The following is a 43,595-nucleotide window of genomic DNA, read 5'->3' on the forward strand; positions in this document are numbered from 1 at the left end:
CCCCCCCCCCCACTCCCCGGCGATTGTTTGGGGGGGGTGGGGGGCCGGGCGGGGCCCCCCCCCAACGCCCCCTGGTCTTGCACCTGAGGTGTGCTCAGGAGACCCTCTGGGTGCCGTTCCCGGTTACGACTCGACCTGTTCGGTCACCTCGTCCGAGAAGGTGGTCAGCCGGGTGTATACCCCCGGGTAACCGGCCTGGGCGCAGCCTTCGCCCCAGGAAGTTATCCCTGCCAGGACGCCCCCGATGAGCAGGGGACCGCCGCTGTCGCCCTGGCAGGTGTCAGTGCCGCCGGAGGTGTATCCGGCGCAGACCATGTCGGACGCGATGAACTGCGAACCGTAGGAGCTCGCGCAGCTGGAGTTGGAGACGATCGGCACGGTCGCCGTCCGCAGCTGGTTGGAGGAGCTGCCGTTCGAGGAGGTGGTGCCCCAGCCGAGGATGCGGGCGGTGGTGCCGGCCGCGTACACACCGGTGTCCGAGGAGTCGACGTACGAGGCCGTCGTGTACGGCATCGAGGTCGAAAGGGTCAGCACGGCCACGTCGTTGCCGTCGGTGGCGTCGGTGTAGTCCGGGTGGACCCAGATGTTGCTGACCCGGCTGACCGTGCCGTTCGTGCCGTTGAGGTAGGTGCGGCCGCCGACGACGCGGACGCTGCTCGTCGTCTCGCCGACCATACAGTGGGCGGCGGTGACCACCTTGGTCGCGGAGACGAGCGTGCCACCGCAGAACTGGTTCTGCGAGGCGTCCGTGATCTGCATGACGAAGGGGTACGCGGTCGTCGTGGTCGTCGTACCGCCCACGATGCGCGTCGACGCGGCCTCAGCGGTGGGGGCGCTGAGCAGTGCGGCCGCGGCGGCGGCGGCGGTCGCCACGACGGCGGCGGCCTTTCTGGCGCGGGTGAGCCCGAACATGAGTCTCCTCAGTGGGGGTTGCCGGTGGGGGGTCGCGCGGGTGTGGGGGGTGTGCACGGGGGTCGCGGGACCGACCCCCGTGTGCCCGGCGAGCGGCACATCCATAAGGTAGGTCCCGGAAGTTCCCCTTCCCAATGAGGGAACCCCCTAAGGGAGTTGGGCAGGGAAAACCCTCGGTCGTGTCCGGCTAAACCTGCGCGGACCGACAAAGACGGGTGAACTCACCGCGTAAGGCGCCCCGAACTCAGCCCGAACTCACCCTGTACGGCGCCTCGACCTCATGTCGTCCGGCGCCCCGCCGCCAATCTGACGATGTCGACCCGCGATCGGATCCCGAGTTTGCGATAGACGCGGGTAAGTGTCGCTTCGACCGTTTTGACGCTGATGAACAGGCGCGCTGCGATCTCCCGGTTGGTCGCGCCCTCCATGACGAGCGCGGCGACCTGACGTTCCATCGAGGCGAGCCCGTCCAGACCGTCGAGACCGTCCGGCGTGGAGGCGGGGGTGGGGGCCGCCTCCACGGGACGCGCGGCGGCCGCCGCCTCGACCTGCCGCAGCCAGGGCAGCGCCCGGCAGCGGCGGAACAGCCGGGCCGCCTCGTCGTACGAGGTCGGGCCCGGAGTGCCGGTGCGCAGCTGGGCCAGCGCGAAGGCGGCCCGGGCCTCCTCCAGGCCGTATCCCAGTTTGGCGAGCCGGTCCTGTGCCGATGTCAACTGGGCCACGGCGGCGTCCTGTTCGCCCCGTGCCGCGCGGATCAGCGCCTCGGCCCGGTCGAGGACCGCCAGCACGCTCTCGCGGTCCAGCCGCAGCGCCTGCTCGCGCGTGACGTCGATGACGTCCTGCGCCTCCGCGAACTCGCCGCTGCGCACCAGGGCCTCGGCCAGATCGCCGTGCCATCGGCCGCGCGCCGGGTCGGTGATGCCGAGGCCCTGCTCCACCTCGCGCACCCGGCGCAGCGAACGCACCGCCGCCTCCACGTCCCCGGCGACCAGCTGGGCGTGGCCGAGGGCGGCCAGGGCGCGGGAGACGTACATCTGGTCGCCGTCCTCCTCGGCGTGCTCCACCGCTTCCCGGGCCAGCGACAACGCCCGGTCCACATCCCCGCCCGCGGCCTCCGCGAGCGAGGTCAGCACGGCGGAGGCCACCTCGCCGATCCCGGTGTCGCGGGCCAGGCGCAGGCTCTCGCGGGCCAGGTCGAGGGCGCGTCCGCAGTGCCCGGAGTGCAGTTCGGTCTCCGCGACCCCGCGCAGGAAGTGCACCTCGCTCTCCACCCAGCCGTGCCGGCGCACCTCGCGCAGCAGCGCGGTGACCGTGGCGCGGGCCTCGGGCAGCTGGTCGCTCATGATCAGCCAGCGGAAGCGGGAGTAACCGGCCCCGTTGTGATGGCAGGCCACCCTCGGGTCCTGGGGTTCCTCCAGCGCCCGTCGAATGGTCGCGGGGGCGTCCGCGTGGCCCATCAGGGTCTCGATCTGGGCCTGGAAGGCGAGCGCCATCAGCTCGGTGTACCGGTCGCCGGCCCGCGCGGCCAACTCCGCCACGTACGCGGCCTCCCCCCGGGCCTCGTCGAAGTCGCCGTCCACGAGCAGGGCGCGCCACGTCAACTGGTAGTGGACCAGGGCGAGCAGCTTCGGGTCGTCACCCGCGTCGGCCAGGGCCTGCGGGAAGACCGCGTCGACCTCTGTCATGGCATGGCCCGCCGTCTCGATCACCGCGATCCAGGCCCGTACCCGGTCCGCGGGCACCGTCGCCCGGGTGAGCACCTCCCGGGCGATGTCCCGGGCGAGATCCAGCTCACCGGCGGTGATCGCGTCCTCGGCGGCCTCCAGCCGCAGCACCTCCGGGCTCTGCGAAGCTTCCGCCGGGGTGTGCCGGGCGGCGAGCAGGGAGAGCTGCGCGGCCACCGACGGCGCTCCCCGGTCGCGGGCCAGGGCGGCGGCCTCGGCGAGCCGGGCCGCGACCTCCGGGTCGGTGCCGGTGGTCGCGAGGGCCAGGTGCCGGGCGCGCTCGATCGGGTCGGAGGCCACCGTGGACAGCGCGGCGTGCGCGGCCCGGCGCTCCTGCGCGGGCGCCTCCGCGTAGAGCGCGGCGGAGATCATCGGGTGCGCGAACCGTACGGCGGGGCCCTCGGGCTCGGTCGCCAACAGCCCGAGTTCGGCGGCCTGGGCGGTCTCGGCCTCGGCGTTGTCGCGGCCGGCCGCGTGCAGCAGGGCCAGCGTGGGACGGGCGCCCGCGCTCGCGACGAGGAGGGTGCGGCGCGCCTCCTGCGACAGCATCTCCAGGCGGTTCAGCACCAGGGCGCGCAGCGAGGTGGGCACCGGCAGGGGCTCGCCGGGGCGGGGCGGGGTGGGGTTCTCGGCGAGGGCGCGGCCCAGTTCGAGGGCGAACAGGGCGTTGCCGCCGCTGGTGCGGTGGATGTCCCGGACCGTGGAGCGGGGCAGGCCGGTGTAGCCGCGGTGGTCGAGGAGGGCGGACATCTGGGCGCTGGAGAGGGGGCCCAGCCGTACCGCGAGGGTGTCCGGCGGGGACGCGCGTAGATGGCGGTCGTACTCCTGGCCGTCGGTCCGGACCGCGCACAGCATCCGCACCGGGGTGTCGCCGAGGCGGCGGGCGGCGAAGCCGAGGAGTTCGGCGCTGGCCGGGTCGAGCCACTGGAGGTCGTCGGCGACGACGAGGACGGGGCCGGTGTCGGCGAGGGCGCGCAGCGCGGACAGCACGGCCAGCCGCAGGGCGAGGCCGTCGCGCTGGAGGGTGGACTCACCGCGACCGGTGAGGGCCGACTCCAGGGCGATGCGCTGGGCGGTGGGGAGCCGCTCGGACACCTCGTCCAGGACCAGGCCGAGGAGGTCGGCCAGGGCGAGGAACGGGAGATGGGATTCGGACTCCGTGGGCGAGCAGCGCAGCACGGTGCGTGCCGCCCCGCCGTATTCCCCGGCCAATGCCCGCAGGACCGTCGACTTCCCAATTCCGGCAGGCCCGTGAAGCAGCACGCTGCCGCCCCGTCCGAGCTGCTCACGCGCCGCGCTGAACAGCTCCTCCCTGCCGATGACCTGGTCGGGGCGGCATCTCGCAGGCTCCTTGAAGTCCCGTCGCACGGTCACCGCTCCCCTCCGTGTGTCGTGTTCGGGCCAATATTAGGCAACGGATCTTTGAAATTCGGACCGAAGACATGGTGAGGCAAATAACAGCGGTGGAGCATAGGGAAATTCAAAGCAGGGATGAATGAATGAGGGGTCGTCGGGGGTGGGCCGGATCCGCCCGGACGCCTCGCACTCCTACGGCAGCAACCCCGCCCGGCGTGCCGCCACCACCGTCTCGCCCCGGGTGTGCGTGCCCAGCTTCCGCATCGCCGACCGCAGGTACCCCTTGACCGTCTCCGCCCGCAGCCCCAGCCGCTCGGCGGCGAGCGCGTTGGTCGAGCCGGCGGCCACGCAGGCCAGCACATCCAGTTCGCGGGGGGACAGCTGCACGCCGTTCAGGGCGGGCCTCTCCGTCAGGAGGCCGCAGGCATCCAGGAGCTCCGCGCGCAGGGCGGGGTCGCTGATGCGTGGGGCCAGGGCCCGCAGAGTCGCGTGGGCCTCGCGGACCTGCTCCCACGCCGAGCCCCGCCCGGACGGAGCCGTCTCGAGCCGCGCCGGCTCCGGCCGGGCCGCCTCCAGCAACCCCCGCACCTCCTCCCGCACCACCAGCGACTGCTCCACGTCCCGCGCCGCCTCCACGGCCGCCGTCAGGGTGCGGTCGCCCAGGGGCTGGGCCGTGCGCAGGGCGCCGTACAGGACACCGCGCACCCGGCGCCGTACGACGACCGGGACCGCCAGCACCGAACGCAGGCCCTCCGCGGCGACCGCGGCGTCGTACTCGTGGGTGATCTGCCGGGAGACGGAGTAGTCCGTGACCGCGCAGGGGCGGGCGAGGGCCACGGCCTTGCCGCCCAGGCCGTTGCCGGCGGTCACCGCGAGTCTGCTGAGGGAATCGGTGGCTGTGCCGTTCAGTTCGCTGATGCGCATGCGCGGGCGCCCCGACTCCACCAGGCCGCCGAAGGCGACCGGGAGCCCGGTCGAGCGGCGCAGGCGCGCCAGCGCGCCCCTTATGTCCGCCGATGCGGCCGCGTCCACTGCCACGTACTCGCCCTTTCACCGCTGCTTCCCGGAGCGCACACCCCCGTTCGGGGGTAGTGAGACCCACGTCACGGATTACACGATGACAGAGAGCCGCCCGGCAAGGTCCGGTAACCAGGAGGACAGATGACTACGGGGACGGAGTTGTTCCGCAGTGCGCGGGACTTCCTGCTCGACCACCGCGAGGACTACGCCACCGCCTACGAGGGCTTCGCCTGGCCCCGGCCCGAGCGGTTCAACTGGGCGCTCGACTGGTTCGACGTCATCGCGGACGGAAACGACCGCACCGCACTGCACATCGTCGAGGAGGACGGCAGCGAGGTCCAGCTGTCCTTCACCGAGATGGCCGAGCGGTCCGCTCGGGTCGCGAACTGGCTGCGGGCGCGCGGCGTTCGCGCCGAGGACCGCATCCTCGTCATGCTCGGCAACCAGGCCGAGCTGTGGGAGACCGCCCTGGCCGCCATGAAGCTGCGCGCCGTCGTCATCCCGGCCACCCCGCTGCTCGGCCCCGCCGACCTGCGCGACCGGGTGGAGCGCGGACGCGTCCGGCATGTGCTGGTCCGAGCCGAGGACACCGGCAAGTTCGACGAGGTGCCCGGCCGCTACACGCGCATCACCGTCGGCGGGGTGCGCGAGGGCTGGCAGTCGTACGAGGACGCGTACGCCGCCCCCGCCGAGTTCACCCCCGACGGGCCGACCGCCTCCGACGACCCGCTGATGCTCTACTTCACCTCCGGCACCACCGCCCGCCCCAAGCTGGTCGAGCACACCCACACCTCGTACCCGATCGGGCACCTGGCCACCATGTACTGGATCGGCCTCAAGCCCGGCGACGTGCACCTGAACATCTCCTCGCCCGGCTGGGCCAAGCACGCCTGGTCCAACCTCTTCGCCCCGTGGAACGCGGAGGCGACCGTCTTCATCCACAACTACACGCGCTTCGACGCGGCCCGGCTGATGGCGGAGATGGACCGTGCCGGCGTCACCACCTTCTGCGCTCCGCCGACGGTCTGGCGCATGCTCATCCAGGCCGACCTGAGCGCGCTGCGCACCCCGCCCCGCGAGGCCGTCGCCGCCGGTGAGCCGCTCAACCCCGAGGTCATCGAGCGGGTGCGGGAGGCCTGGGGCGTGACCATCCGGGACGGCTTCGGGCAGACCGAGACGGCCGTCCAGGTCTCCAACAGCCCCGGCCAGCCCCTGAAGACCGGCTCGATGGGCCGCCCCAGCCCCGGCTTCCGCGTCGAACTCCTCGACCCGGTCTCCGGCGCGCCGGGGGCCGAGGAGGGCGAGATCGCCCTCGACCTGTCCGCCCGCCCCGTCGGCGTGATGACCGGCTACCACGGCGACGCCGACCGTACGGCGGAGGCGATGGCCGGCGGCTACTACCGGACGGGTGACATCGGTTCGCGGGACGCCGACGGATACATCACGTACGTGGGGCGAGCGGACGACGTGTTCAAGGCGAGTGACTACAAGATCTCCCCGTTCGAGCTCGAGAGCGCCCTGCTGGAGCACGAGGCGGTCGCCGAGGCTGCCGTCGTGCCCGCGCCGGACGAGCTTCGGCTCGCGGTGCCGAAGGCGTACGTCGTCCTTGCGGAGGGCTGGGAGCCGGGCCCCGACACGGCCAAGGTGCTCTTCGAGCACTCACGGGAGGTCCTGGCGCCGTACAAGCGCGTCCGCCGCCTGGAGTTCGCGCCGCTGCCCAAGACCGTCTCCGGCAAGATCCGCCGCATCGAGCTGCGCGAGGCCACCGCCACCGGGTCGGACGCCGAGTACCGCGAGGAGGACTTCCGGTGACCGCGCAGCTGTCGTACACCCACGGCACGAGCGAGACGGTCCTGCTCGGCGAGACGATCGGGGCCAACCTGGACCGGTCGGTGGCCGCGTGGCCGGACCGGGAGGCGCTGGTAGACGTACCGTCCGGGCGGCGCTGGACCTACGCCCGGTTCGCGGCGGACGTCGACCGGCTGGCGTACGCGCTGCTGGCCAGTGGCGTGGCCAAGGGCGACCGGGTGGGCATCTGGGCGATCAACTGTCCCGAGTGGGTCCTGGTCCAGTACGCCACGGCCCGCATCGGCGCGATCATGGTGAACATCAACCCGGCCTATCGCACCCATGAGGTCGAGTACGTCCTCAAGCAGGCCGGGATCTCGCTGCTGTTCGCCTCCCTCAGCCACAAGACGAGCGACTACCGGGCGATGGTCGAGCAGGTGCGCGCCAAGTGCCCGCAGCTGCGGGAGACCGTATTCATCGGGGACCCGAGCTGGGAGGCGCTGATCGCGCGGGGAACGCCGGTGCCGTACGAGGAGCTGTCCTGCGACGACCCGATCAACATCCAGTACACGTCGGGCACGACGGGCTTCCCGAAGGGGGCCACCCTCTCCCACCACAACATCCTCAACAACGGTTATTTCGTCGGGGAGTTGATCGCCTACAGCGAGCAGGACCGGGTGTGCGTTCCCGTGCCCTTCTACCACTGCTTCGGCATGGTCATGGGCAATCTGGCCGCCACCTCCCACGGCGCCTGCATCGTCATCCCGGCCCCGTCCTTCGACCCGAAGGCCACGCTGGAGGCCGTCCAGCAGGAGCGCTGCACCTCGCTGTACGGCGTACCGACCATGTTCATCGCGGAGCTGAATCACCCCGACTTCGCGTCGTACGACCTCTCCTCCCTGCGCACCGGGATCATGGCGGGCTCGCCCTGCCCGGTGGAGGTGATGAAGCGGGTGGTCACCGAGATGCACATGGCCGAGGTGTCGATCTGCTACGGCATGACGGAGACCTCGCCCGTCTCGACGCAGACCCGGCGCGACGACGACCTGGAGCACCGCACCGGCACGGTCGGCCGCGTGCTGCCGCACATCGAGGTGAAGATCGTCGACCCGGCGACCGGCGTGACCCAGCCGCGGGGCAAGGCGGGAGAGCTGTGCACCCGCGGCTACAGCGTGATGCTCGGCTACTGGAACGAGCCCGAGAAGACCGTCGAGGCCGTCGACCCCGGGCGCTGGATGCACACCGGTGACCTCGCGACGATGCGGGAGGACGGCTACGTCGAGATCGTCGGCCGCATCAAGGACATGATCATCCGGGGCGGCGAGAACATCTACCCCCGAGAGATCGAGGAGTTCCTGTACGCCCACCCCAAGATCGCGGACGTCCAGGTCGTCGGGGTGCCGCACGAGCGCTACGGCGAGGAGGTGCTGGCCTGCGTCATCGCGCGCGACTCGGCCGATCCGCTGACGCTGGAGGAGCTACGGGCCTTCTGCGACGGGCAGCTGGCGCACTACAAGATCCCGAGCCGGTTGCAGATCCTCGACTCCTTCCCGATGACGGTGTCCGGGAAGGTGCGGAAGGTGGAGCTGCGGGAGAAGTACGGGGTCCTCTGAGGCCGGCCGCGGCACATGACCGGCCGTGGCGCATGCTCAGCCGCGGCGCATGCAGACCCGTGGCCATCGGTCGAGGCCGAGTTCCGCCTCGTGGGCGCGGATCTTCCGTAGCCCCGGGGTGAGCCCGGCCTCGTCCAGGACACGGACGCCGAGGCGTTCGTAGTACGGCGCGTTCCACGGGACGTCGGTGAAGGTGGTCAGGGTGAGAGCGGTCAGGCCCTCCTCGCGGGCGCGGTCGGCGGCGTACGCGAGAAGGGCCCGGCCGATACGGCGACGCGCGCGGTCCGGGTGCACCGAGACCTGCTCGATGTGCAGGGCGCCGTCGACGGGCTCGCAGATCAGATAGCCGACCGGGCAGTCACCGTCGTCGCAGGCGACCCAGGTGCGGCCGGCCCGGCGATAGTGCTCCAGAACGTCCAGGGCGGGCGGCTCGTCGTCGGCGATCGCCGCCATGCCGAGGTCGCGGAAGGCGGCTCCTGCCGCGCGCTCGATGTCCTGGAGGGCCGGGAGCTCGTCGGGCCGGGCGGGGCGGATGCGCATGTGCCGAGTGTCCGTCGGCGGCTGCGCCGGGCGCGAGCGGATTACTGGGCCCCCGTCGCGTCCAGTTCGTCGGCGAGGGTGTTGACCGGCTGGGGCGTGCCCGTGAGGTCGAGGACGAACAGGGGGACGCCGAGGGAATCGGCTTGGGCGCGGGCGTCGGGGGCGTATCCGGCGAGGGAGAAGTACACGCAGGCCGCCGACTCCGTCATGGCCGTCAGCCACAGGCACTCCACGTCCCGCAGGGAGGCCGGGCGTACGGTCGGGTCGACCTGGGCGAGCAGGCCGTGGGCGGCGATGCCGATGCCGGTCGGGGGCCGCTGGTCGGCGCGGCGGATGTCCCGGTAGCCGAGCCAGCGCAGATAGACGGCGGCTGCCGTGACCGCGTCGCGCGCGGTGCGGATCGTGACGGGCTGGAAGACGCGGCGCGCGGCCGGGGCCTTCCGCGGCGCCGAGCCTTTGCCCGCCTCTCGCGCCGAGCCCGTGTCGGCCTCTCGTACCGAGCCCGTGTCGGCCTCTTGTGCCGAGCCGGTGTCCGCCTCCCGCGCAGAGTCCATGTCCGACCGCGCCACCGGGACACGCAGCACCGTCCCGCAGGGGCAGCCCAGCTCCGGGCGGGGCCACTCGTTCTCCCGGCCGCATGCCGTACAGCGCACGCCGACCCATTCGTCGTCCCACGTGCGATGGGTGATGGCCGTCGCCGTCCCGTGCGGGTCCAGCGCCGGTGCGACGGGCGCCCCGCACTCACACGGATAGGCGGGTGCCTCGTAGAGATGCTCGCGCCGGCAGGCCGGGCAGCGCACCGACACGCTCTCGGACATGGCCCACTCCAGGACGACCTCGCATCGGACAGCGCACCCATCGTCCTCCAGGTAGGGCCTGGTTGTCCGCCCCTTGACGGTCTTCACCGGTCCACCTACATTGCTTCCAGATAGTAGAAAACAATTTCCGCGATACGGAATAAGTCGGATCGCGGGGATGCCATCGTCACGGAATTGCTCACCGCGGGGCGCGACGGGAGTGCGAATCCGACAGCCGAAGCAGGAGTACTCAATGGCTCGTATGACCGCTGCCCGAGCGGCAGTCGAGATCCTCAAGCGCGAGGGCGTCAGCAACGCGTTCGGCGTGCCGGGCGCGGCGATCAACCCCTTCTATGCGGCGCTCAAGGCCTCCGGCGGGATCCACCACACCCTCGCCCGCCATGTGGAGGGCGCCTCGCACATGGCCGAGGGCTACACCCGCACGCACCCGGGCAACATCGGCGTCTGCATCGGCACGTCCGGCCCCGCCGGCACCGACATGATCACCGGCCTGTACTCCGCGATCGGTGACTCCATCCCGATCCTGTGCATCACCGGCCAGGCGCCGACCGCCGTGATCCACAAAGAGGACTTCCAGGCCGTCGACATCGCGTCGATCGCCAAGCCGGTCACGAAGATGGCGGTGACCGTCCTGGAGGCCGCGCAGGTCCCCGGCGTCTTCCAGCAGGCGTTCCACCTGATGCGCTCCGGCCGCCCCGGCCCCGTCCTGATCGATCTGCCGATCGACGTCCAGCTGACGGAGATCGAGTTCGACCCGGAGACGTACGAGCCGCTCCCGGTCTACAAGCCCGCCGCGAGCCGCGCCCAGATCGAGAAGGCGATCGGGATGCTGAACGCGTCCGAGCGCCCGCTGATCGTCGCCGGCGGCGGTGTCATCAATGCCGATGCCGCCGAACTCCTCGTCGAGTTCGCCGAGTTGACCGGCACCCCGGTCGTCCCGACCCTGATGGGCTGGGGTCTGCTGCCCGACGACCACGAGCTGAACGCCGGCATGGTCGGCCTGCAGACCTCGCACCGCTACGGCAACGCGACCTTCCTGGAGTCCGACTTCGTCCTCGGCATCGGCAACCGCTGGGCCAACCGCCACACCGGCAAGCTGGACGTCTACACGGCTGGGCGGAAGTTCGTCCACGTCGACGTCGAGCCCACCCAGATCGGCAAGATCTTCGCCCCGGACTACGGCATCGCGTCGGACGCGAAGGCGGCCCTGGAGCTGTTCGTCGAGGTGGCACGGGAGCTGAAGGCGGAAGGCAAGCTGCCCGACCGCTCGGCGTGGGCGGCGTCCGCGCAGGAGAGGAAGGCGACTCTCCAGCGCCGTACGCACTTCGACGACATCCCGATCAAGCCGCAGCGCGTCTACGAGGAGATGAACAAGGCCTTCGGCCCGGAGACCCGGTACGTCTCCACCATCGGCCTCTCCCAGATCGCCGGCGCCCAGATGCTGCACGTCTTCAAGCCGCGGCACTGGATCAACTGCGGCCAGGCGGGCCCGCTCGGCTGGACGATCCCGGCCGCGCTGGGCGTCGCCAAGGCCGACCCGGAGGCGCAGGTCGTCGCCCTGTCCGGCGACTACGACTTCCAGTTCATGATCGAGGAGCTGGCGGTCGGGGCGCAGCACAAGATCCCGTACGTCCATGTCCTGGTCAACAACTCCTACCTGGGCCTGATCCGTCAGGCGCAGCGGGCGTTCGACATCGACTTCCAGGTCAAGCTGGAGTTCGAGAACATCAACTCGCCCGAGCTGGGCGTCTACGGCGTCGACCACGTCAAGGTCGCCGAGGGCCTCGGCTGCAAGGCGATCCGGGTGACCGACCCGAACGAGCTGGGCGCCGCCCTGGAGCAGGCCAAGAAGCTCGCCGCCGAGCACCAGGTCCCGGTCGTCGTCGAGGCGATCCTGGAGCGGGTCACCAACATCTCCATGTCGACGACGAACGACATCAGCAATGTGATGGAGTTCGAGGAGATCGCCACGGAGCCGGAGCATGCGCCTACGTCGATCAAGACGCTGAAGGTCTGACGCGTCTCGCTGCACCGAGGGGCGGTCCAACCGATGGGTTGGGCCGCCCCTTGCGTGTCCCCCGTCTTGCGTGTCCCCCGTCTTGCGTTTCCCCCGTTTTTCGTGTCCCCCGTCGCGGGGCCCGCCGCCCCCGTGTCGGCGGGCCTCGCGTGAAAAGAATGTGCCCACGGCAGGGGTGAGTTGAAGCCCCCCGACGTGTGTTCAGAGGTTGATTTGAGGGTTCCGTAGTCGGCGTACGCCGCCGGGCGTACGTCGGCCTGGCTCGGGACCTGGCGGGGCGGGCAGAAGTCAGCGCCTCAGAGCCGGCGCCGGGCCGCCTCGACACTGTCCCCGCCACTGGTGTTGAACGCGATGGCGGCCTGGGGCGCATGGCGTCGGATCAGGTTCACGATCTGCTCGAAGAGCGGCAGCAACTGCTCCGTCTTGCGGATCCCACCCCCGACGACCACCACGTCCCACGGACGCTCGACCAAGGACGCGATGAGGGTGGGCTCGGCCGACTCGTCGAACACGACCAGCGTCATGGCCGCGTCGATGCCGTGCTCGCCGAACCGGGTCAACTCCTTGTCCAGCACCGCCCGAAGGGCCTGCGCGTCGACGCCGGGTATCGCCTGCGGGTCGTAACCGACAACCAGTACGGAAGGCATACGGCCAAGCTACCGCGCTCTGTCTGGCCCTGAGTCCGACTCGGAAGACGCCGAAGAGCGCCGGGTACGGGACCGTCCGTACCCGGCGCTCTTCAGCCGGTGAGGTATGCGGTTGTAGCCGTCCGACGGTGCGAGGCTGGGCGCGACAGGACGTTCGCGCCGCCGGACGGGGTCTTGGGGGGCTTGGGACCGCGGCGGTTGCGACGGCACCGGGGGCTCCTTCCCTCAGGTCGAAGAAGGAGGCCGGGACCTTCACCACCGCACTGGCTCGCACGCCGCCGCGGTCCTCGCGTTGCCCGTGCCCCGGTCCGAGCGACCACCCCTCATCCGGGTCGCTCGGTCGTGCGGCGCGGGCGGTGCGTCCGTCTTATGACCTACCGTCAGGAGACGGACGCCGCCTTGGGGTTCAGTCCTCGCGCAGGGCGCGGACCGCCTCCTCCACGCGCCTGCCGTACTCCGGGTCGGCGGCGTGGAAGTGGGCCAGGTTCTTCTCGATCACGTCGTCGCGGGAGACCTGGGAGAGGCCACCGGCGATGTTCGCGATCAGCCGGGACTTCTCCTCGGCGGACATGAGGCGGTACAGCTCGCCCGCCTGGAAGAAGTGGTCGTCCTTGGTGTGGAGCGGTGCCTCGTGGGTGCCGGTGTGGCCGGTCACCGCCAGCGGCGCCGACAGCGGGCGGCCGGTCTCCACCGGGCCGTCGTAGGAGTTCGGCTCGTAGTTCTTCGCCGCGCGGCCCTGGGAGTTGGTCGCCATGAAGCCGTCTCGGCCGTAGTTGTCGGCCACGGTCGCCCTGGGGGCGTTGACGGCCAGCTGGGTGTGGTTGACGCCCAGGCGGTAGCGGTGGGCGTCCGCGTAGGCGAACAGGCGGCCCTGGAGCATCTTGTCGGGCGAGGGGCCGATGCCCGGCACGAAGTTGTTCGGGGAGAACGCGGCCTGCTCGACCTCGGCGAAGACGTTGTCCGGGTTGCGGTCGAGGACCAGCCGGCCAACGCGCTGCAGCGGGTAGTCCTTGTGCGGCCAGACCTTGGTGAGGTCGAACGGGTTGAAGCGGTAGTCGGCCGCCTCGGCCGCCGGCATCAGCTGGACGTAGAGCGTCCAGGACGGGTGCACGCCCCGCTCGATGGCCTGGAGCAGGTCCGTCTGGTGCGAGTTGGGGTCCTTGCCCGCGAGCTCGGCGCCCTGCTCGGCGCTCAGGCAGCGGATGCCCTGGTTCGTCTTGAAGTGGTACTTGACGAAGAAGGCCTCGCCCTCGGCGTTCGTCCACTGGTAGGTGTGCGAGCCGTAGCCGTTCATGTGGCGGTACGACGCCGGGATGCCGCGGTCGCCCATCAGCCAGGTCACCTGGTGCGTGGCCTCGGGGGCGTGCGCCCAGAAGTCCCAGACGTTGTCCGGCTCCTGACGGCCCGTGAACGGGTCGCGCTTCTGCGAGTGGATGAAGTCGGGGAACTTGATCGGGTCCTTGATGAAGAACACCGGGGTGTTGTTCCCGACGAGGTCGTAATTGCCCTCTTCCGTATAGAACTTGACCGCGAAGCCGCGCGGGTCGCGGACCGCGTCCGCGCCGCCCAGGCTGTCGGCCACGGTCGAGAAGCGCAGGAACACCTCGGTCCGCTTGCCCACCGCGCTCAGGAAGTCGGCGTGGGTGAAGCCGGTGACGTCGTCGGTCACCTCGAAGTGGCCGTACGCGCCGGAGCCCCGGGCGTGCACCACGCGCTCCGGGATGCGCTCGCGGTTGAAGCGCGCCAGCTTCTCCAGGAGGTGCTGGTCCTGGAGCAGGAGCGGGCCGCCGACGCCGGCGGAGGCTGAGTTCTGGTTGTCGGCGACCGGGGCGCCGGACTCGGTGGTGAGCACGCGCTTCGACATCGTGGACCTTCCGTGCGGGTGTCAGCGGAAAACTGTTTCCGCTTTGTGGAGCGTAGGAGTGGGACGATCGGGCGTCAACAGTTTGTTGAAGTTAAATCAACGATTTGTTGAAGGTGATTCCGGGCCGCGGCGCCGCCTGGGCGCGACAGGACAAGTGTCAGCGGCGCCGCGGCCCGGAAGTCTCGGGGTCGTCAGACCTCAGTGGCGGTCGTCAGACCTGGGCGCCGGAGAGGCGCTCCACAGCCCGCAGCAGGGCCGAGTGGTCCAGGCCGCCGTCGCCCTGCGCACGCAGGGACGCGACCAGCTGGGCGACCACGGCACCGACCGGAAGGGCGGCGCCGACGTTGCGGGCGGCGTCCGTGACGATGCCCATGTCCTTGTGGTGCAGGTCGATGCGGAAGCCGGGCTTGAAGTCCCGGTTCAGGAAGTTGTCCTTCTTCCGGGTCAGTACGGTCGAGCCGGCCAGGCCGCCGTTGAGGACGTCCAGCGCGGCCTTCAGGTCCACGCCCGACTTCTCCAGGAAGACCACGGCTTCGGCGCACGCCTGGATGTTCACGGCGACGATCAGCTGGTTGGCCGCCTTCACGGTCTGACCCGAGCCGTGCGGACCGCACAGCACGATCGTCTTGCCGAGGGCCTCGAGGATCGGCTTCGCGGTGTCGAAGTCGGCCTGCTCGCCGCCGACCATGATCGACAGTACGGCCTCGATGGCACCGGCCTCACCGCCGGACACGGGGGCGTCCAGGACGCGGATGCCCTTGCCCTTGGCGGCCTTCGCCAGGTCGACCGAGGTCTGCGGGGTGATCGAGGACATGTCGATCAGCAGCGCGCCGGACTTGGCGTTCTCCAGGATGCCGTCGGGGCCGTAGGAGATGGCCTCGACCTGCGGGGAGGCCGGCACCATCGTGATGACGACGTCGGCGTCCTTCACGGCCTCGGCGATCGAACCGGCGACCGTGCCACCGGCGGCGGCCAGGCGGTCCAGCTTGTCCTGCTCCAGGGTGAAGCCGGTGACGTCGTAACCCGCCTTGATCAGGTTCTCGGACATGGGGGAGCCCATGATGCCGAGGCCTATCCAGGCGATCTTGGGGAGGTTGCTCATGATGGGGGTACCTCTCTGAACTGCTGTGGTACGTCTGCGTGTGGGTGCCGGTCGGCGACAATCAGCCCGTCCGGCGTTTGAGGACGAGGCCCTTTCGGGGCCGAAGCGGGGGTCTGGGGGCGGCAGCCCTCAGGGGCGGTGCCGTCAGCGGGCGGCGCGCAGCTCCACCGGCAGCCAGTCGAACGCCTCCGCGCTCGGGCGGTCGCCCGGCTTGTACTCCAGGCCGACCCAGCCCTCGTAGCCCGCCTTCTGCAGCTGGCCCAACAGTTCCGCCAGCGGCAGCGTCCCCGTGCCAGGCGCGCCACGGCCCGGGTTGTCGGCGATCTGCACGTGGCCGGTCTTCGCGGCGTACTGCTCGATCACCTGCGGCAGGTCCTCGCCGTTCATGGACAGGTGGTAGAGGTCCATCAGGAACTTGGCGTTGCCCAGCCCGGTCGCCTCGTTGACCTTGTCGACGATGCCGACGCCGGCCGGGGCGGTCACCAGCGGGTACAGCGGTGACTCCGGCTTGTTGAGGGTCTCGATCAGCAGGATCGCGCCGATCCGGTCGGCGGCCCGGGCCGCGAGGGTCAGGTTCTCCAGCGCGAGCGCGTCCTGCTCGGCGGGGTCCACGCCCTCGACGCGGTTGCCGTACAGGGCGTTGAGCGCCCGGCAGCCCAGGGACTGGGCGAAGTCGGCGGCCACGTCGATGTTGGCGCGGAACTTCTCCGACTCCTCGCCCGGGATCGACAGGGCGCCCCGGTCGGGGCCCGGAAGCTGACCGGCGTAGAAGTTCAGGCCGGTGAGCTGGACGCCCGCGTCCTCGATCGCCTTCTTCAGGGCGTCGAGCTCGGACTGCTCGGGGGTGGGGGAGTCGACCCAGGGCCACCACAGCTCGACCGCGGTGAAGCCGGCCGCGGCGGCGGCCGCGGGGCGCTCCAGGAGCGGGAGTTCCGTGAAGAGGATCGACAGGTTGACGTTGAAGCGCTGCTCTGCGGCTGTGTCCAATCCAAAACCTGGCATGTCGCCGGCGCTCCCTTCCGTTTGTCGAGATTCCGTATTGCGGAAGTTAGTTTCTGCGTATTGGAAGATTGCCGTTGTGTGTCCGAGCTTGTCAAGAGGGCTCGGCGGAAGGTGGCACCGCGCGTTAGGTTGAGCGCGTGCGATTGAGAGTGGAGTTCACGACCGAGCCCTTCGACCTCGACGAGGCACCCGCGCACGCGCTGGTGGCCCGCGAGGTCGTCGAGGCGGCCGAGCTCGACGCGGTGGACGTCGGCCCGTTCGGAAACACGGCCGAGGGCGGCGCCGACGCCGTGCTCACCGCCGTGGACGCCCTGCTGCGCAAGTCCCTGGAGGCCGGTGCCACCCGGATCTCGCTCCAGCTCAATGTGGTCGGGGAGGGCGAGGAGTGACCGGTACCGGGGACGAGCCCTTCATCGCGGCCGTGAAGCCGCTGGTCGACGCCATGGGCGGCGAGATTCTCCCGCCGGACGAGGCCGGCCCCGAGGACGTCGTGCTCTCCTGGGAGGGTGCCGACGTCGTCGCCGTGCGTCTGCCTCAGCTGGCCGACTCCCTGGACCACATCCTGGCCGCCATGGAGCGCAGGAAGGGCAAGCCGCTGGCGGACCTGGACCGCAAGGCCAAGCAGGAGGTCGTGCGGATACTCGAGGCGCGCGGCGCCTTCTCCGTGCGGCACGGCGTGGAGACCGTGGCAAGTGCGCTCGGGGTGAGCCGCTTCACGGTCTACAACTACCTCAACCGTGAGAAGGGTGCCTGAGGCGCCCTGCCCGGTTTCGTTACCGCGAATTTTCAACAAAGTGTTGACGTCTCGTCGTCGTAGGGCGTTAGCTATCGGCACGCCCGTTCAGTACGAAGGCCGCCCTTCGCGGCCACGGAGGCTCCCGTGACGTCGAATTCCACGCCCCCGGGCCTGGCCCGGTTCAACGCCCTGGAGGAGCACGCGGCCTACGCCGCTCTCCACGAGGCGTGCGCCTCCACGGCGTGGGCGAAGCGGCTGCTCGCCGCCCGTCCCTGTGCCACCGCCGACGACCTCTACGCCGCCAGTGACGCCGCCATGGCCGAGCTGACCGCCGAGGACCTGGCCGAGGCGATGGCCGGGCACCCGCCGATCGGCCGCCCCAAGCCGGGCGATCCGACCTCGGCGAGGGAGCAGCGCGGCATGGCCGGCGCCTCCGAGGAGCTCAAGGCGGAGATGCTCGAACTCAACCTGGCCTACCAGGACAAGTTCGGCCACGTCTTCCTGATCTGCGCAACTGGCCGGACCGGCGAGCAGATGCGCGACGCGGTCAAGGAACGGATCGGCAACTCGCCGGAGCAGGAGCGGGAGATCGTCCGCACCGAGCTGGGCAAGATCAACCGTATCCGGCTCGCCCGACTCGTCGAAGAGGACTGACCAAGCCATGAGCACCAGCACCACCGCCTCGGTGTCCACGCACATCCTGGACACCAGCATCGGCCGCCCCGCCGAGGGCGTCGCCATCCAGCTCTCGGCCCGCAGCGGCCGGGATGCCGAGTGGCAGGCGCTCGGCGGCTCCGCGACCGATGCGGACGGGCGGTGCAAGGACCTCCCGGCGCTGCCGGAGGGGACCACACACGTACGGCTCGACTTCGCGGTGGAGTCGTACTTCGAGAAGAAGCAAGCCGATGCGCAGCAGGACGCCCCCGCGAATCGGGACAGCGGTGCCGTGTTCTTCCCCGAGGTGGCGATCACCTTCGCCGTCAAGCCCGGGGAGCACTACCACGTGCCGCTGCTGCTCAACCCGTTCGGCTACTCCGTTTACCGAGGGAGCTAGCAGACATGCCCACGATCCTGGGACAGAACCAGTACGGCAAGGCCGAGAACCGAGTCGTAAAGATCACGCGGGACGGCGCCACCCATCACATCAAGGACCTGAACGTATCCGTGGCGCTGAGCGGCGACATGGACGAGGTCCACTACTCCGGCTCGAACGCCAACGTCCTGCCGACCGACACCACCAAGAACACGGTGTACGCGTTCGCCAAGGAGCACGGCATCGAGTCGGCCGAGCAGTTCGGCATCCACCTCGCCCGTCACTTCGTCACCTCGCAGGAGCCGATCCACCAGGCCCGGATCCGCATCGAGGAGTACGCCTGGGAGCGGATCGAGGCCTCCGACGCCAACTCGCAGTTCATCGGCGCGGACGAGGTCAAGCACTCCTTCGTCCGCAAGGGCCAGGAGACGCGGGTCACGCAGATCACCTACGACGGTGAGAAGTGGGAGGTCATCTCCGGCCTCAAGGACCTCGTCGTGATGAACTCGACCAACTCCGAGTTCTGGGGCTACGTCAAGGACAAGTACACGACGCTCCAGGAGGCGTACGACCGCATCCTGGCCACCCAGGTATCCGGCCGCTGGCGGTTCAACTGGACCGACGACGAGCAGCGGATGCCCAACTGGGAGAAGTCCTACGAGCAGACCAAGAAGCACATGCTCCAGGCCTTCGCCGAGACCTACTCGCTCTCGCTCCAGCAGACCCTGTACCAAATGGGCTCGCGCATCATCAACAACCGCAGCGAGATAGACGAGGTCCGCTTCTCCCTCCCGAACAAGCACCACTTCCTGGTGGACCTGGAGCCGTTCGGGCTGAAGAACGACAACGAGGTGTACTTCGCCGCCGACCGCCCCTACGGCCTGATCGAGGCCACCATCCTGCGGGACGGCTGCGAGGCGAAGATCCCCATGGACCTCACCAACCTGTAAGCCAGCAACTCCATTTCGGCACCCGCGGCCGGAGGAGCGGGCCTTTGAAGGCTCCCCGGCCGCGGTACTCAAATCCCCCAGGGTCCTGCCGTGCCCTCTCGAACTCAGCACAACTCCCGTGAAAAAGGGGCGAATCATGGCAGCAGCCCAGCGCATCGTCATCGAGAACTGTTCGATCGCGACGGTGGACGCGAACGACACCGAGTACGCCACGGGCCACGTCGTCATCGCGGACAACCGCATCGAGTCGCTCGGCGCGGGCAAGGCGCCCGAGGGCCTGGAGAACGTCGTACGCCGTATCGACGCCACCGGGCACCTGGTCACCCCCGGCCTGGTCAACACCCATCACCACTTCTACCAGTGGATCACCCGGGGCCTGGCCACGGACCACAACCTCTTCAACTGGCTCGTCGCCCTCTACCCGACGTGGGCGCGCATCGACGAGCAGATGGTGCGCTCCGCCGCGCAGGGCTCGCTGGCGATGATGGCCCGCGGTGGCGTGACCACCGCCATGGACCACCACTACGTCTACCCGCAGGGCTCCGGCGACCTCTCCGGCGCCATCATCGGCGCCGCCCGCGACATGGGTGTCCGCTTCACCCTCGCCCGCGGCTCCATGGACCGCAGCGAGAAGGACGGCGGGCTGCCGCCGGACTTCGCCGTCGAGACCCTCGAAGGCGCGCTGGCCGGGACCGAGGAGACCGTCAAGCGGCACCACGACGCCTCCTTCGACGCGATGACCCAGGTCGCCGTCGCCCCCTGCTCCCCCTTCTCCATCTCCACCGAGCTCCTCAAGCAGGGCGCCGAGCTGGCCCGCCGCCTCGGCGTGCGCATGCACACCCACGGCTCGGAGACCGTGGAGGAGGAGAAGTTCTGCCACGAGCTGTTCGGCATGGGCCCGACCGACTACTTCGAGTCCACCGGCTGGCTCGGCGAGGACGTGTGGATGGCGCACTGCGTCCACATGAACGACTCCGACATCGCCGCCTTCGCCCGTACGAAGACGGGCGTCGCCCACTGCCCGTCCTCCAACGCCCGCCTCGCGGCCGGCATCGCCCGCGTCCCCGACATGCTCGCGGCGGGCGTCCCGGTCGGCCTCGGCGTCGACGGCACGGCGTCCAACGAGTCCGGCGAGCTGCACACCGAACTGCGCAACGCCCTGCTCATCAACCGCCTCGGCGCCCACCGCGAGGCCGCCCTGAACGCCCGGCAGGCCCTGCGCCTCGGGACGTACGGCGGTGCCCAGGTCCTCGGCCGCGCCGCCGAGATCGGCTCGCTGGAGCCGGGCAAGCTGGCCGACCTGGTGCTGTGGAGGCTGGACACCCTCGCCCACGCCTCCATCGCCGACCCGGTGACCGCGCTGGTCTTCGGCGCGGCGGCCCCGGTCACGGCGTCCTTCGTGAACGGCCGGCAGATCGTGGAGGACGGGCGGCTGCTCACGGCCGACGAGGACGCCATCGCCCGCGCCACGCGGGAAGAGGCACAGCGCCTGGCGAGGATCGCCGCGCAGGCCTGACGCAGGCCTGACGTAGGCCTGACCAGTTGAAGATCTCCGGTCGAGAGGGACGGCTCCCGACCGGTGGCCGTGGACCCGAGCGGGGTCCATGGCGGCCGTCTCCGGGGCGCGCGTGGACGCGTGCGCCCCGGAACGGTCTCCGTTTCCCCCAGAACGGGCCCGTCCCCGGTCCCGCACGACCGCGTACCACCTCCTTGAACCCGCGTCAGAGCCGACGCGTTTAACCGACCGGAGGAGAGCCGCAGTGTCCGCCCAGCCCGTTTCGACCCACCCCGTAGACGAGAAACTACCCGCCCTGAAAATGGCGACCACCGGTCTGCAACACGTGGCCGCCATGTACGCGGGAGTCGTCGCCCCACCCCTGATAGTCGGCGCGGCCATAGGCCTGTCCGCCACCGACCTGACCTTCCTCACCGGCGCCTGCCTGTTCACCGCGGGCCTCGCCACCTTCCTCCAGACCCTCGGCATCTGGAAGATCGGCGCCCGGCTGCCGTTCGTCAACGGCGTCACCTTCGCCGGCGTCGCCCCCATGACCGCGGTCGTCGCCTCCACCGAGGACAAGTCCGACGCCCTGCCGATCATCTTCGGCGCGGTCATCGTCGCCGGCCTGCTCGGCTTCCTGGCAGCCCCCTTCTTCAGCAAGGCCGTCCGCTTCTTCCCACCCGTGGTGACGGGTACGGTCATCACGCTGATCGGCATCTCCCTGCTGCCGGTCGCCTTCAACTGGGCGCAAGGGCCCGACCCGGCCGCGAACGACTACGGCTCGGCGACGAACCTGGGCCTGGCAGCCGGAACCCTGCTGATCGTCCTGCTCCTGCGCCGCTTCACCCGAGGGTTCGTCAAACAAATCGCCGTGCTGCTCGGCCTGGTTGTCGGCACACTGATCGCGATCCCGTTCGGCGTCACGGACTTCGGGCCGGTGGCGGACGCGGACGTCATCGGCTTCCCGACCCCGTTCCACTTCGGCGCCCCGCAGTTCCAGCTCGCCGCGATCATCTCGCTGTGCGTGGTCATGGTGGTCTCGATGACCGAATCGACGGCCGACATGCTGGCGTTGGGCGAGATCGTCGAGCGCCCGGCCGACGAGAAGACCATCGCGGCGGGCCTGCGCGCCGACACCCTCGGCTCCGCGATCAGCCCCCTCTTCAACGGCTTCATGTGCAGCGCCTTCGCACAGAACATCGGCCTGGTCGCGATGACGAAGATCCGCAGCCGGTACGTAGTCGCTGTCGGCGGCGGCTTCCTCGTCCTGATGGGCCTGTGCCCGATGGCGGCGTCGCTCATCGCGGTCGTACCGCGCCCGGTGCTCGGCGGCGCGGGCGTGGTCCTCTTCGGCTCGGTCGCGGCGAGCGGCATCCAGACCCTGGTCCGGGCCGGCCTCGACAAGGACAACAACGTCCTGATCGTCGCCGTCTCCCTGGCCGTCGGCATCGTCCCCATCACCGCGCCGGAGTTCTACCACGCCTTCCCGGAGACGGTGCGGATCGTCCTGGACTCGGGCATCTCGACGGGCTGTGTGGCGGCGGTGGCGCTCAACCTCGTCTTCAACCACCTCGGCAAGGGCCGGGACGCGCAGGACGTCACCCACCCCATGGAGGCAGGGGAGGAGATCACCGGGTCGGCGACCCGGGCCCCGGCCACCCCATGAGGTTGGCGAACAGCTCGGCCTGCTCGATGGCGTCGTCCCGCGCATGATGCGTGTGACGGCGCCGCGACAGCAGCTCGCGCGGCATGGTGCCTTTGGCCACGGCCCGCAGCGGCAGCCCGGCTTTCGTCGCGTACAACGTCTTCATGTCCAGGCAGCCCGAGTGGCCGAAGGGACTCGCCCCGGTGAAGCGGATCAAGTACCAGTACAGGAACGTCCAGTCGTACGACGCCGGGTAGCCGCACATCACCGGCTGCGCGTCGCCGCCGACCTCGCGAACCCAGCGCGTGAACTGCGCGAGGGCGAGCGCGGGGTCGAGGCCCTCTTTCCGTAGGCGCTCGCGGTCGAGCCCGCTCACGGCCAGCGCCTCGGGCACGAACTCCTCGCTGATCGGGCGGAGTTCGCGATAGAAGGTGTGCTGCTCGGGGTCGGCCGCCGTGAACCCGTCGGCATCCTGGACTCCGGCGACCGCCGCGCCGAGGCTCAGCATCGAGTACGGACCCGGGATCGGGCCGTCGGCCTCGATGTCGACGGAGATGTAGAGGCTGGGCTTGATGCGTCGTGCGGCCATGGACCGGGAGCATCCCAGGTGTCCGGGACTTCCCGCATCCGAATTCCGACCGAGGTGTTCCAGCCACTCCAGGCGGACGATCCACCCGTCGTCGCCGGTTGCGGGCCTGCGCGCCGGCACCAGGCCACTACGCGCCCCTCTCAGCCCCGCCGTTCCCACAGCACCGCCGCTGCGAGCAGAAGCAGCGGCGGGAGTACGTCCAGCCAGTAGCACCCGGTATGTGCCGAAGCGGCCGACGGTACGGGCCGACAGGCCCAGCATCAGCAAGCCGATCGCGATCGGCTCCGGCAGGAACGCTGTGCCGGTGAGCAACTCGCCGTAGCAGAGGAATCGCGGGCCGCCTACGACGACGAGCACGCACCGGAGTTGGTGTGACCGGAGTCCGAGCCGGTGTTGGCTAGAGCCCGAACAGGCTCGGGTCCGTGGCCAGTTCCTTGAAGTAGTCCTGCGGATCGGCCACCATCCTGCGTTCCTCGAGGTTCAGCAGGCCACCGACCGCCGTGAGCTCGGCCGCCACCGTGCCGTCGGTCTTGCGGATGATCTGCTGGATGCGGAACGTCTTGCCGCCCGACCACTCGAAGGCGCACGACACGTCGACCTCGTCACCGGCGAGGAGTTCCCGTTTGTAGCGGATGGTCGTCTCCAGCGCGACGGGGCCCACCCCTTTGCCTATGAGGCCCGCCTGGCTGATGCCGGCGGCCTGGAGCAGCGACCAGCGAGCGTGCTCCGCATAGTTGATGTACACGCTCTGGTTGACGTGCCCCTGCACGTCGGTCTCGTAGCCGCGGACGGTGATCCGGACGGAAAACGGCTCGCTCACTGCTTCCCCTTCTCACAATTCGATGCCCTGCGCACCGATCTTGGCATGCCGGTCATGCCCGGCGCGGGGATGCCAGCAGATATCGCGCTCTTGTACGAGACTCGGCGTGTTCGCCGACCTGCCAGCCAGCCTCTTCCAGTGTGGCGGCGCAGGCCCGCAGCCGCGCGCCGTCCGGATCGCGCACGGCGACCGCCTCCGGCTGAGGGGTCGCCCGCACCCGGTAACCCTCCTCGGAGTCCTGCTCCGCCGGACGATGCCCCGCCGCCTCCAGGGCGAGCGCAGCGGCCTGCACCAGATGCGTACGCTCCCAGCCGCACGGCCGGTCCACGGCACCGTCCCGATTGGTCATCCGGCGCAGCTCCAAGAGCCCCTGCCAGGCGCTGTGCACCTCACGGACCCGAGCCGGGCCCGCCTTCGGCGCGTCCTCCTCACCGCCGATGCGCGCGGCGAAGACGCCGGTGGCCGCAGGAGCCTGCTCCGGTTGCTCGGGCGCACTCGCCTCCACCTCCCGTATACGATGCCCGGCCGGCGTCAGAAAGTGATCGTGCGGCGGCCGCGGGTGCCGAAAGGCGAGCCCCCGCTTCACCAGCGCCGCGAGCTGCGCCTCCGTACCTCTGAGCCGCCCGGTCACGGGATCGGCGGCGTCGATGACACGCCGTTGCGCGGCGGTCGGCGGTCGGGTCACGGCGTGTTCCTTCCTGCGTGGGGCCTCACCCGCTTCGCAGGCTACGCCGGGGGTCTGACATTCCACCCGGCGATCACCGGCCGCCCGTGCTCGGTGCCGAGCCGGCACAGCGCGCCCGTGGCCAGCTGGAAGTGGGCCCCGTGCTCAGGCGCCAGCCCGAGGCGGCGGGCGGTGAGCACCCGCAGGAAGTGCCCGTGGGCGATCAGCAGGACGACGCCCTCCGTGTTCGCGAGGGCGGCGTCCACCCTGCCGAGGACCCGGTCGGCACGCTCCCCGACCTGCTCCGGGCGCTCCCCGGGGTGCTCCGGCGGCCCGGGCGCGACCCCGTCCGTGAACAGGAACCACCCGGGACGCTCCCGCTGGATCTGCACGGTGGTGACGCCCTCGTACCCGCCGTAGTCCCACTCCCGCAGGTCGGCGTCGACGCGGGCGTCCCGTACCCCGATCAGCTCGGCGGTCTCCCGCGCCCGCTGCGACGGGCTGACGAACGCGGCCCCGATCCGATGCGACCGGACCAGCGGCACCAGCCGCCGCGCCTCCTGACGCCCGTGCTCGGTCAGCGGAACGTCCGTCCAGCCGGTGTGCCGCCCCGATCGCGACCACTCGGTCTCACCGTGCCGGACGAGAAGGAGATCACCCATGCGTCACAGGCTAAGAGCCCAGCGCTCCAACTCCGCGAAATCACGCTCACGCAGTCCCCTGCGCGCGTCGACCGTCAGCAGCAGCGCGGCCGCGTCGTGGTGGGCCGCTACATGCCGTACGTCGAGATCGGTGACCATGTCGTCGACCCAGACGAAGGGCCGCCCCGCCGCCCACGCCAGCACGTGCCGTGTCTTCCAGTACAGCCCCTCGGGATCCGGCACGAACAGCTCGGGCCACTCGATGACCGGCAGATCACCGGGCAGCCCGACCACCGGCGCGATCATCTCGTTGGCCTGGTGCATCCAGGTGGTGGCCCACGCCAACTCGTACGGCAGCGCCAGCAGCCGCGCCCCGTGCCCCGGGTGCAACCGGACCCGCAGCCCGCGGCGCAGCCGCCGGGACCCCGGTGTCTGGCGGGCCGACCAGTTCGCCGGATGCAGCCGCCGGGTGACGTAGCCGCGATGACGGAGGAACGGGGCGCGGAAGGGGTTGAGGGGACCGTCCACGTCGAGGAGCAGAAGAGGGCGGGTACTCATGGACAGGTTCTACCCACGCCGGCGCGGTCACATCGGCCGGTGCGCGCTCAGGTCTGCCGGCATCCGCTCAGGTCTGCCGATACCCGCTGAGGAACCGCCCGATCCGCCCGATCGCCGCCTCCAGGTCCTCGGCGTACGGCAGGGTCAGGATCCGGAAGTGGTCAGGTGTCGGCCAGTTGAAGCCCGTGCCCTGCACGACCTGGATCTTCTCCCGCAGCAGCAGGTCCAGGACGAACTTCTCGTCGTCGTGGATCTTGTACACCTTGGGGTCGAGCCGCGGGAACGCGTACAGCGAGCCCTTCGGCTTCACGCACGACACTCCGGGGATCTCGTTGAGCTTCTCCCAGGCCACGTTGCGCTGCTCGTACAGACGGCCGCCGGGGGTGGTCAGCTCGCGGATGGACTGGCGGCCTCCGAGCGCGGCCTGGATGGCGTACTGGGCGGGCGCGTTGGCGCACAGCCGCATGGAGGCCAGCATCGTCAGGCCCTCCAGATAGTCCTTCGCGTGCTGCTTCGGGCCGGTCACGACGAGCCAGCCGGAGCGGAAGCCCGCCACCCGGTACGTCTTCGACAGGCCGCAGAAAGTGAGGACCACCAGGTCGGGGGCGAGGGCGGCGACCGAGTGGTGGACCGCGTCGTCGTACAGGATCTGGTCGTAGATCTCGTCGGCGAACACCATCAGGCCGTGCCGGCGGGCTAGGTCGAGGATGCCCTCCAGGATCTCCTTGGGGTAGACCGCGCCGGTCGGGTTGTTCGGGTTGATGATGACCACGGCGCGCGTGCGGTCCGTGATCTTCGACGCCATGTCGTCCAGGTCCGGGTACCAGTCGGCCTGCTCGTCGCAGAGGTAGTGCACCGCCTTGCCGCCGGCCAGGGTGGTCACCGCGGTCCAGAGGGGGAAGTCCGGGGCGGGGATGAGGATCTCGTCGCCGTCCTCGACCAGCGCCTGTACGGCCATGGAGACCAGCTCGGACACACCGTTGCCGAGGAAGACGTCGTCGACGCCGACCTCCAGGCCCAGCGTCTGGTACCGCTGGGCCACGGCCCGGCGGGCGGAGAGGATGCCGCGCGAGTCGGTGTAGCCGTGCGCCTGGGGCAGCATCCGGATCATGTCCTGGAGGATCTCCTCCGGCGCCTCGAAGCCGAAGAGCGCGGGGTTGCCGGTGTTCAGGCGCAGCACACTGTGGCCTGCCTCCTCCAGCGCGTTCGCGTGCTCGATCACCGGGCCGCGGATCTCGTAACAGACCTCGCTCAGCTTGCTCGACTGCCGGAACTCCATGCGCGCTCGCCCCTCCGGTTTCGTGTGTTGCTTGGTTTTACCAAGTTCGAGCTTGGAAAGTCCAACAACATGTCTACACTGCGTCGCATGTCACCTCGCCGAAGCTACGACCAGTACTGCTCCGCCGCCCGCGCGCTCGACCTCGTCGGTGACCGCTGGACCCTGCTGATCGTCCGGGAGTTGCTGGCCGGGCCGCGGCGCTACACCGACCTGCACGCCGATCTGCCGGGCGTCAGCACGGACGTACTGGCCTCACGACTGAAGGACATGGAGCAGGACGGACTCAGCACCCGGCGTCGGCTGCCACCGCCCGGCGCGGCGTATGTGTACGAACTCACCTCGCGGGGGCGGGAGTTGCTGCCCGTGCTTCAGGCGCTGGGGGAGTGGGGTCAGGCCGAGCTCGGCGAGCGGCGGCCCACCGACGCGGTGCGCGCGCACTGGTTCGCGCTGCCTCTGCTGCGATCCCTGCGGGAGAGCGGGGCGGGGGAGGGGCTCGTCGAAGTCCGGCTGGAGGAGGGGGACTTCCATCTGTACGTCGGTGCGGAGGGCGGGCCGGTCTACGACGACGGGCCCGCTCCTGGAGAGCCCGATGCGCGGCTGGTCCTGGGTTCCGGGACGTGTGAGGCGGTCGCGCGGGGGGAGTTGAGTGTGATCGATGCCGTGCGGGGCGGTCGTATCGAGGTGACCGGGGACGGGGCGTTGGCCAAGGCCCTGCGTGACATCTGAGCGGTTGATCAAGGCCCTGCGTGACATCTGACCGGCACGAGGCCCGCCGTGCGGCCGAGCACGGCGGGCCCTCGTTGCATGGTTGACGAGCCGTCAGGCCCCCGGCGTCACCCGCGACGGCCGACCCGACCCGCGCGTCAGCGCATATCCGCCGACACCCGCGAGCGCGGCCAGCGCGCCGCCGATCGCGGTCCACACCCACCGGTCGGACCACCAGCCGGATGCCCAGCCGCCGCTGGGTTCAAGGCTCGCGAGCAGTGCCTCCTTGGTCGACTCCTCCTCGCCGCCCTGGGCGATGGCGCCGGCCCCCGGCACCAGCGGGTGAGCCAGCGACCCGTCCACCGCCGCCGCCCCGCCGACGTCCTCGGAGTCGACCCGGACCTCGGCGCCGACTGGCAGACCGAGGTCGGACGTGGCCAGGTTCACGACCGTCAGCCGGATGTAGTACGTGCCCGGCAGCGGGTCATTGGCCCACGGCTCCGACCACGCGCGCACGGTACGCAGGACGCAGGTCAGATCCACGGAGGCGGCTCCCCCAGAGGGGGTGCCCCCAGCCGCGGCGGCGCGCGTCTGTGCCCCGTACTGGCAGGACTGGCGGCGGCGCAGGCCGTCGTAGACGTCGATCTGCCAGGTCTCGGCGGCGTGCGTGTCCGGCAGCTTCACCGTCGCCTTGACGGTGGGGCGCTGTCCGGCGTCCGCGGGGAACGACCAGTACAGGTAGTCGCCCGCGGAGCCGCTCGCCGTGGCCGTCTGCCCCTGCTCGATCTCCGTAGCCGTACGGAAGGAGGTGCCCGCCTCGGTCGGCGCGCCGCCGTCCTCCGACGCGCTCGGCGAGGGCGAGGAGTCGGCGACCGCCGGGGTGACCGCCAGTCCGAGCATGAGCAGAGAAGCGCTCAACACGCGTGTGATCCGCATCAGTTGGTCCTCCAGACCGCTACCCGCCAGCGCGACAGCCAGCCCCAGACGAGACCGGCGAGGAAGCCGGTGAGGATGAGCGCGCCGAGCAGCCACCAGCCGCGCCCGAGGCCGAAGGAGGCCACGTCGTTCGACGCGTCCGGCCCGTGCACGACGTCGATGGTCACTTCGAGCGGTAGACCGGGGGTGGTCTTCACGCCACCGGCGGGAGAGAAGGAGTGCGTGACCTGGAGACAGACGGTCTCGGGCGCGATCTCGCCCTCCGCGTCCTCCGCCTCGGCCTTCGGGTAGCGCAGCCCCGTCGAGATCACATCGGTACGGCCGTTGCCCGCCGCCTCGCCGCGGACGATCTCCCGGCCGCCCTCGGTCGTCGCGCGCAGCAGCAGCCCGTACGACGGGTTCACCTCACGGTCGGCCGCGACGCTCACCGAGGCGCGCAGTTCCCAGCCGTGCGGGACCTTCACGCGGTACCAGCGCTGCTGCCCGAACTCCTCGCGGTCGGTGTACAGGCCGGAGTTCAGCGTGGGCGCCTTCGCACACTGGTCCGCGCCCGTCGTCGCGACCGGCGTCACCACCGGATCGGCCGCACGGTCCACCAACTGGTTGACCTTGTCGGCGAGTTCATCGGTGTGCTCGACCGAGGTGAACGTACCGCCGGTCGCCTCGGCGATGCAGCTCAGCTGCTGCCGCATCTTGGTGTTCGGGACCAGGCCGAGCGTGTCGATGGTCAGGCCGATGCCCTTGGCGGCGATCTCGCGGGCCACCTCGCACGGGTCGAGCGGGGCGCAGGTGTCCTCCCCGTCGCTGATCAGCACGATCCGCTTGGAGCCCTCGCCGCCGTCCAGGTCCTCGGCCGCCTTCAGCAGCGCGGGACCGATCGGCGTCCAGCCGGTGGGCGTCAGGGTCGCCACCGCCGTCTTGGCCTCGGTGCGGTCCAGCGGGCCGACCGGGTAGAGCTGAGCCGTGTCCTTGCAGCCCGTCTTGCGGTCGTCGCCCGGGTAGTTGGCGCCGAGGGTGCGGATGCCGAGCTGGACCTCCTCGGGCGTCGCGTCCAGCACCTCGTTGAAGGCCTGCTTCGCCGCGGCCATCCGCGACTGGCCGTCGATGTCCTTCGCCCGCATCGAGCCGCTGACGTCGATCACGAGATCGACCTTCGGAGCGGTGGCGGTGGTCTCGTCGGCGACCGCCCCGGCCGGGAAGGCTATCCCGGCCGTGAGCGCGGCGAGCAGGGCGCAGACCCCGGCCGCCAGCCGTTGTGTTCTGATCATCGGCGGATCCTATTGATCAGAGGTGTCCCGCTTCAAAACGAGGTCAGAACCCCTGTCAGAACATGTGTCGCACCACCGGTCAGAACACCTCGGTGTCCAGCGGATTGGGCAGCTCCGCCCACTGATCCCCGGGCGTCCCCGGCGACAGCCGCATCAACGTCAACGCCTTCGTGGGCAGCCGCTCCTCGCGCAGTACGGCGAGATCCGCGGTGCCCGGCAGATCCGGTACGACCGCCTCCAGCGCCGCGCGCAACGCCGCGCCCGAGCCCGCCGTACCCGCCAGCGCCCCGGCCACCAGCGAGCCGAACAGCTTGCGGCGCAGGGTCGTCACGTCGTCCGTGACGATCCGGCCGGTCAGCTCCGGCATGGGGATGCCGTGCCGGGCCAGCCGGGCCGGACAGACCCGGATGTCGGCGAGGTCGCGGTAGACCAGGCGCACCGGGGAGCCGTCGGGCGACAGCACCACCAGCAGGTTCTGCCCGTGTGCCTCCAGCGCGACGCCGAGTTCCAGCAGCCGCAGCCCCACGGCGAGGGCGAGACGCGCGAACTCGGCCAGCCATGCGGGCGACTCGGGCAACTCGGTGGTGGCGAGCGCGGCCACCGGCACGACCCGTTCCCCGGGCCCCGCGTACTCCTGCGGCGACTCGCGCAGCACGGCTGCCAGGTCGGGTGAGTTGGCCGTGGCGGCCCCCAGCGTGCGGGTGATGTGCAGCAGCCCGTCCGTCCGCGCCGCCAGCGTCTCGGCGAAGTCCGACAACGTGGCCGACAGGGCGATCGAGTACACCGAGATGTCCCGCACCGAGGACGTCAGCCGGGCGCTCAGCGCGGTCTTGACGTGCGGGCCGCCGGGGAGGGCGAGCGTCCGCAGGGACATCAGCGGATGCGCGGCGACACCGTCGTCGAAGGGATCGCAGGGGCGCTTGAGCACATGGTCGGCCTGCCACGGATGCACGGGGATCAGCAGCCGCTCCCCGTCCCGCATCCCCTCCGGCCACTCACCCGTCACCAGGCACTCCTCCGCCCGCACCGACACCAGCCCCAGCGTGACGACCGACCCGTGCTCGGGCCCGTACGCCAGTTGCTCGGCGACCGAGAATCCGGGCCGGGAACGGCAGTTGGGGTGGAACGGATGCCCGTCGACCACCCGCTGCTCCCACTCCCAGTCGCGCACCGGCCACTCCTTCGAGTGAGCGCCCTGCCCGGCCTCCTGCCCGGCCCGTGACAGCGCCAACGAGGCGACGCTGTGGCCGAGTTCGGCGGCGAGAGACGTCCCGTGCGGTACGGAGAGGTCGGTCAGCAGCCGGGCCGGGTCGTCGTACGACGTCTCGTCGAGCCGTACGGCGGTGACATACGCGGCGGTGGCGTACGGGTCCGCGCGCGGGCCGTGCAGACGGCGGCCGTCGGAAAGGCGCAGGGTGAGGCCCTCCCGGCCCGGCTCACGGTGGGCGACCCAGGGCATGGGCTCGTGCGCGAGGGCACGCCACAGCCGGGTCAGCACCGCCGCCCGGGCCCCGGGGAGCTCGGCCGCGTAGCGCGAGGCGAGGTGGGGGCGTACATCGGCCAGTTCGGCGGCGACCTCGGCCTCGGCGCTGGGGGAACGGTGCACGGGCGGGCTCCTCGGGTACGAGTAGGGCGTCGGGGCAGGCACCGACGACAGACATACTGATCGTCTTCCCACCCGAACGGACCGTAGAGAACGAGTGGATCGCGTGCACCTCAACCCTCCACCCGCAGCCGACGTCGCGGCATGCGCCGACGCCCACGCGGTCGCGCCCCTCCTCAACTGCCTGCTGCGCGAGGTGGCCGAACCGCAGGGCGGGTCCGGCGAGCGGCAGGTGTACCGGCTGCCCGGCACGGGCCGCCTGCTGCGGGTCCTCGGCGGACGGCGGCCGGCCGAGCCCGAGGTGGACGTGGCCGGTGCCTGGCAGCGCATCGGGCACACAGAGCTCGTCAAGCTCGTCGCCGACGAACTGCGCCGCCACACCGGTCTGTCCAACCACGAACTGCCCGCCGAGATGATCGACAGCCGGGACGCGGTGGCCGCCTTGCTCACGGCACGCGTGCGTGCGACGCCGCCGGACGACCCGTACCTGCGCTCCGAGCAGTCCCTCCTCACCGGCCACCCCTACCACCCCGCCCCCAAGGCGCGCGGCGGCGGCCCGGTCGCGGCCTGGCTTCCGTACGCCCCCGAGGCGCACGCCCGCTTCCCGCTGACACTGCTCGGCCTGCGCGAGGACGCGGTCGTCGAGGAGGGCGACACATCCGCCCTGGACGCCCTGGGTGAGGCCCCACCCGGCTACCGGCTGCTGCCCGCGCACCCCTGGCAGCTCGACCTCGTCGACCTCGCGCCGGCCTTCGCCGACGGCCGGCTGATCCGGTTGGGCACGACCGGATTCGACGCCTGGCCGACGGCCGCGATCCGCACGCTGTACGTCCCCGAGAGCGACCTCTTCCTCAAGTTCAGCCTGGACGTGCGCATCACCAATGACATCCGCCGGCTGTGGCGCCACGACCTGCTGAAACTGCGCCGCACCGACGCCGCGGCCACGGCGGCCTTCGCCAACGGCCGCGCGGCCTGGCTGAGCGACCGCGGCTACCGCACCGCCGACTTCGCCTTCGAGGAACTCGCCGTCCTGGTCCGCGACGGGCTGCGCGGCAGTCTGCTGCCGGGCGCGACGCCGCTGCTGGCCGCCGGACTCGTGGAGGGCTTCGAGGGCAGCCCGCTCGACGGTACGGCGGACCCGGCGGCCTGGTGGGAGGCGTACCTCAGCGCGGTCGTCCCGCCCGCCCTCGCGGCCTTCGCCGACCACGGCGTCGTACTCGAAGCGCATCTGCAGAACACGCTGGTTGCCGTGGATGCCGACGGCATTCCCGTGCAGGCCCTGTTCCGGGACGCCGAGGGCGTGAAGCTGCTGTCGGACGTCTCCCGCCCGGCCGGGTGGCAGCGGCTGGTGTACTGCCTGGTCGTGAACCATCTGTGCGAGGTCGCGGCTGCCCTCGCCGAGCGACACCCCGGGTACGACCCGTGGCCCGCCGCGCGCCGCGAACTGGCTCGCCACGAACTCCCCGAGATCGCCGGCCTGCTGTCGGCCCCCACCCTCCCCGGCAAGACCAACCTGCTGCTGCGCTGGTCGGGCGCGGACGGCGCCGACGCCCGCTATCTGCCTCTCCCGAACTCCCTGGCGGGCAGCGGCAACGAGAGGTGACGCTTCCTCTGATGGAGCGTCAGGCCGCTTTCCGGATGGGGCGGAACCCTTCACGGCGGCGCACGGCGCATCCGTCGAGTGCGACCCTCGGTGCCACGGGATCAAAGGCGAGCAAAAATGAATAAAGCGGAGTAAAATGAATACGGCTCGGCTGAGTTGCTGATCACGCACAGGGTGTCAATGCCCATGTGCCGCACTTGAACGAAATCCCCGAGGCAATAGCGATGAACTCGTCCGTCGACCCACCCGGCGGCGCATCTCGCGGCCGCCCGCCCGTTCCTCCGCCGCCCCCGCCGCCTCCGTGGCAGATCCGGCCCGAGCGCGATTCAGCAGGTACGCCGGTTCCCCTCCCGCCCATGCCGCAGTCGACGCCCTCGGCGGGAGCACCCCCTCCCCCTCACTTCTCCTATGACGTCACCCGGTACCTGTGTGCGGCGATGCATACCGATATCGGGCTCGCCCGCAAGGCAGTGGCCCGGATCGTGCACGAGCCGCGGCGTGCCGCGGCTTCCTCGCCCGGCGTGGACCTTGGTTGCGTGTTGCGACACGCTCTGGCCGCCCGCACCCGCCAGCGGCGGCGGGACGTCGTACTCCTCCTCCTGCTGCTCGTCATAGTGATCACCCTGCCCTTCACCCAAGGTGTGTCCCTGTTCCTGGGGCTGCTCGTAGCCTGGGTGATCGTGGCCGCCGAATTGGTGTCGGTGCACTACGGCGTCGTCTCCCGGAAGTTGAAACGGGAGAACTTCGACCCGAGGCAGTCCCCTCGGCCACCGACGGCCAGGGACGCCGCACGTCTTGAGGCGATCGAACTCCGTGACAGGGGCAATGTCGTGGTCTCCTCCCGCTTCGAGCCCTTCGTCGGGCACGGTGAGACCTACAGAACCTGGTCGTTCGCCCTGAACACCGGACGCGCCGAGGCCGGGAAGCAGGTCATCCCGTTCACCATCCATGACCTCAACGCCCATATCTCCGCCAGGGTCGGGGCGCTCGAACTGCCCGGCATGGACGTCGCCGACGTGCTCCTGGTCAACGGGGCCGACCTGCTGATCGGAATCGACGACCGAACCCGCGCCGAGGTGCTGCGCAACCTGGGCGGGCCGCCCGGAGCGCAGGTTTCGGACGCCCTCCTGCGCGAGCTGCGCGAGGATGGCAAGGGCCGCGCCCGGCCCTATCTGGCGGTCCGGGTCACTGGCTGGAGCGGCGAACTGGTCATCACCATGTTCCTGAGATGCGCGCTGCTGTCCGGTCGTGACATCGCGTTCATCGAGGGCAGCAACTGTCTGCTCCCGCCCGTGCGGGAGAAGTACCGGACGGTGGACAGGTTGCTGGACTCACCTACCTTCCGGCAGTGGTGCCGACTGGTCGGCGAGGCGGGTGCACGCACCCCGGTCCTGCTGGTCCGCGCGCCCTTCGCGCTCCTGAGAGACCTCTTCGCGCCGCTCGAGAGGCACCGCGCACAACGCAGGCAGGAGCGCTCGATCCGCATGCGCACCTTCGACTACGGCTCGAAGTTCAGCCTTCGGGAGGAGGCGAGCGATCGGTTCTTCCACCGGTACTTCCAGTCACTGGACCGGGAGTTGTACGCCAAGACGATCGAGCACCGTGTCCTGGACGCCCTGGTGCAGTTTCTCGAGGATCACAACATCGACTCCAGCGACCTGATCCAGCGCCAGACCACCATCTACAACTCCGGTCTGTTCGCGGGGCGTGACATCTCCATCAAGCGCTCCAGCGTGCGCGCCGGAGGCGGCGGCCTGTTGCGGAACTCGCAGCCCGTAAGGCAGAGGTGACGTGATGTCGGATCGCGGGGCACATGAGTCGGCGAGTCACGTCAGCGGCATTCAGGCCGGGCGGGACGTGCGCATCGAGCGGAGCACGCTCGCCTTGGGTCACGCCACGGTGACCGGAACTCCGACGCCGGCAGAGCACGCGGCGGCCGTCGAAGAACTGCGCACCGCGGTCGGCGTTCTGCTGGACGAACTCCGCCGCAACCAGGAGCAGTACGAGGACGGGGCGGAACTGGTCGAGGCCGCCGAGCAGGTGCAGACGGAACTCGCCCGCGACGAGCCGCGCCGCAACACCCTCCTGCGCTGGCTCGGTTTCATCGCCCCCGGCGTCCACGCCACCGCCGCGGTCGCAGCGGACGTGACCGCGATCGAGCAGTGCGTGGAGGCTCTGTTCTAGACCGGGCGCCGTCACGCTTGGTTACTATGGTCACTTCATGCCGGACGCCGGAGGCAGGGGCGTGGGAGCTGGTCGTGGAATATAAGGCAAACGACGTGTGGGGCCTCGGAAGATGTTGAGAAGGGTCACCGCCACTCGCTACATCGAGCCACTGCGGTCCGGCGGCTCCGTGCCCGGAGTCGTCGAGGCCGACGACCTGGGCACCTACGTCGTGAAGTTCACCGGCTCCGCGCAGGGCCGCAAGGCGCTGGTCGCCGAGGTGATCGTGGGGGAACTGGCCCGCGCCCTGGGGCTGCGCTTCCCCGAGCTGGTCCTGGTCCACTTCGATCCCGCGATCGCGGACAACGAACCGCACCAGGAGGTGCGGGAACTGCACGCGTCCAGCGCGGGCGTCAACCTCGGCATGGACTACCTCCCGGGCGCGGTGGACTTCACCCCGGAGGTCGCCAAGGCATTCCGAGTCGACCCGCTGGAGGCGGGCCGCATCGTCTGGCTGGACGCCCTGACCGCCAACGTCGACCGTACGGTCCACAGCTCCAACCTGATGGTCTGGCCCACGCTGGGGACCGTGCCGCCGCGCCTGTGGCTCATCGACCACGGCGCCGCGCTCGTCTTCCACCATCGCTGGGACGGCACGGACCCCGCGAAGGCGTACGACTTCCGTCACCACGCCCTCGGCCACTACGCCCCCGACGTGCGCGCGGCCGACGCCGAGCTGGCGCCGAAGGTCACCGAGGCACTGCTGCGGGAGGTCGTGGCGGAGGTCCCGGACGCGTGGCTGAGCGCCGAACCGGGCTTCATGAGCCCCGGAGAGGTCCGCGACGCCTACATCGCCCACCTCCACGCGCGCGTACAGGCGTCCTCGGCCTGGCTCCCCACCGACTTCCCCACCCGGGAGGAACTCGCCGCCGAGGAGGCCCAGCGGGCGGCGAAGACACAGCAAGGCCGGCCGAACTGGCTCAAGCGGGTCCCCGACCTGCACGGCAAGCCGGCCGCGGAACAGGATTGGTCGGTGCACCTCGGATGAGTGGCCGGGTAGAGATCGAGTACTGCACCCAGTGCCGCTGGCTGCCGCGCGCGGCATGGCTGGCGCAGGAGCTGCTCACGACCTTCGAGGCGGAGCTGTCCGAGCTGGCGCTGAAGCCCGGCAAGGGCGGCGTCTTCGTCGTCCGCGTCGACGACGAGGTCGTATGGGACCGCCGCGAGCAGGGCTTCCCCGAGCCCACGGCGGTCAAGCAGGTCGTACGCGACCGAGTGGCCCCGGGAAAGTCCCTGGGCCACTCGGACAAACCGGCTTCCTGAGGGCTCAGCCCTTCAGTTGCTCGTACGCCGGCAGCGTCAGGAAGTCCGCGTAGTTCTCGTCGAGGGAGACCTCCAGGAGCAGGTCGTGGGCCTGCTGCCAGTGGCCGGCCGCGAAGGCCTCCTCGCCGATCTCCGCGCGGATGTTGGACAGTTCCTCGGCGGCGACCTTGCGGGCCAGCTCCGGCGTGGCCTTCTCGCCGTTCTCGAACTCGACGCCCGCGTTGATCCACTGCCAGATCTGGGAGCGGGAGATCTCGGCGGTGGCCGCGTCCTCCATGAGGTTGAAGATGGCGACCGCGCCGAGGCCGCGCAGCCAGGCCTCGATGTAACGGATGCCGACCTGCACGGCGTTGATCAGGCCGTTGTACGTCGGCTTGGCGTCCAGCGAGTCGATGGCGATCAGGTCGGCCGCCTCGACGTGGACGTCCTCGCGCAGGCGGTCCTTCTGGTTCGGCTTGTCGCCGAGGACCTTGTCGAAGGACTCCATGGCGATCGGGACCAGGTCGGGGTGGGCGACCCAGGAGCCGTCGAAGCCGTCGCCGGCCTCGCGGTCCTTGTCGGCGCGGACCTTCTCGAAGGCCACCTTGTTGACCTCGGCGTCCCGGCGGGACGGGATGAACGCCGCCATGCCGCCGATCGCGTGCGCACCGCGCTTGTGGCAGGTGCGGACGAGGAGTTCGGTGTACGCCCGCATGAACGGGGCGGTCATCGTCACCGCGTTGCGGTCCGGCAGGACGAACTTGGCGCCGCCGTCACGGAAGTTCTTGACGATGGAGAACAGGTAGTCCCAGCGGCCCGCGTTCAACCCGGAGGCGTGGTCGCGCAGTTCGTAGAGGATCTCCTCCATCTCGTACGCCGCCGTGATCGTCTCGATCAGGACGGTCGCGCGGACGGTGCCCTGCGGGATGCCGACGTAGTCCTGCGCGAAGACGAACACCTCGTTCCAGAGGCGGGCCTCCAGGTGCGACTCCGTCTTCGGGAGGTAGAAGTACGGGCCCTTGCCGAGGTCGAGCAGGCGCTGGGCGTTGTGGAAGAAGTACAGGCCGAAGTCGACCAGCGCGCCGGGGACCGGGTGGCCGTCCGCGTCGACGAGGTGGCGCTCGTTCAGGTGCCAGCCGCGGGGGCGCATGACGACGGTCGCCAGCTCCTCGTTCGGGCGCAGGGCGTACGACTTGCCGGTGCGCTCGTCCGTGAAGTCGATGTTCCTGGTGTAGGCGTCGGCCATGTTCACCTGGCCGAGGACCACGTTCTCCCAGGTGGGCGCCGAGGCGTCCTCGAAGTCCGCGAGCCAGATCTTCGCGCCCGAGTTGAGGGCGTTGATGGTCATCTTGCGGTCGGTGGGGCCGGTGATCTCCACCCGGCGGTCCTGCAGCGCGGGCGGGCACGGAGCCACCCGCCAGGAGTCGTCCGCGCGGATCGCGGCCGTCTCCGGGAGGAAGTCGAGCGTGGACGTACGGGCGATCTCGGCGCGACGCTCGGCACGGCGGGCGAGGAGCTCGTCACGCCGGGGTGTGAACCGGCGGTGCAGCTCGGCCACGAAGGCGAGGGCCGCCTCCGTGAGGACCTCCTCCTGCCGGGGCAGGGGCTCGGCGTCGACGATGGCCAGCGGGGACGGCGCTGGTGCGGACATGAGCTGTCACTTCCTTCAGCGAACTACGAAGACGAGCGGTCGAGCTTTGGCACCGGGTGCCAGTCTTCCCGGATACGGCGAGGAACGCCCGTGATGGGGGTCCCCCGGCTCGAGCGAAGCCGAGAGCTGGGGGAGGACGGGCGCTTCTGAACAGTGGATACTAGTTTCCTCATGGTGGAAGTTCAATGGTTTGTTGATGTCGAGATTCTCTGAGTCGAGGCAAGGTGGCTCTGGGTGCCACCGCCCTCACTCAAGGTGGACGAGATCGGCCTCCGTGTCGATGTCGTAAGGCCGCGCCACATCCCCGCACTCGACGAGACGGATCGCCGCCTCACGCTCCTTCAGATAAGCGCGTGCCCCTCGATCACCGGTCGCAGTCGCCACGACGCCCGCCCAGTGGGCGGCGCCGAAGAGGACGGGATGCCCGCGTACGCCGTCGTACGCGGCCGAGGCGAGCGACGTCTCGTCCTCGTACGCGGCGAGCACCCGCGCGACCGCCTCCTCCCCGATGCCGGGCTGGTCGACGAGCGAGACGAGCGCCGCCCTCGCCCCCGAACCGGCGAGCGAGTCGAGCCCGGCGCGCAGGGAGGAGCCCATCCCGTCGGCCCAGTCGGGGTTCTCCACCAGCACACAGTCACCGAGCTCCGCACGCTCCCGCACGGCGGCGGCCTGTGCACCCAGCACCACGTGCACGCGGGCACAGCCGGCCGCGCGCAGTACCCCGACCGCGTACTCGACGAGCGGCCGGCCGCGGTGCCTGAGCAGTGCCTTGGGCCGTCCGCCGAGCCGTCGTCCACCGCCCGCGGCGAGGAGCAGACCGGCGACCGGGGGTGCTTCTTTCTCCGTCATGCGTCCTGCATACCTGACGTCCACGCGTGCGCCGGGTTTCCTTGGGCTGAATTTCGGTCCGTACGGTGGCGCGCCCGGCACCGGTGGCGTTTACTGACCCGCGTCCCCGGCGCCCGACCACCGCCAGGGGGGCTCGACGGGGGAGCGGGACTACTGGCGCACAACGGCGTGCGAGGGGGGAGTGCTGTGTTGCGGAGCTTGGGACAGAGGCCGGTGACGGGCAGCGACGAGGACCCGAGGGTGGCGGAACTGCGGACGGCGGTGTCCCGTCTGCGCCGCGAACTCGCCGCGCATCCCTCCGAGTTCCCCGACCGGGGCATCGCCGAGGACGAGCTTGCCGCGCTGGCCGCGATGACGATCGACAGGGCGCCGGAGATTCCGCGGCTGCGCAGGTCGCTGTTGCTGATCGCCGGCGCGATCGGGTCGGTCAGCGCGTTGTCCCGGGGCCTGTCGGACGTGCGCGACGCGGTGGACCTGTTCGGGGAACCGCCGCGCCGCTGAACCGGGGCCGTTCCGCGCGCCCAGGGCTCAGATGTCGACGACCGTCTCGTAGCCGCCGCTCTGCATGTCCTCGCACAGGACGTAGGCGGCGTCGAAGCGCTTCTTGAACTCGGGGTCGCCCTGCCAGGCTCGCATCGAGTCGAGGTCCTGCCAGGTGGCGAAGGAAACGAAGGAGTTCGGGCTCCTGAGGTCCCGGATCAGCCGGGCCCCGAGGAACCCCTGGTGCGCCTCTTTGGTCCAGGTGAGGAACTCCCGCCAGCGCTCGATGAACGCGTCGGCGCTACCCTCCTTGACCTGCCACTTTCCCGAGGACCAGTGCTTGTTCTCCTGCAGCATGGTGGCCACCTCGCTCCGCTGAGGCCCCTGCCTTCAGCGTAGGCGCGCCCGCGGATCTATGCGGATCTATGCCGTCGGAGTCGAGCTCGCCAGCGCCTCGGACAGCTCCACGGCCACCTGCTGCAGCACCGGCACGATCTTGTCCGTCGCGGCCTCCGTGACGCGGCCCGCCGGGCCCGAGATCGAAATGGCGGCCGCGGTGGGGGAGTTGGGGACCGAGACCGCGAGGCAGCGGACGCCGACCTCCTGCTCGTTGTCGTCGACCGCGTAGCCGTTGCGCCGCACGTCCTCCAGGGCCGCCAGGAAGCCGTCCGGGGTGGTGATCGTCTTCTCCGTGGCGGCGGGCATGCCGGTGCGGTACAGCAGGGCGCGCACCTCCTCCGGCGGGAACCCGGCGAGCAGCGCCTTGCCGACACCCGTGGAGTGCGGCAGCACGCGCCGGCCGACCTCGGTGAACATGCGCATCGAGTGCTTGGACGGCACCTGGGCGACGTACACGATCTCGTCGCCGTCGAGCAGGGCCATGTTCGCCGTCTCGCCGGTCTCCTCGACCAGCCGGGCGAGGTAGGGCCGGGCCCAGGTGCCGAGGAGCCGGGCGGCGGACTCGCCGAGGCGGATCAGGCGCGGGCCGAGGGCGTAGCGGCGGTTGGGCTGCTGGCGTACGTATCCGCACGCGACGAGCGTCCGCATGAGGCGGTGGATGGTGGGCAGCGGCAGCCCGCTGCTCGCGGACAGCTCGCTCAGACCGACCTCGCCGCCCGCGTCCGCCATCCTCTCCAGCAGGTCGAAGGCGCGCTCGAGGGACTGGACACCGCCACTGTTGTTGGACCTGGCGGAGTCGGTGGTGCTGGCGCTGGACGTCGGCACGGCGCGTTCCTTTCGGGACCGATGGGAGGGCGCAAGCCTACCCGCCAGTCGGTTGACTCCCCGCTTGTACGTAGCTACGTTCTGCGTGCTGGAATTCTAATTCCGCTTTGTGGAAACGTCCAGAGTGCATGGGGTGGGTGCACTGTGGAGAAGTGTGCCCTTGACGGCACGGAAGCGGGAGCGGAGACTCCTTCAACAGAAAGTTGAATTCCGTTACGCGGAAGTTAACGGCGGCAGAGAGGGGTCCGGGTGTCCGACGTCGAACTGGTGCTGCGCTCGAGGCGCGTCATCACTCCGGAGGGGACACGGGCCGCTTCGGTCGCGGTCTCCGCCGGCAAGATCACGGCCGTACTCGGGTACGACGCCGAAGTCCCGGCCGGCGCCCGGCTGGAGGACCTCGGCGACGACGTCCTGCTGCCCGGCCTGGTCGACACGCACGTGCACGTCAACGACCCCGGCCGCACCGAGTGGGAGGGCTTCTGGACCGCCACGCGCGCGGCGGCGGCCGGCGGCATCACCACCCTTGTCGACATGCCGCTCAACTCCCTGCCGCCCACCACGACGGTCGAGAACCTCCGCACCAAACAGGAAGTCGCCGCCGACAAGGCCCACATCGACGTCGGCTTCTGGGGCGGCGCCCTGCCCGACAACGTCAAGGACCTGCGCCCGCTGCACGAGGCCGGCGTCTTCGGCTTCAAGGCGTTCCTGTCCCCGTCCGGCGTCGACGAGTTCCCGCACCTCGACCAGGACCGGCTCGCCCAGTCCCTGGCCGAGATCGCCTCCTTCGGCGGCCTGCTCATCGTGCACGCCGAGGACCCGCACCACCTCGACGCCGCCCCGCAGCAGGGCGGCCCCAAGTACGCCGACTTCCTGGCCTCGCGCCCGCGCGACGCGGAGGACACGGCGATCGCCCAGCTGATCGACCAGGCGAAGCGCCTCCACGCGCGCGTACACGTACTCCACCTCTCGTCCAGCGACGCGCTGCCGCTGATCGCCGAGGCCAAGCGGGACGGCGTACGGATCACCGTCGAGACCTGCCCGCACTACCTGACCCTGACCGCCGAGGAAGTCCCGGACGGCGCCAGCGAGTTCAAGTGCTGCCCCCCGATCCGCGAGTCCGCCAACCAGGACCTGCTCTGGCAGGCGCTGGCCGACGGCACGATCGACTGCGTGGTGACCGACCACTCGCCCTCCACGGCCGACCTGAAGACCGACGACTTCGCGACCGCCTGGGGCGGTATCTCCGGACTTCAGCTGAGCCTGGCGGCCGTGTGGACCGAGGCCCGCCGGCGCGGGCACGGCCTGGAGGACGTGGTCCGCTGGATGTCCGAGCGGACGGCGCAGCTCGTCGGACTGGATCAGAAGGGCGCCATCGAGGCGGGCCGTGACGCCGACTTCGCGGTCCTCGCTCCCGATGAGACGTTCACCGTGGACCCGGCCGCCCTCCAGCACCGCAACCGCGTGACGGCGTACGCGGGCAAGACCCTGTACGGCGTCGTGAAGTCCACCTGGCTGCGCGGCGAACGCATCGTGGCCGAGGGCGAGTTCACCGACCCGAAGGGCCATCTGCTCGCCCGCGCCCACTGACCACCTCTCCCGCACCCGCAGCGGCCGATTCCTGAAAGGCACACCTCGTGACGGCGATACCCAGCTTCACTGGCGACGCGAACCCCTACGGAGGCGGCGACCCGTACGCGGACTACCGCACCGCCGACTTCCCCTTCACCCAGTACGCCAACCTCGCCGACCGCCGGCTCGGCGCCGGTGTCGTCGCCGCCAACGACGAGTTCTTCGCCCAGCGCGAGAACCTGCTGGTGCCCGAGCGGGCCGAGTTCGACCCCGAGCACTTCGGGCACAAGGGCAAGATCATGGACGGCTGGGAGACGAGGCGTCGCCGCGGCGCGTCCGCCGACCACCCGTGGCCGACGGCCGAGGACCACGACTGGGCGCTGGTACGCCTCGGCGCGCCCGGCGTGATCCGCGGGATCGTCGTCGACACGGCCCACTTCCGCGGCAACTATCCGCAGGCTGTGTCCGTCGAGGGCACCTCGGTGCCGGGCTCTCCGTCGCCCGAGGAGCTGCTGGCGGACGATGTGAAGTGGACCCCGCTGGTGCCGCGCACTCCGGTGGGCGGACATGCGGCGAATGGTTTCTCCATCGCCGTCGAACAGCGCTTCACCCACCTGCGGGTCAACCAGCACCCCGACGGTGGCATCGCCCGCCTGCGCGTGTACGGCGAGGTGGCACCGGACCCGCAGTGGCTGGAGGTGCTGAGCACCTTCGACGTGGTCGCCCTGGAGAACGGCGGCCAGGTCGAGGACGCCTCCAACCTCTTCTACTCGCCCGCCACGAACACCATCCAGCCGGGCCGCTCCCGCAAGATGGACGACGGCTGGGAGACGCGCCGACGCCGCGACCAGGGCAACGACTGGATCCGCTACCGGCTGGTGGCGCAGTCCCAGATCCGGGCGATCGAGATCGACACGGCGTACCTGAAGGGCAACAGCGCGGGCTGGGCGTCGGTCTCGGTGAAGGATGCCGATGAAGGCGGGGCCGGCGAGTGGACCGAGATCCTCCCGCGCACCCGCCTCCAGCCCGACACCAACCACCGCTTCGTCCTGCCGACCCCCGCCGTCGGCACCCACGCGCGCGTGGACATCTTCCCGGACGGCGGCATCTCCCGCCTGCGACTGCACGGCTCACTGACGGACCAGGGCAAGGCGAGCCTGGCGGCACGGCATCAGGAACTGGGCGGCTGAGGGGGAGGCACCTTCAGGCGGCACCCTCAAAACGTCGGCCGGGCATTCCAGTCTGTCCGGCGTTTGAGGGGGAGGTTGCGCCGTCCCCAGCCCCCGCCCGCAGAGGGTCTTCGCCCCCGCCGCCCCTACCCTTCCCGTCCTCCAGGGGCTGCCGCCCCTTCGACCCCGCCGTCCTGGGGGCCTGCGGCCCCCAGACCCCCGCTTCGGCCCTGAAGGGGCCTCGTCCTCAAACGCCG

At 70.5% G+C, this 43,595-nt stretch carries 41 protein-coding genes and 1 pseudogene; 19 read left to right on the forward strand and 23 right to left on the reverse strand.

Going from position 1 to position 43,595, the window contains the following annotated elements:
* Positions 1–123: 123 nt before the first annotated feature.
* From EHO50_RS09080 to EHO50_RS09095, 3 genes are all read right to left on the reverse strand, one after another.
* Positions 124–912, reverse strand: a complete 789-nt coding sequence (locus EHO50_RS09080; protein WP_128429365.1) for a S1 family peptidase — start codon at positions 910–912, stop codon at positions 124–126.
* Positions 913–1,190: 278 nt separating this feature from the next.
* On the reverse strand, positions 1,191–4,010 hold the full coding sequence (locus EHO50_RS09090; protein WP_128429366.1) for a helix-turn-helix transcriptional regulator: 2,820 nt from the start codon (positions 4,008–4,010) through the stop codon (positions 1,191–1,193).
* 174 nt (positions 4,011–4,184) lie between these two features.
* Positions 4,185–5,024 (reverse strand): response regulator transcription factor, encoded by an 840-nt coding sequence (locus tag EHO50_RS09095; protein ID WP_425472146.1) that lies wholly within the window; start codon positions 5,022–5,024, stop codon positions 4,185–4,187.
* Positions 5,025–5,153: 129 nt separating this feature from the next.
* On the opposite strand from EHO50_RS09095, the gene EHO50_RS09100 reads away from it, so the two are divergent.
* Together EHO50_RS09100 and EHO50_RS09105 are read left to right on the forward strand one after the other, a co-directional pair.
* A complete protein-coding gene (locus tag EHO50_RS09100; RefSeq protein WP_128429368.1) occupies positions 5,154–6,824 on the forward strand; it encodes an AMP-binding protein in 1,671 nt (556 codons plus the stop codon).
* Positions 6,821–8,413 (forward strand): AMP-binding protein, encoded by a 1,593-nt coding sequence (locus EHO50_RS09105; RefSeq protein ID WP_128429369.1) that lies wholly within the window; start codon positions 6,821–6,823, stop codon positions 8,411–8,413. The genes EHO50_RS09100 and EHO50_RS09105 overlap by 4 nt, the downstream gene beginning before the upstream one ends.
* Before the next feature lie 36 nt (positions 8,414–8,449).
* Here EHO50_RS09105 and EHO50_RS09110 read toward each other — a convergent pair whose 3' ends face one another.
* The gene (locus EHO50_RS09110) at positions 8,450–8,953 is read right to left on the reverse strand and encodes a GNAT family N-acetyltransferase (protein WP_128429370.1); all 504 of its coding nucleotides are present in this window, start codon (positions 8,951–8,953) and stop codon (positions 8,450–8,452) included.
* Between the two features lie 41 nt (positions 8,954–8,994).
* Positions 8,995–9,771, reverse strand: a complete 777-nt coding sequence (locus tag EHO50_RS09115) for a hypothetical protein (RefSeq protein ID WP_128429371.1) — start codon at positions 9,769–9,771, stop codon at positions 8,995–8,997.
* Positions 9,772–10,003: 232 nt separating this feature from the next.
* Here EHO50_RS09115 and gcl point away from each other — a divergent pair, with 232 nt between their 5' ends.
* Positions 10,004–11,788 carry a glyoxylate carboligase gene (gcl, locus tag EHO50_RS09120; RefSeq protein WP_128429372.1) on the forward strand — a complete coding sequence of 595 codons (1,785 nt, stop codon included), beginning with the start codon at positions 10,004–10,006 and terminating at the stop codon, positions 11,786–11,788.
* A 296-nt stretch (positions 11,789–12,084) separates the two neighbouring features.
* Here the strand turns inward: gcl and EHO50_RS09125 are convergent, their stop codons facing one another.
* From EHO50_RS09125 to EHO50_RS09140, 4 genes are all read right to left on the reverse strand, one after another.
* On the reverse strand, positions 12,085–12,435 hold the full coding sequence (locus tag EHO50_RS09125) for a hypothetical protein (protein WP_128429373.1): 351 nt from the start codon (positions 12,433–12,435) through the stop codon (positions 12,085–12,087).
* Positions 12,436–12,841: 406 nt separating this feature from the next.
* Complete coding sequence (locus EHO50_RS09130; protein WP_128429374.1) at positions 12,842–14,299, reverse strand: catalase; 1,458 nt, start codon at positions 14,297–14,299, stop codon at positions 12,842–12,844.
* Positions 14,300–14,510: 211 nt separating this feature from the next.
* Positions 14,511–15,401, reverse strand: coding sequence for a 2-hydroxy-3-oxopropionate reductase (locus EHO50_RS09135; protein WP_128429375.1), 891 nt, complete (start codon positions 15,399–15,401; stop codon positions 14,511–14,513).
* A gap of 144 nt (positions 15,402–15,545) precedes the next feature.
* Positions 15,546–16,403: a TIM barrel protein gene (locus tag EHO50_RS09140; RefSeq protein ID WP_128429376.1), complete on the reverse strand. Its 858-nt coding sequence runs from the start codon at positions 16,401–16,403 to the stop codon at positions 15,546–15,548.
* A gap of 137 nt (positions 16,404–16,540) precedes the next feature.
* Between EHO50_RS09140 and EHO50_RS09145 the strand changes: the two genes are divergently transcribed.
* From EHO50_RS09145 to EHO50_RS09175, 7 genes are all read left to right on the forward strand, one after another.
* A complete protein-coding gene (locus tag EHO50_RS09145) occupies positions 16,541–16,792 on the forward strand; it encodes a YkoF family thiamine-binding protein (RefSeq protein ID WP_128429377.1) in 252 nt (83 codons plus the stop codon).
* Positions 16,789–17,157, forward strand: coding sequence for a helix-turn-helix domain-containing protein (locus tag EHO50_RS09150; RefSeq protein ID WP_128429378.1), 369 nt, complete (start codon positions 16,789–16,791; stop codon positions 17,155–17,157). The genes EHO50_RS09145 and EHO50_RS09150 overlap by 4 nt, the downstream gene beginning before the upstream one ends.
* 126 nt (positions 17,158–17,283) lie before the next feature.
* Positions 17,284–17,793 carry a 2-oxo-4-hydroxy-4-carboxy-5-ureidoimidazoline decarboxylase gene (uraD, locus tag EHO50_RS09155; protein ID WP_128429379.1) on the forward strand — a complete coding sequence of 170 codons (510 nt, stop codon included), beginning with the start codon at positions 17,284–17,286 and terminating at the stop codon, positions 17,791–17,793.
* Positions 17,794–17,800: 7 nt separating this feature from the next.
* Positions 17,801–18,193, forward strand: coding sequence for a hydroxyisourate hydrolase (gene uraH / locus EHO50_RS09160; protein WP_128429380.1), 393 nt, complete (start codon positions 17,801–17,803; stop codon positions 18,191–18,193).
* A gap of 5 nt (positions 18,194–18,198) precedes the next feature.
* On the forward strand, positions 18,199–19,122 hold the full coding sequence (gene pucL / locus EHO50_RS09165) for a factor-independent urate hydroxylase (RefSeq protein WP_128429381.1): 924 nt from the start codon (positions 18,199–18,201) through the stop codon (positions 19,120–19,122).
* 136 nt (positions 19,123–19,258) lie between these two features.
* The gene (locus tag EHO50_RS09170) at positions 19,259–20,638 is read left to right on the forward strand and encodes an 8-oxoguanine deaminase (protein ID WP_128429382.1); all 1,380 of its coding nucleotides are present in this window, start codon (positions 19,259–19,261) and stop codon (positions 20,636–20,638) included.
* Between the two features lie 88 nt (positions 20,639–20,726).
* Entirely contained in the window at positions 20,727–22,286 is a 1,560-nt protein-coding gene (locus tag EHO50_RS09175; protein WP_425472144.1) for a nucleobase:cation symporter-2 family protein, read from the forward strand.
* Here the strand turns inward: EHO50_RS09175 and EHO50_RS09180 are convergent.
* The 7 genes and pseudogenes from EHO50_RS09180 to EHO50_RS09205 form a co-directional block, all read right to left on the reverse strand.
* Positions 22,249–22,854, reverse strand: coding sequence for a 3'-5' exonuclease family protein (locus tag EHO50_RS09180; RefSeq protein ID WP_128429384.1), 606 nt, complete (start codon positions 22,852–22,854; stop codon positions 22,249–22,251). The genes EHO50_RS09175 and EHO50_RS09180 overlap by 38 nt on opposite strands.
* A gap of 198 nt (positions 22,855–23,052) precedes the next feature.
* Positions 23,053–23,187: pseudogene (locus tag EHO50_RS44875) on the reverse strand (MFS transporter); the annotation flags it as partial.
* A gap of 64 nt (positions 23,188–23,251) precedes the next feature.
* Complete coding sequence (locus tag EHO50_RS09185; RefSeq protein WP_128429385.1) at positions 23,252–23,674, reverse strand: acyl-CoA thioesterase; 423 nt, start codon at positions 23,672–23,674, stop codon at positions 23,252–23,254.
* Between the two features lie 52 nt (positions 23,675–23,726).
* A complete protein-coding gene (locus EHO50_RS09190; protein WP_128429386.1) occupies positions 23,727–24,359 on the reverse strand; it encodes a hypothetical protein in 633 nt (210 codons plus the stop codon).
* A gap of 41 nt (positions 24,360–24,400) precedes the next feature.
* On the reverse strand, positions 24,401–25,000 hold the full coding sequence (locus EHO50_RS09195; protein WP_128429387.1) for a histidine phosphatase family protein: 600 nt from the start codon (positions 24,998–25,000) through the stop codon (positions 24,401–24,403).
* Between the two features lie 3 nt (positions 25,001–25,003).
* Positions 25,004–25,537, reverse strand: coding sequence for an HAD domain-containing protein (locus EHO50_RS09200; RefSeq protein ID WP_128429388.1), 534 nt, complete (start codon positions 25,535–25,537; stop codon positions 25,004–25,006).
* Between the two features lie 67 nt (positions 25,538–25,604).
* Complete coding sequence (locus EHO50_RS09205; protein ID WP_128429389.1) at positions 25,605–26,816, reverse strand: pyridoxal phosphate-dependent aminotransferase; 1,212 nt, start codon at positions 26,814–26,816, stop codon at positions 25,605–25,607.
* Between the two features lie 87 nt (positions 26,817–26,903).
* Between EHO50_RS09205 and EHO50_RS09210 the strand changes: the two genes are divergently transcribed.
* Positions 26,904–27,542 carry a winged helix-turn-helix transcriptional regulator gene (locus EHO50_RS09210; protein WP_128429390.1) on the forward strand — a complete coding sequence of 213 codons (639 nt, stop codon included), beginning with the start codon at positions 26,904–26,906 and terminating at the stop codon, positions 27,540–27,542.
* 93 nt (positions 27,543–27,635) lie between these two features.
* Here EHO50_RS09210 and EHO50_RS09215 read toward each other — a convergent pair whose 3' ends face one another.
* From EHO50_RS09215 to EHO50_RS09225, 3 genes are all read right to left on the reverse strand, one after another.
* Positions 27,636–28,457, reverse strand: coding sequence for a hypothetical protein (locus EHO50_RS09215; protein ID WP_128429391.1), 822 nt, complete (start codon positions 28,455–28,457; stop codon positions 27,636–27,638).
* Positions 28,457–29,725 (reverse strand): VWA domain-containing protein, encoded by a 1,269-nt coding sequence (locus EHO50_RS09220; protein ID WP_128429392.1) that lies wholly within the window; start codon positions 29,723–29,725, stop codon positions 28,457–28,459. The genes EHO50_RS09215 and EHO50_RS09220 overlap by 1 nt, the downstream gene beginning before the upstream one ends.
* Positions 29,726–29,804: 79 nt before the next feature.
* Positions 29,805–31,331, reverse strand: a complete 1,527-nt coding sequence (locus EHO50_RS09225) for an IucA/IucC family protein (protein WP_128429393.1) — start codon at positions 31,329–31,331, stop codon at positions 29,805–29,807.
* 94 nt (positions 31,332–31,425) lie between these two features.
* On the opposite strand from EHO50_RS09225, the gene EHO50_RS09230 reads away from it, so the two are divergent.
* The 5 genes from EHO50_RS09230 to EHO50_RS09250 all read left to right on the forward strand — a co-directional run bounded on the left by EHO50_RS09230 (position 31,426) and on the right by EHO50_RS09250 (position 36,417).
* Positions 31,426–32,931 carry an IucA/IucC family protein gene (locus tag EHO50_RS09230; protein WP_128429394.1) on the forward strand — a complete coding sequence of 502 codons (1,506 nt, stop codon included), beginning with the start codon at positions 31,426–31,428 and terminating at the stop codon, positions 32,929–32,931.
* 437 nt (positions 32,932–33,368) lie between these two features.
* Positions 33,369–34,721 (forward strand): hypothetical protein, encoded by a 1,353-nt coding sequence (locus tag EHO50_RS09235; RefSeq protein WP_246101084.1) that lies wholly within the window; start codon positions 33,369–33,371, stop codon positions 34,719–34,721.
* 4 nt (positions 34,722–34,725) lie between these two features.
* Entirely contained in the window at positions 34,726–35,115 is a 390-nt protein-coding gene (locus EHO50_RS09240; RefSeq protein WP_246101085.1) for a hypothetical protein, read from the forward strand.
* A gap of 112 nt (positions 35,116–35,227) precedes the next feature.
* Positions 35,228–36,142 (forward strand): HipA family kinase, encoded by a 915-nt coding sequence (locus tag EHO50_RS09245; protein WP_128429397.1) that lies wholly within the window; start codon positions 35,228–35,230, stop codon positions 36,140–36,142.
* Entirely contained in the window at positions 36,139–36,417 is a 279-nt protein-coding gene (locus EHO50_RS09250; protein ID WP_128429398.1) for an Rdx family protein, read from the forward strand. The genes EHO50_RS09245 and EHO50_RS09250 overlap by 4 nt, the downstream gene beginning before the upstream one ends.
* Before the next feature lie 4 nt (positions 36,418–36,421).
* Here the strand turns inward: EHO50_RS09250 and aceB are convergent, their stop codons facing one another.
* Both aceB and EHO50_RS09260 read right to left on the reverse strand, forming a co-directional pair.
* Positions 36,422–38,047, reverse strand: coding sequence for a malate synthase A (aceB, locus tag EHO50_RS09255; protein ID WP_128429399.1), 1,626 nt, complete (start codon positions 38,045–38,047; stop codon positions 36,422–36,424).
* A gap of 246 nt (positions 38,048–38,293) precedes the next feature.
* Positions 38,294–38,896: a nucleotidyltransferase family protein gene (locus EHO50_RS09260; RefSeq protein ID WP_128429400.1), complete on the reverse strand. Its 603-nt coding sequence runs from the start codon at positions 38,894–38,896 to the stop codon at positions 38,294–38,296.
* Positions 38,897–39,109: 213 nt separating this feature from the next.
* Here EHO50_RS09260 and EHO50_RS09265 point away from each other — a divergent pair, with 213 nt between their 5' ends.
* Positions 39,110–39,397 carry a DUF5955 family protein gene (locus tag EHO50_RS09265; RefSeq protein WP_246101086.1) on the forward strand — a complete coding sequence of 96 codons (288 nt, stop codon included), beginning with the start codon at positions 39,110–39,112 and terminating at the stop codon, positions 39,395–39,397.
* 27 nt (positions 39,398–39,424) lie between these two features.
* Here EHO50_RS09265 and EHO50_RS09270 read toward each other — a convergent pair whose 3' ends face one another.
* Together EHO50_RS09270 and EHO50_RS09275 are read right to left on the reverse strand one after the other, a co-directional pair.
* Complete coding sequence (locus EHO50_RS09270; protein ID WP_128429402.1) at positions 39,425–39,733, reverse strand: antibiotic biosynthesis monooxygenase family protein; 309 nt, start codon at positions 39,731–39,733, stop codon at positions 39,425–39,427.
* A 66-nt stretch (positions 39,734–39,799) separates the two neighbouring features.
* Positions 39,800–40,600 (reverse strand): IclR family transcriptional regulator, encoded by an 801-nt coding sequence (locus EHO50_RS09275; protein WP_128429403.1) that lies wholly within the window; start codon positions 40,598–40,600, stop codon positions 39,800–39,802.
* Positions 40,601–40,849: 249 nt separating this feature from the next.
* Between EHO50_RS09275 and allB the strand changes: the two genes are divergently transcribed.
* Together allB and alc are read left to right on the forward strand one after the other, a co-directional pair.
* Positions 40,850–42,187, forward strand: coding sequence for an allantoinase AllB (allB, locus tag EHO50_RS09280; RefSeq protein WP_128429404.1), 1,338 nt, complete (start codon positions 40,850–40,852; stop codon positions 42,185–42,187).
* A 47-nt stretch (positions 42,188–42,234) separates the two neighbouring features.
* On the forward strand, positions 42,235–43,359 hold the full coding sequence (alc, locus tag EHO50_RS09285; RefSeq protein WP_128429405.1) for an allantoicase: 1,125 nt from the start codon (positions 42,235–42,237) through the stop codon (positions 43,357–43,359).
* The last annotated feature ends 236 nt before the right edge of the window (positions 43,360–43,595 follow it).

Source organism: Streptomyces cyaneus, assembly GCF_004028635.1.
GTDB lineage: Bacteria > Actinomycetota > Actinomycetes > Streptomycetales > Streptomycetaceae > Streptomyces > Streptomyces cyaneus.

Excerpts from the sequence above, each read along its gene's own strand:
- EHO50_RS09135 (WP_128429375.1), bottom strand. The coding sequence starts at position 15,401 with ATGAGCAACCTCCCCAAGATCGCCTGGATAGGCCTCGGCATCATGGGC.
- EHO50_RS09080 (WP_128429365.1), bottom strand. The coding sequence starts at position 912 with ATGTTCGGGCTCACCCGCGCCAGAAAGGCCGCCGCCGTCGTGGCGACC.
- EHO50_RS09125 (WP_128429373.1), bottom strand. The coding sequence starts at position 12,435 with ATGCCTTCCGTACTGGTTGTCGGTTACGACCCGCAGGCGATACCCGGC.
- EHO50_RS09210 (WP_128429390.1), top strand. The coding sequence starts at position 26,904 with ATGTCACCTCGCCGAAGCTACGACCAGTACTGCTCCGCCGCCCGCGCG.
- EHO50_RS09195 (WP_128429387.1), bottom strand. The coding sequence starts at position 25,000 with ATGGGTGATCTCCTTCTCGTCCGGCACGGTGAGACCGAGTGGTCGCGA.
- uraH (WP_128429380.1), top strand. The coding sequence starts at position 17,801 with ATGAGCACCAGCACCACCGCCTCGGTGTCCACGCACATCCTGGACACC.
- EHO50_RS09205 (WP_128429389.1), bottom strand. The coding sequence starts at position 26,816 with ATGGAGTTCCGGCAGTCGAGCAAGCTGAGCGAGGTCTGTTACGAGATC.
- EHO50_RS09220 (WP_128429392.1), bottom strand. The coding sequence starts at position 29,725 with ATGATCAGAACACAACGGCTGGCGGCCGGGGTCTGCGCCCTGCTCGCC.
- EHO50_RS09260 (WP_128429400.1), bottom strand. The coding sequence starts at position 38,896 with ATGACGGAGAAAGAAGCACCCCCGGTCGCCGGTCTGCTCCTCGCCGCG.
- EHO50_RS09245 (WP_128429397.1), top strand. The coding sequence starts at position 35,228 with ATGTTGAGAAGGGTCACCGCCACTCGCTACATCGAGCCACTGCGGTCC.
- EHO50_RS09200 (WP_128429388.1), bottom strand. The coding sequence starts at position 25,537 with ATGAGTACCCGCCCTCTTCTGCTCCTCGACGTGGACGGTCCCCTCAAC.
- EHO50_RS09250 (WP_128429398.1), top strand. The coding sequence starts at position 36,139 with ATGAGTGGCCGGGTAGAGATCGAGTACTGCACCCAGTGCCGCTGGCTG.
- pucL (WP_128429381.1), top strand. The coding sequence starts at position 18,199 with ATGCCCACGATCCTGGGACAGAACCAGTACGGCAAGGCCGAGAACCGA.
- EHO50_RS09270 (WP_128429402.1), bottom strand. The coding sequence starts at position 39,733 with ATGCTGCAGGAGAACAAGCACTGGTCCTCGGGAAAGTGGCAGGTCAAG.
- EHO50_RS09215 (WP_128429391.1), bottom strand. The coding sequence starts at position 28,457 with ATGCGGATCACACGCGTGTTGAGCGCTTCTCTGCTCATGCTCGGACTG.
- aceB (WP_128429399.1), bottom strand. The coding sequence starts at position 38,047 with ATGTCCGCACCAGCGCCGTCCCCGCTGGCCATCGTCGACGCCGAGCCC.
- EHO50_RS09235 (WP_246101084.1), top strand. The coding sequence starts at position 33,369 with ATGCATACCGATATCGGGCTCGCCCGCAAGGCAGTGGCCCGGATCGTG.
- EHO50_RS09100 (WP_128429368.1), top strand. The coding sequence starts at position 5,154 with ATGACTACGGGGACGGAGTTGTTCCGCAGTGCGCGGGACTTCCTGCTC.
- EHO50_RS09180 (WP_128429384.1), bottom strand. The coding sequence starts at position 22,854 with ATGGCCGCACGACGCATCAAGCCCAGCCTCTACATCTCCGTCGACATC.
- gcl (WP_128429372.1), top strand. The coding sequence starts at position 10,004 with ATGGCTCGTATGACCGCTGCCCGAGCGGCAGTCGAGATCCTCAAGCGC.
- EHO50_RS09110 (WP_128429370.1), bottom strand. The coding sequence starts at position 8,953 with ATGCGCATCCGCCCCGCCCGGCCCGACGAGCTCCCGGCCCTCCAGGAC.
- EHO50_RS09130 (WP_128429374.1), bottom strand. The coding sequence starts at position 14,299 with ATGTCGAAGCGCGTGCTCACCACCGAGTCCGGCGCCCCGGTCGCCGAC.
- EHO50_RS09115 (WP_128429371.1), bottom strand. The coding sequence starts at position 9,771 with ATGTCCGAGAGCGTGTCGGTGCGCTGCCCGGCCTGCCGGCGCGAGCAT.
- EHO50_RS09175 (WP_425472144.1), top strand. The coding sequence starts at position 20,727 with ATGGCGGCCGTCTCCGGGGCGCGCGTGGACGCGTGCGCCCCGGAACGG.
- EHO50_RS09240 (WP_246101085.1), top strand. The coding sequence starts at position 34,726 with ATGTCGGATCGCGGGGCACATGAGTCGGCGAGTCACGTCAGCGGCATT.
- EHO50_RS09170 (WP_128429382.1), top strand. The coding sequence starts at position 19,259 with ATGGCAGCAGCCCAGCGCATCGTCATCGAGAACTGTTCGATCGCGACG.
- EHO50_RS09140 (WP_128429376.1), bottom strand. The coding sequence starts at position 16,403 with ATGCCAGGTTTTGGATTGGACACAGCCGCAGAGCAGCGCTTCAACGTC.